This window comes from Streptomyces sp. NPDC102451, assembly GCF_044765485.1.
Lineage (GTDB): Bacteria > Actinomycetota > Actinomycetes > Streptomycetales > Streptomycetaceae > Streptomyces.
This window is the reverse complement of sequence record NZ_JBIWKD010000030.1, coordinates 1-46,176: the sequence shown is the minus strand read 5'-3', so window position 1 is coordinate 46,176 and position 46,176 is coordinate 1. Positions and strand designations below refer to the sequence as shown.

Below are 46,176 nucleotides of genomic sequence, written 5' to 3'. Positions count from 1 at the left end.
TCTCCCCCGTCCAAACCCCCCCCACCCCCCCCCCCGCCCCCCCCCCGGGCGGGGGGGGGGGGGCCCCCCCCCCCCCCCCCCCCCGCCCGGCCCCGGCGCCCGCCCCCCCCCCCCCCCCCCCCCCCCACGCCCCGTCGGTGTTCACCGTTGTGGTCGGACGGAATGTCAGACCTCTTCGGTGCCACCGCTCTCCTCGTCGTCTGCCTTCTCTTCCTTCGCTGCCGCGGGCGTGGCGCCCGGCTGCGGTTCGGCCACGGCCACCCGCGCGGGGCGGATGGTGCGCTCCCCGATGCGGTACCCAGGCTGCAGGATCGCCACGCAGGTCGTCTCGGTGACGTCCGGCGCGTACGAGTGCATCAGGGCCTCGTGGATCGTCGGGTCGAAGGGCTCGCCCTCCTTGCCGAACTGCTGGAGGCCGATCTTCGCGACGACCGTCTCCACCGATTCGGCCACCGCCTTGAAGCCGCCGACGAGCTCTCCGTGCTCCCGCGCCCGGCCGATGTCGTCGAGCACGGGCAGGAGCTCGGACAGGAGACCCGCGGCAGCGACCTCCTTGACCGTGACCCGGTCGCGCTCGACGCGGCGACGGTAGTTCTGGTACTCGGCCTGGAGCCGCTGGAGGTCACCGGTGCGCTCGTTGAGCGCGGTGCGGACCTGGTCCAGCTGGGCCGTCAGAGCCGCTGTCTGCTGTACGTCCCCGGCCGGGGCCGCCGCCTCCTCCTCGGAGGGGGTGGCTGCCTTCGGCTCGGCGTCGTCGGAGTTGGCGCCGGAGGGGACGTCAGGCTTCTCGTCGAAGCCCGGGGTCTCCTCGGTCACGCCGCACCGCCCTTCGTGTCCTTCTCGTCGTCCACGATCTCGGCGTCGACGACGTCGTCATCGGACTTGGCCTGACCGTCGCCCGGCGCACCTTCGGCACCCGGCGCCGCACCCTCGGCCTGGGTGTTGGCGTACATCGCCTGGCCCAGCTTCTGGGAGACGGCCGCGACCTTCTCGGTGGCCGTACGGATCTCGGCGGTGTCCTCGCCCTTGAGCTTCTCCTTCAGCTCGGTGAGCGCGGTCTCCACCTCCGTCTTCACGTCGCCGGGGACCTTGTCCTCGTTGTCCTTGAGGAACTTCTCCGTCTGGTAGACGAGCTGCTCGCCCTGGTTGCGCGACTCGGCGGCCTCGCGACGGCGGTGGTCCTCGTCGGCGTACTGCTCGGCCTCTTCGCGCATCCGGTTGACCTCGTCCTTCGGCAGCGAGGAGCCACCGGTGACGGTCATCTTCTGCTCCTTGCCGGTGCCGAGGTCCTTGGCAGCGACGTGCATGATGCCGTTGGCGTCGATGTCGAAGGCGACCTCGATCTGCGGCACGCCACGCGGGGCCGGCGGCAGACCGGTGAGCTCGAACATCCCGAGCTTCTTGTTGTACGCCGCGATCTCGCGCTCGCCCTGGTAGACCTGGATCTGCACGGACGGCTGGTTGTCCTCGGCCGTCGTGAAGATCTCGGAACGCTTGGTCGGGATCGTGGTGTTGCGCTCGATGAGCTTCGTCATGATCCCTCCCTTGGTCTCGATGCCCAGGGACAGCGGGGTCACGTCGAGGAGCAGGACGTCCTTGACCTCGCCCTTGAGGACACCGGCCTGGAGCGAGGCGCCGATGGCGACGACCTCGTCCGGGTTCACACCCTTGTTGGCGTCCTGGCCGCCCGTGAGCTCCTTGACGAGCTCGGCGACGGCCGGCATACGGGTCGAGCCACCGACGAGAACGACGTGGTCGATCTCGGAGAGCTGGATGCCCGCGTCCTTGATGACGTTGTGGAACGGGTTCTTGCAGCGGTCCAGGAGGTCCGCGGTCAGCTGCTGGAACTGCGAGCGCGTGAGCTTCTCGTCCAGGTGCAGCGGGCCCTCGGCGGACGCCGTGATGTAGGGCAGGTTGATCGTGGTCTCGGTCGAGGACGAGAGCTCGATCTTCGCCTTCTCCGCGGCCTCGCGGAGACGCTGGAGAGCCATCTTGTCCTTGGACAGGTCCACGCCGTGCCCGTTGGCGAACTGCTTCACCAGGTAGTCGACGACACGCTGGTCCCAGTCGTCACCACCGAGGTGGTTGTCACCGTTGGTGGCCTTCACCTCGACGACGCCGTCGCCGATCTCCAGGAGGGACACGTCGAAGGTGCCGCCACCGAGGTCGAAGACGAGGATCGTCTGGTCGTCCTTGTCGAGGCCGTACGCCAGGGCGGCGGCGGTCGGCTCGTTGACGATGCGCAGGACGTTGAGGCCCGCGATCTCGCCGGCCTCCTTGGTCGCCTGGCGCTCCGAGTCGTTGAAGTACGCCGGGACGGTGATCACCGCGTCGGTGACCTTCTCGCCCAGGTAGGACTCGGCGTCGCGCTTCAGCTTCTGCAGGATGAAGGCGCTCATCTGCTGCGGGTTGAAGTTCTTGCCGTCGAGCTCGATCTTCCAGTCAGTGCCCATGTGGCGCTTGACCGAACGGATCGTCCTGTCGACGTTGGTGACCGCCTGGCGCTTCGCGACCTCGCCGACGAGCACCTCGCCGTTCTTGGCGAAGGCGACGACGGACGGCGTGGTCCTGGCGCCTTCGGCGTTGGTGATGACGGTGGGCTCGCCGCCTTCGAGAACGCTGACGACGGAGTTAGTCGTGCCCAGGTCGATGCCGACCGCACGTGCCATTTCAATTCCTCCAACTGACTACTTGAGTGGATCTGACTCAAGGATGCATGACACCCACCCCGGAGTCAAAGGACCTGAGCCACTTACGCTCAACTTATGTGCTCGCAACTGCGCTGAGCTGGCATTTTCCGCATTCGGGTGGCGAAAGAACCCCACCGGGGCCACCTCGATCCGCGACACCGCGATGCGCGGCACGTCACACTCACCCCACCCACCATCGCACCGTGGGATCGTTCTGTCACAAAATGCATCGAGACGGTCAAACCGTCACGTCACCGACTCCGGGCAGGTGCAATGCGGAACGCGAAGCAGACTGCGGCACGAAGGACACGGCGCCCCGCGGCGCGGCCCGGCGCCCGCACTCCCCGGTCCACCCTGTACGCCGAGCGCGTCACCGGGGCCCTGGCAGCCGCGACCGCCGCACGGATCACCGGCCCCCTGAGGGCCATGACGGCCAAACGGGCCCTGGACCTGGCGCTCGGCTCGGCCCTCCTACTCCTGGCGGCCCCCGCACTCGCCGTCGCCGCACTGGCTCTCGCCCTCCGGCCGGCCGGCGTCCAGGGAGGCGTGCTGGAGCGCGAGATCAGGGTCGGCCTCGACGGCCACCCCTTCGAGCTGCGCTCGCTGCGCACCCGGCGGCTCCGGCTCGACCTGCTGTCCCGGCTGCCCCATGTCGTACGGGGGAAACTCTCGCTGGTCGGCCCGGCGCCGCTCACCCCGGACGAGGCGGCCCTGCTCGGACCCGCCGCCGGGCACTGGCGCCAGAGCGTCCGGCCCGGCCTGACCGGCCTGGCCCAGGTCCGCGCCCGCTCGGGGATGCCCTGGGACGAACCCGCCCTCCTCGACGCGCACTACGCAGAGCATCATGGGACAGGGCTCGACCTGGCGATCCTGGCGCAATCCGTACGCATCCCCCTACGTGCGGCCGTACGCCGACCACGGCGCCGGAGGAAGGCTCACCTGAGCGACACAGATCACCGCCTGCCCGGCTACAGCGTGGCGGAATAAGTGGATAGTGTCAGCACAGACTGATTAAGTTACTGCTTAGTAATCGCTTGTACGCGCTGGATCCCACCCTCGCAGGCCCGAGGAGCCCCCAAATGCAACTCGCCGCGATCATCGTGTCGCTGGTTCTGATCGTGGTCGGCGTGGCACTTTTCGCCCGCGCCCTCCTGCAGATCTACACCTTCATGCGGCTCGGCCAGAACGTGCCCGCAGGCACCCGTACCGATGAGCCCGTACAGCGCACCGTCACCGTGGCCAAGGAGTTCCTCGGCCACACCCGGATGAACCGCTGGGGCATCGTCGGTGTCGCGCACTGGTTCGTGGCGGTGGGCTTCTTCTCGCTGCTGCTGACGATCGTCAACGCCATCGGCCAGCTGTTCCAGGCCGACTGGCTGCTGCCGATCGTCGGCGAGTGGGCGCCGTACAACGTCTTCGTCGAGTTCATCGGCACGATGACGGTGCTCGGCATCGCGGTCCTGATCGTGATCCGCCAGCTCAGCAGGCCGGACAAGCCGGGCCGCAAGTCCCGCTTCGCGGGCTCCAACTTCGGCCAGGCGTACTTCGTCGAGGCCGTCATCCTCATCGTCGGCGTCTGCATCTTCATGCTCCACGCCCTCGAAGGCGCCCAGCACCACGTGGACAGCTACGAGGCGTCGTTCTTCATCTCGTACCCGGTGGTCTCCTGGCTCGAGGGCCTGGACGTCTCCACGCTCCAGAACCTCACCTACTTCTTCGCCAGCCTGAAGATCGCGACCTCCTTCATCTGGATGATCACGGTCGCCCTGAAGACCGACATGGGTGTCGCCTGGCACCGCTTCCTCGCCTTCCCGAACATCTGGTTCAAGCGGAACGCCGACGGTGCGGTCTCGCTGGGCGCACTGCTGCCGATGACCTCGGGCGGCAAGGAGATCGACTGGGAGGACCCGGGCGAGGACGACACCTTCGGCGTCTCCCAGGTCGAGCAGTTCTCCTGGAAGGGCATCCTCGACTTCTCCACGTGCACCGAGTGCGGACGCTGCCAGTCGCAGTGCCCCGCCTGGAACACGGGCAAGCCGCTCTCCCCGAAGCTCCTGATCATGTCCCTGCGCGACCACGCGCACGCCAAGGCCCCGTATCTGCTGGCCGGCGGCGGCAAGGACATGGAGGGCAACGAGAAGGCCTCCGAGGAGCAGCTCAAGGACGTTCCCGCGGCCGCCCTCGCGGAGGCCGAGCGCCCGCTGATCGGCACGCTCGAGGAGAACGGCGTCATCGACCCGGACGTCCTCTGGTCCTGCACCACCTGCGGTGCGTGCGTGGAGCAGTGCCCGGTCGACATCGAGCACATCGACCACATCGTCGACATGCGCCGCTACCAGGTGATGATCGAGTCCGCGTTCCCGTCCGAGGCGGGCACGATGCTCAAGAACCTGGAGAAGAAGGGCAACCCCTGGGGGCTGGCCAAGAAGCAGCGCGTCGAGTGGACCAAGGAGGTCGACTTCGAGGTCCCGATCGTCGGCAAGGACGTCGAGGACCTCAGCGAGATCGACTACCTGTACTGGGTCGGCTGCGCGGGCGCCCTGGAGGACCGGGCCAAGAAGACGACGAAGGCCTTCGCGGAGCTCCTCCACATCGCGGGCGTCAAGTTCGCGATCATGGGTGGCGACGAGAAGTGCACCGGTGACTCCGCCCGCCGCCTCGGCAACGAGCCGCTGTTCCAGCAGCTCGGCCAGGAGAACGTCGCGATGCTGAACATGGCGTTCGGCGAGGACGACGAGGACGACTCCACCAAGAAGGCGAAGGCGACGAAGAAGATCGTCGCGACCTGCCCGCACTGCTTCAACACGATCGCCAACGAGTACCCGCAGCTCGGCGGCGAGTACGAGGTCATCCACCACACGCAGCTGCTGCAGCACCTGGTGGACGAGGGCAAGCTCGTGCCGGTGACCCCGGTCGAGGGCCTGATCACGTACCACGACCCCTGCTACCTGGGCCGTCACAACAAGATCTACACGCCTCCGCGCGAGATCATCGCCAAGGTCCCGGGTCTGCGGAACGAGGAGATGCACCGCCACAAGGAGCGCGGCTTCTGCTGCGGCGCCGGTGGTGCCCGGATGTGGATGGAGGAACGGATCGGCAAGCGCATCAACAACGAGCGTGTCGACGAGGCCCTCTCCCTCAACCCGGACATCGTCTCCACGGCCTGCCCGTTCTGCCTCGTCATGCTGACCGACTCGGTCAACGGCAAGAAGAACGACGGCCAGGCGAAGGAGTCGGTGCAGGTCGTCGACGTGTCCCAGCTGCTCCTCGAGTCGGTGAAGACACCCGCCGACCCGTCGGGCGACGCGGAGACGGCCGACCAGCCGGAACCGGCACCCGTCCAGTAGCCGTCTCCCCGCACGGAAGCGGCCGGACCTGCCTCGGGGGCAGGACCGGCCGCTCCGTCATGTCAAGGGTGCGGGCAGGGCTCCCCGGGCTCCGGCAGACCCCCCAGGGTCCCCCTAGGGGATGTCACAGCTAGGCCGCAATGGGCCCCGTGTTCCCCCGGCCCTCACACCGCACCCACACGGACCAGGTACGTTCGATGTGTGGCTGGATTCAGGATCGGACGCGGCCGGGACAACCGCACACCGCAGCAACACCCGCAGCAGCAACAGCCGTACGGCGCGCAGGCATCACCGCCGCCGTACGGCGGGCAGTCGTGGCCCCCGGCAGGAGGCAACGGCGCACCGTACGGAGGCCCCCAGGGCGCCCCGTACAGCGGCGGGCAACGCGGCAACGGACACGGGGGTGGGAACGGGCACGCAGGCGGGCACGGCGAACCGGAGTACTTCGGCGACCCGTACCACCAGCCGCCGCAACAGGACCCCTATGCCAACGCCCCGGGGCACACCCAGGCGTTCAGCATCGACGAGGACCCGTACGGCGCCGGCAACACCTACCAGGCGGGCCAGGCCCCCGCGCACCCCTCGGGGCCGCGGCTGCACTGGAAGCAGCTGCTGAGCGGCATCGTGATGCGGCCGGGACCGACGTTCTGGCAGATGCGCGACTACCCCGTCTGGGGCACCGCGATCGTCGTCACGTTCGTCTACGGCCTGCTCGCGCTCTTCGGCTTCGACCAGGCGCGCGACGAGGCGATCCACGCGGAGGTCTCCACGGCCGCCCCGTACGTGATCTTCACCGGCATCGGCTTCGTCATCGGCGGACTGGTCCTCGGCGCGGTCACGCACACCCTGGCCCGCCAGCTCGGCGGCACGGGCTCCTGGCAGCCGACCGTGGGCCTGTCGATGCTGATCATGTCCATCACGGACGCCCCCCGCCTGGTCTTCGCCCTGTTCCTCGGCGGCGAAAACTCCCTGGTCCAGATCCTCGGCTGGATCACCTGGCTGGCGGCCGGAGCGCTGTTCACATCGATGGTGAGCAAGTCCCACGACCTCCCGTGGCCGAAGGCCCTGGGCGCCTCCGCGATCCAGCTGATCGCGCTGCTCTCGATCATCAAGCTCGGCACGATCTGATCCGACATGCGTGAGGGGCCCCGGTGCACTGACTGCACCGGGGCCCCTCCTGTGTCTCCTGTGCGCGTCCTAAGGGCTGTCCCGTATTCCCTGGTGGATCAGCGCACGGCGTCAGATGCGGTGCATCGCAAGGCGGAGGGACGTCCGCATACTGGATGTATTCGGGCGTTCCGACAACGCGGCGAGGTGCCGTAGCTGTCGTCGTGCGCCCGCCAGGGATTACGGGACAGCCCTTAGGAGTCGAGAACCTGACCCTCACGGCGCACGACGGGCTTGTCCACGCTCCACGGGAAGTTGATCCACTGATCGGTCTTCTTCCACACGTACTCGCATTTCACGAGCGAATGCGGCTTCTCGTAGATGACCGCGCTGCGCACCTCGGCCACGTGATCGATGCAGAAGTCACGGACCAGCTTCAGCGTCTTTCCGGTATCCGCGACGTCGTCCGCGATGAGCACCTTCTTCCGCGTGAAGTCGATGGCATTGGGAACGGGCGCCAGCATCACGGGCATGTCCAGGGTGGTGCCGACCCCGGTGTAGAACTCCACGTTCACCAGGTGGATGTTCTTGCAGTCCAGGGCGTACGCCAGACCGCCCGCGACGAAGACCCCGCCCCGCGCGATGCTCAGCACGACATCCGGCTCGTAGCCGTCGTCGGCCACCGCCTGCGCCAGCTCCCGCACGGCCGACCCGAAGGCCTCGTACGTCAGATTCTCCCGCACTTCACCAGCCATGCCGTATCACACCTGTGTCCGATGGAAATTCATGTAAGAACGCGAGGCGGTCGGCCCTCGCTGGCCCTGATAACGCGATCCGTAGCGCTCGGATCCGTACGGGAATTCGGAGGAAGACGTCAGCCGGAACATGCACAGCTGCCCGATCTTCATTCCCGGCCAGAGCTTGATCGGCAACGTCGCCAGATTGGACAGCTCAAGGGTCACATGGCCCGAGAAGCCCGGGTCGATGAACCCGGCCGTGGAATGCGTCACCAGCCCGAGCCGGCCCAGCGAACTCTTCCCCTCCAGCCGCGACGCCAGGTCGTCGGGGAGCGAGATCACCTCGTACGTCGACGCCAGGACGAACTCCCCGGGGTGCAGGATGAACGCCTCGTCGCCCTCCGGCTCGACCTGACGGGTCAGGTCCACCTGCTCGACGGCGGGATCGATATGCGGATAGCGGTGGTTCTCGAACACCCGGAAGTAGCGGTCGAGCCGCACATCGATGCTCGAGGGCTGCACCATCGAAGCGTCGAACGGGTCAATGCGAACCCGCCCGGCGTCGATCTCGGCCCGGAGGTCCTTATCTGAGAGAAGCACGCACCGAGGATACGCAGAACGCGCAGGCCGGCCCCAACCGGACCGCCCCACGCGTCTGCCTCACACCTCTAGCGCTCCTCGAACGCCACAGGAACGGCCTGCCTCAGCCGCGCACAACGCGGACAGCGGATGAGCCGCCCGGGGCCGATCCGCTCGGACCCGAGCTGCTGCATCGGGAACGACGAGGCGGCAAAAACGTGCCCTTCGGCACAGCGGACGACGGTGCGCTCCATCGACTCCATCAAGTCCCTTCCCCAACCAGCCTTGGACGAGACCGCCACATTAGGGGATGAACGGGACGCCACTCCAGGCGGCACTCCGCTACCCACGCTACGCCCTCAACTCCCCGCGACCGCACCCGCATCCACCCCCTGGAACAGCACGCAGACCCCACGGCGAACACGCCGGGGGCCTGCGATGGGGTACAGTGTGGGACGATGCACAGCCGATCATCGGCGCGCTTCGCGGGTGTAGTTTAATGGTAGAACATGAGCTTCCCAAGCTCAGAGCGCGAGTTCGATTCTCGTCACCCGCTCCACGAAAAAGCCCCAGGCCAGCGGCCGGGGGCTTCTTTGTTGTCTGGACCAGTTCAGGGGTCGCGCACCAGATCCGCACCAGAAGGTCCCTGATCAGCCTTCTTACGGGCGGACCGCACGAGGTCGTCCAGCCCGCTCGCCACTTCCTGCTGTCGCTCAAGGTCCGAGTGCTGGTAGATCAACGCGGCCTTCTCCGACGACTGGCCGGCGCGGACCATCGTGTCCTTGAGCGTGGCACCGGACCGGGTCGCCAGGGTGTGACCGGTGTGACGAAGATCGTAGAAGCGAAAGCCGTCCGGCATGCCCAGGAGCCCGCGGGCCCGGCGCCACTTCCGCCCGAAGGTGGAACGTCGGAACGGCTTTCCCTTCTCCCCCACGAACAGCAGTCCGTCCGAGCCCTTCTCGGCGTACCAGTCGAGGTGTCGCCGAAGGTCGGTCCGCAGAAAGGCCGGCAGGACCACGACCCGCTTGCCCGCATCAGACTTGGTGTCGCCAGGAGCGCGGCGACCGGTGGTCAACTCGGGAGCCGCCATGCGGACCCGGATGGTCATCTCGTCCAGGTCGACGTCTTTACGCCGGAGCTCGGCCTGTTCCTCCGGGCGCATCGGACCGTAAGCGCCAAGGTAGACCATCAGCCGCCAGCGGGGCCCGAGAGCATCCGCGAGCGCATCGACCTGGGCGACGGTGGCGATCTGACGTTCGGCGGACGACTCCTTCCCAGCGCCCCGGATGCGGCAGGGGTTGCGGCGGATCAGCTCGTCATCGACCGCGGTTTCCATGATGGCCTTGAGCAGCCGGTAGGCCTTGGCCACGGTCGTGGCTGCTCCGGTGCACGCCAGCCGCTCGGTTCGCCAGGTACGGACACGGGGTGCGGTGATCTCGTCGAGGTCCAGGCCCTCGAAGGTGGGCAGGAGGTGGAGCCGCAGGAGACGCCGGTACAGCTCATCGGTGGTGGCGGAGAGCCCGCGCTCGTCCACCCATTGGAGCGCGTACTCCTTGAAGTTCACCGCCCCGGCGTCCGGATCCTGCCAGCTCCCCCGAGTGAGGTCTGCCTCGACCTGGGAGAGCCAGACCTCCGCATCCTTCTTGGTATCGAACGTCTCGGGTGCTCGGAAGTCCTGTCCATCCGGGCCCAGGTAGCTCGCAGTCCAGCGGCCGGACCTGTACTGACGCACGGCACCGAAGCGCCGGCGGCTTCCCTTGGCGTTCCCCATCAGGCAGCCCTTCCGTAGCGGGAGCGGCGACGGCGAATCGGCTGGACGGTGTTCCCCTCGATGTACGCCTCCAGGACGCTCGCCTTGATGCGCACGTGGCTGCCGACCTTGACGAAGGCGATCCGGCGTTCGGCGATGAGGCGACGCGGGAAGCGTGCGGTGGTGCCGAGACGTTCGGCGGCTTGGTCGACGGTGAGCAGGGGGTCAGTCACGACCGGTCTCCTTCCAGATCGGCGAGGGCATGGCGGGCGGTTTCTCGGTTGCGTTGCAGGTCTCTGGCGATCGAGGCGGCGAGGACGGATTCGCCAGGGCTGTGGCCCTGTCCGGCGTACTGCCAGTCGGTGAGGACGAGGACGGTCGGGTCCTGCTCGGGGTCGGGCAGGCCGAGTTCTTCGCGCTGCTGGGCGGCGCGGTAGTCGGCGCGGACCTGGCGGAGTGCGCCCAGGGTCGTCGAGTAGCGGCGGGACTTGGAGGAGAAGTGGCCGCGAAAGCCGAGCATGTGAGCCCAGGCCCGCAGTCGCCGGTCCGGGTAGAGCGGATCGAGGTCGAAGCAGGCTTCGATGAGTCGGCGCGGGTGGTCGGGTACGTCGAGGAGGACCAGGGCCTCACGGTTGCCGATGCGGCGGTCGACGGTGCCGGTCGTCTCGGCGGCCTTGGTGGCGTACTTGGCTACGTAGGAGGCGACGGCCTGTTCGGTGATGTCGGTCCCGGCGTCGAAGGCGCGGATGGGCCGGATGTCGAGCTGGCCGCCCCAGCGGAGCGGGCGGGCGGGTTGGCCGGCGGCGGCCGGGACGGTGATGGTCGTGTACGCGTGTGCGGCGGCGGCGCGGATCGCGTCGCTGAGCAGCTGCACCGAGGCCCAGGAAGGCGGCGGGCTGTCGGCTCCGTCCGGTCCGTCGAGGCGGACGACGGCATGGAAGTGGACGGCCCCGCGCTTCTGGAACTCGGCGACCTTGCCGTACGAGACCCGTGCTGCTTCTTTGAGTTCGCGTTGGGTGAGGCCGGCGCGGGCGGCGATCTCGCGGCGGAGCCGGTTGGTGAAGCGCTGCCACAGGTTCCCGGCGTGGTTGTTGAAGAGGACCGCGCCCGCGTAGTCGTAGGAGTCGGGGTCGAGCGGGGTGCCGAGGGCGTCGTCGTCGGGTGCGTGCTGGACACCGCAGCGGCAGCGGCCGGTGTCGGGGCGGTTGTGAACCGGGCCGAAGGACGGGGCGGTGAGGGTGGCGAAGACGCGGGGGTGGTCGCGGACGGTGGTGGGGACGTCCTTGTGCTGGTCGCCCGCGAGTCCGGCGCGGATCAGGTGGTAGGTGTCTGCGGAGTACGTCCAGGCGCAGGCCGGGCAGCGGGAGGCGCGGCGGTTGCCGCAGGCGACGCGGAGCCGTCCTCCGGGCTCGGTTTCGGTGGAGTAGCGGTGCAGGGTCTGGCCAGTGGTGCGGTCCTTGGTGAGGGTCCAGCCGGACAAGTGGATGGGGTTGGAGCAGCCACCGGTACGGCGGACCTGGTCCCGCCAGCGGTCGAAGCCGGTGGACCCGGCCACCCGCAGCAGATCGCCGAGGGTGGCCGCGTCCAGACCCGTAAGGATCGTGTCCGTCACGCGTGCTCCCGCTGGACGACCGGAGCCGGAGCCGGGGTGCGGGTGGTGCCGGTGCCGTGGCAGGGGCGGCAGGTGACGGTGAGGGTGTTGCGGGTGCCGTCGTCGAGGAGGGTGCCGGTGTCGATGGCGACGGCGGGGAAGCCGTCACAGTCCGGGCAGATCCGCGTCGGGTCAGGGGCGTGCTGGGCCATGATGGTGGTCCTTTCGATTGCGGTTGGAAGGGGCCGGACCGTCCGGGCGGCGGCGATGCTTGGCGGCTTGTGCGCCGTCCGGAGGCCGGTCAGAGCTGAATCAGCGGTTGAGCGTGCGGGGGCCGCGGCGGCCGGACGATCCCTTGGCCGCGTACATCGCGCTGTCGGCGGTGGCGAGCGCGTCGGAGAGGCTGCGGACCGGCAGGTCTTTCACGTGGCAGGAGCCGACCGATACGGAGACTGGGAGCTGGTGTCCGGCGTAGGCCACGGGCTGATTCAGGGCGGCTTGGAGGCTCTCCAGGTCGGGGGCCGGGCGTGCGATGGCGACGAATTCGTCTCCGCCGAGGCGTCCGGCGATGCCGTGGCGTCCGCACCAGGCGGTGAGACGTTCGGCGGTGACGACCAGGGCGAAGTCCCCGGCGGCGTGGCCGTGGGTGTCGTTGAGGTTCTTGAAGTCGTCGAGGTCGAGCAGAAGGACCACGGCGTCCGCGTGCCGGCGGATGAAACGCTCAGCGAGGGCGGTCCATCCGGCGCGGGTGCGCAGGCCGGTGAGGGGGTCCCGGCGGGCGGTGGCGAGCCGGTGGGTGAGCAGGGCGGTGTGGGAGGCCCAGCCGATGAGCGGTAAGGCGAGGGCGAGCGCTTGGGTGTCCACGGTTCTCCTTCGATCGCGGTTGGAAGGGAAGTGCGTGGGCCGTCCGGGCAGTGGCGATGCTTGGCGGCTTGTGGCACCGCCCGGAGGCCGGTCAGCGGTGTTGGTTGTCCGAGGCGATGAGCGAGCGGATGACCAGGGCGCAGATGGCGACGGATGCGCCAGTGATGGCGACTGCGAGGAGCATGGAGACCAGGACCGCGCCGACGACCAGGACGACGGCCGCCCCACCACCCACGAGGGCGAGAGCGGAGCCGGGCGTGAGCTGGACGGTCGGCCGAGTCGTAGGGGGCTGGGTAGCCAGCGGCGTGGAGCTCTGCGGGGTGCGCTGGACCACGGCGGTCGGCTCGACGGCGGCCGGCGGGGTGATGAGGCCGGTGGGCTGCGGCATGGTGGGGACCTTGGGCTTGAACATGGTGGATCTCCCTTCGCAGGCGGTTACTTGGTGACGCTGTCGATGGCGGGGGCGAGGAAGCTGTCCGCGAGGAGGTAGCCGCCCAGGAGCAGGACGGCGACCAGCCACAGCGGCGGGCGGATGAGCTTGATGCCGAGAGAGCCGACGACGATCAAGGCGAGCCAGAGCGGAACGTCCACGGGACAGGTCTCCTATCGGGCGGTGCAGCGGTGGGTGCGGGCGGCGAGCTGGGCGGCGCTCTGGCTGGAGTAGTCGGCGGACCAGCCGCAGCGGTCGGCGCTGCAGACGGCGGCGTGTTTGGTGTGGCCGTGGCGGTCGCGGTGGGTGCCGATCTGCACGGGGCCGATCCGCATCACGGAGTGGAAGTGGTCACGAGCGGGCATGGCGGTGGTTCTCCCTTCTGGTCAGGCGAGTTGGGCGGCGATGGTCTCGGCGAGCTCCGGTGGGACACCGAGCCGGGCGCGCAGGGTGTCGGTGTCGATGCGAGCCCCGGTGCGGGCGTGGTGGTCGTCGGCGAGCTTGCGGGCGTGGTCGACCAACGCGGCCGGGACCGACGGGCCAGCCGGGGCGACGGGAGCGGAGGCGAGTTCCGGGAGGCCCTCGGCAGCCTCGGCGATGGGCTCGGGCTCCGGTCGCAGAGCGGGGGCGGTCTCTCGCTCGACTTCCGGAGTGGGCTCCGGGGCTGCGGGTGCCGGCGGAACCGGCTCGGGCTCCGGCTCCTCGGTGGTGTGGGAGTGGGCGAGGAGGGTGCCGCCGAGGAAGGCGAGGGCGGGCCATCCCGCGATGCCGAAGCGCAGCCAGGCCGGCGGGTGGGCGAGGTCGAGGAACCCGGCGGTCGCGACGTTGGCACCCAGCGAGGCGAACAGCGCGATGAGGAACCAGCACCAGGCGAGCCGGGACGGGCCCTCACTGCGCAGGCGACGCCAGGCAGCGACCAGGAGCAGGTCCACCGAGATCGGGTAGGCCCAGGCTTTCCATCCGTCCTGGCCAGCGGCGGCGGCGAGGTCGTGGAGGTGGGCAAAGGACAGGGCACCGGCGATGACGGCCTGGACCAGGACGGCATCCACCCGGAAGCGGGGCCGGGCCATCAGACGCCGCCGATGGGGTCGTAGCCGGGCGGGAACATGCCCGGCGGCGGCTCCGGAAGCGATACGGCCAGGGACGGGCCGATGGAGTCGATGAAGTCGTCGTCGGCGCCGGGGATCTCGGCGTACAGGGCCAGGGCGCCGAGCATCAGGACGGTGCGGTGGAAGTCCTCGATGTGCTCACACATGGGAGTCGCTCTCCCTTCCTTGAGGCATGGAGCGGGTAGGGACCTGGCGCGATGCGGTCACGCCGACCGGTGGTGCGGGAGGAGTCAGGCCGTCGCCGGGGCAGCCTTGGTGAGCGGCTCGGAGGCTGGAGCCAGGGAACCGACGACGGGCCGGAAGGCTGCGAGGACGGGCAGGTCCGGGGTGCGGTCGGCATGCCGGTTGCAGATGTTCACGGCCGCTCGGAGCGAGGTGTGCGGGGCGCGGATGCGGGCCCATCCTCCGGAGGAATCACCGGTGACGGCGATGCCGGGAGTCTCGGTGGGGATCTGGATAGCGGCGAGGACGGCGTCTGGGGCGATGTCGCCGAAGGCCATGTTGGCGGAGGACTCGTCGTTGACCCGGTGTGCGGTGCGGCCGGTGAGCTGGGCGCGGAGCATGGTGATGCCCTTGCCGAGTTCGGAGCCGAAGCGCTGCCCGCAGATCTCCAGGTAGATCCCGGCAGCCCGGCCGAGCTGGGCAAGCCGAACCAGAGCGGTGATGATCCGGTCCCGGCGCTTCTCCTCGTCCTTCGTGGCGAAGAGGGCGAGTTCGGCGACCTCGTCCACCAGGACCACGACCGGGACCGGGCGCAGGTGGTCGGGCAGGTCCCAGATGTCGGCGGCGATCTCCGCATCCGGCACGTTCACCGTGATCCGCTGTTCAGCCCGGATCAGTTGGTAGACGTCCTCCATGTGCGAGACGAGAGCTTCGAGGAGGTCCAAGGCGGTGTCGGGGTTGTCGGCGAGCGCGGAGAACCGGCGGGCCAGCGGGAAGAGCTCGACGCCCTGCTTGCAGTCGATCCCGACCAGCGCGACGTCCATCGGTGCGAGGCCGGCCACCAAGTTGCGCTGGTAGACGGACTTCCCCGACTCGGTGGCGCCGAGGGTGAGCCCGTGCGGCACGGCACGGTAGTCGCGGTAGTGGATAGCACCGTCCTCCCGCAGTGCGACCGGGACCCGCATCGGTGCCGAGTCGGTCTTCGCAGGCATTTGCACCCGCTTGAGGACGTCGTAGCCGGTCATCCGCACTTCGACGACGCCGGAGCGCAGTTCGCGGGAGGTCACGCCGCACATGCCGAACGAGTGCCGCAGCCGGTCCGAGGCGGCGGAGACGTCGAAGGCGTCCTGTCCCGGGCGGAGCTTGAGGCGGAGCACCAGGCCGGTGCGGGTGGGGTGGACGCGCAGGATGCGCGGGGCGCGGGACTCCGGCACGGGCCGGTTGGTCATCCGGGCTAACGCCAGGCGCCAGCGGGAAGGCGGGACGGTCAGTCCGCAGGCGTCCATCACGGAGACGTAGCGGACCAGGACCCGCGCAGCGGCGAGGGCCGCGCCGAAGACCAACCAGTACCAGGCGGGGCGCCGCCACCGCAGGATCACTGCGGTAGCGACAACCAGCACCAGGGCGACCGTGAAGCCGGTCATGATCAGGCCGCCTTCGAGGCCGAAGCAGCGTTGGCGAGCGAGGTGACCGCGACCGCGCGGAAGGCGATCCCGTGCCGCTTCTGCCCGTTGAACTCGTTCTCCCACGCCGAGGCGACCAGCCCCGTCAGCGCGACCGGGGTGCCCATGGCCAGATCCTCGGAGACGCCCGGCTGGGGAACGGTGAGCTTGAGGATCTCCACCTCCTCCGGCGTGGAGAACATGACCTCCACCGTCATCAGCGTCACGCCGTCCTTGTCAAGCGCGATCTCACCGGTACGGCGGTCCTTGACCTTCGGCTGCGGGGCCTTGGCGACCATCACGGTCGCGTTCGTGGTGTCGACGGGAATCTGACGCACAGCAGATCACTCCTCTGTAGGTGCCGAACTCCGTCACTCATGTATATGAGTGACATGAAGAAGAGTGCATCACTCCTATACATGAGTCAACCCGCCACGAAGAAGAAATCGCAGCGGGCTGAGGTGAGTTGAGTGCGCGTCAGTCTGTAGCGGGGATCCGGTAGCTGAAGACGAACTGGTCAGCGGCCATGAGGGTGTCGCAGACCTCGACCACGCGACCCTCGTCGGTCACGGCATCTCGGATGAGGTGAACCACCGGGGAGCCGGGGCTCAAAGCAAGTTCGGAGGACTCCGCCTTCGAGGCCGGCCGCGCCTGGAGAGTCTCGACGAACTCTGCGAAGACATGGCCGTCATCTTCGAGCCGGGCGTAGATCCCACCAGGACCGGGATTCTCGGAGAACAGCTCTGGGATGTCCTTCACGACGTCCCACGGCAGGTAGGACGTGGCAGTCTCGACCGGGGTGCCGTTGCGGAAGTAGAGGCGGCGGCGGGCCAGCACCTTGGCTCTGGGGTCCACTCCGAGGCGTTCCGCGATGTCATCGGGTGCGTCGGCCGGGCCGATGAACAGGACACTGACCTTGGCGGTCGCTCCGGCTTGCTCCGACTCCGCGAGGTACGCGGCCTTGCCGCCCTTGCGATGCGAGCGCCGGAACCGGTCCGAAGACCGATGCCGTACCGGTGGCCGAGCCTTCACCAAGGAGCCCTTGCCGTGCCGAGTCTCCACCAGGCCGCTCGCACGGACCTCCACCATGGCCTTGCGGATCGTCCCGCCGGAGACCCCGTAGCGGTCGACCAGCTCGGACTCACTCGGCACCATCTCACCAGGCTTGAGGGCGCCGGCGCGGATCTGCTGCACGATCTCATCGGCGATCTGAACGTACCGAGGTACGGCCCTGCCACCTCCTACTGCTGTTCCCATCGTCCTACTCACTCTCCTATGCTCCTGTACATGAGTAACAGCGCCCAAGAAGCCCCGTCAACGCCGAAGCACAGTGTCTCCGTGGCAGGGGCAGTCGTGCGCGAGGACGGCCGACTCCTGGCGATCCGCCGTGCGGACAACGGGACATGGGAGCTGCCAGGCGGAGTGCTGGAGCTGGAGGAGTCCCCGGAGCAGGGAGTCAGCCGCGAGGTCTGGGAAGAGACCGGCATTCACGTCGAGGTCGACGAGCTCACGGGCGTCTACAAGAACACCACCAGGGGCGTGGTCGCCATGGTCTTCCGATGCAAGCCTTCCGGTGGCACCGAGCGCACGTCATCCGAGTCCACCGCGGTTGACTGGCTCACGCCGGAGCAGATCACCGAGCGCATGTCCGAGGTCTACGCGATCCGCCTACTCGATGCCCTGGACGGGGCTGGCCCCCACGTTCGGAGCCACGACGGCCAACGATTTCTGGAGACATCAGCATGACGGGCAGTGCCAGATCACCCAAGCCAAGACCCTTGGGCGAGTTGAAGGACGTGCACGACTACCTTGACGACGTGCGTCTACGGCCAGGCATCTACGTGCGCGGCGGCTCCATCTTTCACCTCGATTCGATCCTGTACGGCTACCGCCTCGCATGCGAGATCCACGGACTTCCGTCGACGACAGACTTCGAACCCGGCGGGCCGTTCAACGAATGGCTCTGGCCGCGACTAAGTCTCGGCTACGAAAGCTCCCTGGGCTGGGCAACCGAGATCGAACGGTCAGCCGAAGCAGCGGGCATTGCGCCCCTGGACATGTTCTTCAGCCTCTTGGACGAGTTCCGCGCCGAACGCGACGATGCGCCCCAGGACGCTGCGCGGTAAGACTTTCTCTACTTCATCAAGGCGGCTCGCTCCGCTCGCCGCGCGCTCCCCGGCTCACCGCCGGGGCTCGACGCTCCTGCCTTCGGCCCGCTCTGGCCCCGGCTACGCCGGTCGCGCGGCTGGAGCGAGCACCATGGTGGGGAAGAAACCCGCTGTGGCTGGGGCGGTCGGCTCCACGGCTTTAGCCACCTCCCCGGTTCGGGGCCCGCGTCGAGCAAGACCAGGGGGCCACTCGTTCAAATTCCGGGCAGGATCACAGCCTGCCCGAGTTGCCGGCCAGCGTACGGCCCCCTGATCATGCTCGACCCCAAACCGGGCAGGACACCGGCCAAACCCGCTCCGCCGACCTCTGAGCGCGAACGCTCGCCGCAGCGCAGAAGATATTAGTCAACATCGTCCGCCTCAATGATCGTGAACCAATTCCTCAATTGACCGTCACTGGGAAGATCGTCAATCAGTTCAAATTGATTCCTGGCGACAAACCGCTCACTGGGCTTGTTTCGGCTATCAATCCGACCAATGACGAGAATCGGTTGGCCCTCTTCCTCAGCCAGCATGTCCGCAAAAATGTCATCCAGCGCTTGATCCGCGACCTGCCCGCCTGCTCCGCGGTAGGAACATGCCACACCCACGGCCTTCAGTACTCTGATGGGCCCATCGAAACCCAGTTGACAGCGGAGCGGAGTTTCGACGCCAGGATTTCTTAGCCGGGCGTGGGAAACACACACCGCAAGGTCGCCTGCTGCGAACCCGAGCAGAAGGCGACCACCATATGCGGCATCATCGTTGGCGTCAGCAAGCGCATCTCCGGAGCGGAACCAAGTCTGAACCTCCTGCTCCCACCTGCGGTGATGCGGAGCTACACGCCCACTAGGAAGCTTTCGCGCCGGCTCCACGCAGGTGAAACGTTGGAGTAGAAGCCTGTCCGCTTTCGTAGCCACTCGCCACGAAAGTTCGATCAAGCCCGCTTACGCACCTTACGACGAGGTACGTCCCCGGCCCGCAGGCGGTCGCGGAGCGCGAGAACCGTGGCTCGACCCAAGGGCGCGTTCACCGCATCCTTGTAGCTCCGCGCCGACGCGCCACTGCTCGTCACCCACGGGAACACTTCTGCACTCGTTTGCGAGGTCGCAGTGATCACCATCACTTGCGACGCTTGGCCCTGGTAGCTACCTAGTTGCACCTGCATCTGGCTCGCCCCCTGTCGCCTGATCGTAAGTGTCCGCAGCATTTTGCAGAAGTCGGATCAACTCATCAAGTCTACTACGAGTAAAGACGTAGCGACCCAGAACGTCAACCGTTACGGCACCAAGTTCGGCCACCTGACCCGCTACGTCTTCGGGCGGCCCAACCACGAACGGCGGGTCCACATGACCGATCATGAGGTATACGGCGTCGGGGCCGTCACCTGTCGGCACCCCTAGGGAAATAGCGAACTGATTAGCCACCTGTGGTTTTGGCTGCTCAGGGGGCCATCGCACACTGAGCGTGTACACTCTCGCGTCCGGGTTCTCTGACATGCTCACCAATCCAGTGTGTCACGATGGCCCTCAGGGCAAACACGCCAGGTCGAGCGGCTGCAGCGCCCCCTGCGTCAGCTTTTACCGCCCCGAAGGTCCGGTGACACTGCGTTAGGGCTTACGGTCCACCCCGCAGGGGCCGAGTACGCTCCGTCGCCATGCTGATCTTCGATCACGGAGCGTACTCGGCCCCTGCGGGGTGGATGTGCACTTTACTGAATCTTTACTCAAGCCGATTTATGCGAGCTCCAACAACTGCGGCCCTCAGTGTCCTGCACCCAAGTCCACGCCGCCACATAGATCGGCATCCGAGCCGAAATGAAGCTCCCCTGCAGGACTGTGAACCGCTGGGTCAGTGACTGCACCGGAAGAGAACCAGACGTTTCAGACGGCCACGGCCAACAACAGGCCGGCACGTTCAACCGCGCTACCCCGGGCCCCTCGAGGACGGACCGTAGCGCACCAGATCGGCACCAGAACGGCCGGTCAACAGCGGTCACCACAAGCCACTCGGACACTACTCAGCTGGCTCTAGATCGAGCCTTTTCCCAGGTCAGCACCTCTATCGCGCTCAAGCGATCCGTGATTCCCAAGCTCAGAGCGCGAGTTCGATTCTCGTCACCCGCTCTTGCATGAAGGCCCTGGTCAGAGACCAGGGCCTTCATCGTTGTCTGAACCTGTCGGGGGCTGCCGTGCCCTCCGCGTGCCCCAACTCCGCCATACGTCATACCCGCAGCGCTGCCGCCGCACCATTTGGGTAGTGCGGCGACCGCGCCATCTCAATATGCCAGCACAGCGCCCTGTGATCCGCACCACTCAAGCTCGACGGAAGCTTCCTCCGCAGGCGCGGATGCGAGTGTCAACGCACGACAGAGAGTTGCGGCCTACGGGAGGAGGCTGCATTGCGGGCATCACCGTGCCCGCCCTCTTGGGCCAAGATCACCAGGCCGAAGATCAAGTCACTGAGATCCGCGGCTCGCAGGTCGAGATCACGGGCGACTTCCGCCAGTGGGGTGCCTTCCACTCGAAGGGCGGCGAAGACCTTGCCCAACACCTGCGAGGTCTCCCGTGTGAGTGTGCTCTGGGGTTCCGACTTCCGGTAGCCCATGCGACTGAGCTCGACGCAGTGCGTGCGGTACTGCCATTCGGTGGTGAGGTTCAGTTCGTGCAGCCGGTGGGCGAGTGCCATGGCAGCGACCTTCCAGCGTCGCTTCGCCTGCAGGATCCAGGTGGTGCCCGGGTTGCGAGGGGCGTGCGCCAAGACGTCTGCGGCGGGCATAAGCAAAGCGGCCGCGAAGCGGTGCGCTTCCCCTTCGGCCTGGGGCCCATGGGGGACCTGCTCCTCACCATGCAGAACCAGATGCCCCAGCTCATGTGCAGCATCGAAGCGCCCGCGCTCGGCGGTCTTCCCGGTGTTCAACAACACGAACGGGATGCCGCGGTCCCAGAAGGAGAAGGCGTCCACTTCCGGGCAGTCCCGGGACAGCGAGAACACGCGCACACCGTGCGCTTCGAGCAGGTGAACCATGTTAGGGATCGGGGCGACCCCCAACCCCCATCGAGTGCGGACCAGTTCGGCTGCGCGCTCGGCGGGGCAGTTCTCGGCACCAGCCTCGCCTGGAAACACTGGTTCGTTGTCGCTGCCAAGACGGCTGAACGAGGTCAAGCTCGGGAGGTCTGGTGCCGGCAGCTTGAAGCGAGCCCGGATCCAGTCCTGCAAGATCCGGGCGAGGCGACCACTGCTCAGGGCGATATCCCGTTGTGAGGCCGTCATCTTGCTCAGCGCCCTGAAGCTGACCGACTCGACGGGCAGGTCGGCAACCTCTTCGGCGACGAAGAAAGACTCCGGGAACTCCAGAGCCTCAGCAAGGCTGGTCAGGGAAGCCGGGGGAGGGTAGGCCCGGCCGTTCTCGTAGTCGGACAGCCGGCGGGCGGTAAGTCCGACCATCTGGGCGAGACGGGTGACGGTGAGCCCGCGGCGCTTGCGCGCCAGGACGAGCCGGGATGCGGTGGTCATGAGAGTGCCAATGGGTTGTGGGGTAGACGATCAGCCCAGACGCTCGATCGGGATGTCGATGCCGCCTTCGCCGTCGTCGTCGTTCGGGAAGGGGTTGAAGCCCTCGAAGTCGATGTAGGGGAAAATGATCCGATCGTGCCAGCTGTCGATCTTGCCACGGCTTCCCGGGTTGGTCGGCAGCGACAACTCGTAGTAGAGCCGCGTGCCCGTCAGAGTGTTCACGTGCTGGTACAGGAGGAACCAAGTCGGGATCCCCTCTCCGACTCCCTGAGGCTCGGGTTCAGCCTCGTAGCCAGGGAACACCAGCTGCCGATTGGTCTCAACCCGGCGGATGACCGCCGTGCCCTTCGAGTAGCGGGTGGCGGGGGTGAGCGCGGCGTAGCCGGTGGCTTTGTTGCCGCTGGAGGCAGTGATGGCGAAGTCCTCCTCCGGCGACAGTAGGAGCGGGACATTGTGAGGGCTCACGCTGCGCCACCCGTCAGCCTTATACGCCTCGCGCAGGAAGCGAATAGTCCTGCCCCAGAAGATGTTGCCCGGGAGCGAGACCGGGTCGAGGGGCGTGCAAAAGTTGCGTTCTGCCTCGGCGCGCCGCAGCGCGTTCTCGATGGTTTCGGCCGAGAGCCCCAGGTCTGCGAGACGACTTTGACCGCGCGGGTCCTCAACGTGCATGACTGCCATACTCAGCCCCTGACCACGGAGTGCGATTTCCGGAAATCCTCCCTCATTTGAGGAGGGAAATCAAGAAGCGCTCCTGGTCAGCCGACTGACAGAGGTCAAGCATCCCCGGTCAGAGTCGGTCGTGAACCCGTCTGACCGGGGACGTAATGGATTTCAGCCGGACTCGGCGCCAGTCGCACGTCCGCGCAGCCGACGGACCTTGGCATCGATTCCTCCGGCGACCTCCTGCTGGCGCACGTCATCGGAGTGCTGGTAGATCAGCGCCGCCTTCTCCGAGGACTGGCCGGCGCGGACCATCGTGTCCTTGAGCGTGGCGCCCGACTGGGTGGACAGCGTGTGGCCGGTATGCCGGAGGTCGTAGAAGCGGAAGCCCTCCGGCAGGCCGACCTTGGTCCGAGCCCTGCGCCACTTGCGGCCGAAGGTGGACCGGCGGAAGGGGGCGCCCCTCTCCCCGACGAACAGGAGCCCGTCGGGTTCCTTATCGGCGTACCAGTCGAGGTGACGCTTCACCTCGATGTACAGGAAGGCGGGCAGGAAGACGGTTCGCCTTCCCGCGGCCGACTTGGTGTCGCCTTCGACGCGGCGGCCGGTGGTCAGTTCGGGTGCAGCATCCCGGATCTTGACCGCGAGCGGTTCGAGCGTGACGTCGGGCCGCCGAAGGGCGGCCTGCTCCTCCGGGCGCATGGGCCCGTAGGCGCCGAGATAGACCATCAGCCGCCACCTCAGCCCCATGGCGTCGGCAAGCGCGTCGACCTGCTCGACGGTGGCCGTCGGGCGCTCCTTGGCCTTCTCGCTGCCCGCGCCCCTGATCCGGCAGGGGTTGCGGCGGATCAGCTCGTCGTCGGCCGCCGTCTCCATGATGGCCTTGAGTAGGCGGTAGGACTTGGCGACGGTCGTCGCACCGGTAGTCCCTAGCCGCTCGACCCGCCAGGTGCGCACGCCCGGCGGCGTGATGTCATCCAGGTTCACCGAGGCGAATGCGGGCAGCAGGTGCAGGCGCAGGAGCCTTCGGTACAGCTCCTCCGTGGTGGCGGAGAGCCCGCGCTCCTCAATCCATTTCATGGCGTACGCCTCGAAGTTGATCGAGCCCGCGTCGGGATCGACCCAGTGCTTGCGTTCGATGTCGGCCTGGGTGAGCGTGAGCCAGGTCTGGGCCTCGGTGCGTGTCTCGAAGGTCTCTGGGGCGGTGCGACGGCTGCCGTCCGGAGCCCAGTAGCGCGTCTGCCACCGCCCTGACGGGAGCTGACGAACGGTGCCGAATTCACGCCGCCGCTGCGGCTTGCGGGCGGCCATCAGGCGGCCTTCCCAAAGCGGGAACGGGTGTCGCCGAGAGTCGGAACGGTGCGCTCCTCGATGTACGCGGCGATGGCGCTCTCAGGGATCCGTACGGGCTTGCCGAGCTTGACGTAGCGGATGCGGCGCTCCTGGATGAGTCGCCGGATGAAGCGCACGCCAGTGCCGAGGCGCTCGGCGGCCTGCTCCACGGTAAGGAGGGTGTCAGTTGTGGTCACCTCCCCCTGCGGTCGCGGGTACTGAGCGGCGGCGTGCGGTATCGCCGAAGGGCGCAAGTGAGTGCTCCGGTTCCGGCCGGCGGATGGGGCGGCAACCCCGCGCCTGGCCTCGTGTCGTTCAGGGATGGGATGGGCTGGACGGTCACAGCAGGGGTTTGCGTTCCCACTGCGCCTGGTGGAGTGGGCCGCTATGCGTCGGAGGCAGGCCCGTACTCTTCGTTGCTCTTCATCAGCTCGGTGGCGATGGCGTTGGAGACCATCACGTCAGCCTCCTGACGGATGTCCGGGTGGTCGGCAAGGTAGGCGTCGAGCTGGTCGCGAGCCTTCCGCGCCTCGTGGTTGGCACGGTTGGAGGCTCTGTAGGCGGCGACGACGTTGTCGATCAGCTCCATGGCACGGCCCATGGTCGCCAGGCTGGGCGGCCCGACGAAGTTGCTGAGCGGGATGCCGAAGATCTCGGCGAAGCCGATGGCCTCATCGAGGTTGATCCGGCGCTTGCGGTTCTCGATGCGCCAGACTGCAGACGGGTTCATGTCGAAGCCGACGTCGTTCATGCGGTCGGACAGCGTGGTGGTGCTCCAGCCGCGTTTATCGCGCTCCAGTTTGACCCGCACAGCAGCGTTCTCCTCGCCGCTGAGGAGCACGCCCTCAGGGCTTTCCTCGTCATCCGGCATCGCTCCCTCCTCCCGTTCGCTGCGTGTACCGCCGGTTGTGCGGCATGGAACAAGATTAACATCTGTTCTGCGGATCGCATAGTGCTATGCGATACGCATAGTCCGTGGTACCGTAAAGCACCCCAGCAGACCGCACCGATCCGCTGAGGCATGCCTTCAACCAGCCCCGACATACAAAAAGCCCCCCGGTGACCCAACACCGAGGGGCTCAGAGCGCAAACCTCACGCCGCCCATCCCTGAACGACTGACTGCGAGGCCGGGATTGCCGTCCCAATGACCCGCAAGCAGAGGAGCTACATGTCCAGTATGGACGATCCCGCCCAGAGCACGCCATCCCTTCCGAACACCGCCGCCCTATGGCCGTCGGTGGCCATACCCGGCCGCCCCGCCGAGCCCGTACCGCCGCCGGCAGAGGAGCCCGAACCTGCTCCGCTGTCCGAAGGCGAGGCGGTGCTCGCGGAGCTGCGGGAGCAGATTCGCCGCTACGTCGTACTGCCGAGCGGGGAGGCTTTCACAGCCGTGACCCTGTGGGTTGCGGCTACGCACTTGCAGACGGCGTGGCAGCACGCTCCGCGACTGGCCGTCGTGGGGCCCGCGAAGCGGTGCGGCAAGTCTCGGCTGCTGGACGTGATCACCGAGAGCGTCCACGATCCGCTGATCACGGTCAACGCGTCGGCCGCCGCGGTGTTCCGGTCGATCACCGCCACGCCGCCCACCCTGCTGGTCGACGAGGCCGACACGCTCTTCGGCTCCGCGAAGGTCGCGGAGAAGAACGAGGAAATGCGTGGCCTGCTCAACGCGGGGCACCAGCGCAACCGCCCCACCCTGCGGGTCTCCGGACCCAACCACGAGGTATCGAAGTTCCCCACCTTCGCCATGGCGGCCCTCGCCGGCATCGGCGACCTGCCGGACACGATCATGGACCGGTCGATCGTCATCCGGATGCGGCGCCGCAGGCCGGGCGAGAAGGTGGCGGAGTTCCGCACCTTCCGTGACACCCCGCCCCTCCACGCGCTACGTGACCGGCTCGTCGCCTGGCTGACTCCCCTGCACGCCGAGGCGATGGAGCTGACACCGGCCATGCCGGTCGAAGACCGGGCGGCCGACACTTGGCAGCCGCTGGTGAGCGTCGCCGATCTCGCCGGCGGAGCATGGCCGGACCTCGCCCGCACCGCCTGCCGGATCATGGCCAAGCACGAAGCCGAGCACGACCAGGACCGCAGCAGCCTGGGCATCCGCCTCCTGGCCGACATCCGCCGCGCCTTCACCACCGAAGGCAACCCGCCGGCACTTCGCACCAGCCGACTCCTCGACATCCTCAACCAGGACGACGAGATGCCCTGGGCGGAGTACACCACCCACGGACTGACCCCTCGGGGCCTGCAACTCCTGCTCAAGGAGTACGACATCAGCTCGGTCACCCGCCGCTTCCACGGCAACGTCCAGGCCCGTGGCTTCACCCGCCTGCAGTTCGCCGACTCCTGGGCCCGCTACTGCCCCGAGCACACCCCCGAAACGGCGACCGGGGCCTGACCCGGCACGACCCGTCACGACCCGTCCCCGCGCAGGTCAGCGCGGTGACGAGTCTCGGTCCGGTGACGAGTCGACTCGTCACTACCGCCGCACTCGTACCGGCCCTGACCAGGCACGCGACGAGTCGTGACGGGTCCCCCGCCCTCAGGGCCACCTCAGCCGCACCCGCACTCTGGAGCATTTCCCTTGCCCTCCCCCGCCATCACCACGGCACCGTCTGCCCCGCTGCCACTGGCCACCGCGATCCGCACGGGCGTCTCGCTGCTGGCCGTGGCCGCCTTCGCACTGTCCTACGACGCGCTGCGTCAGATGGCCGCCGCCAGCCACATCCACCGGGCGCTCACCTATGCCTTCCCACTCGTCATCGACGGGTTCATCGCCATCGGGATCGGCGCCCTGCTCATCCTGCGGACCGCACCCCTGTCCGCCCGCCTCTACGTCTCCGCCCTGGTCGGCGTCGCCACCGCCACAAGCATCTGGGCCAACGTCCTGCACGCCGTCCGCCTCAACCTGCAGACCCGCCACACCAACCTCGCCCTCGACAACATCACCGTCGGCGTCATCTCCGCCATCGCCCCGCTCGCCCTGGCCGGAGCCGTCCACTTCTACCTCCTCGTGGCCCGACGCCCCACAGCCACCGACCGCCACAACAGCGACGACCGCCACGAACCCGGTGCGGAACACACCATCGGTGAGCTCGCGCCGCCACACAACACGGACACGGACACGGACACCGATGTGCCGCAGCAGCCCGGTAAGCCGGGAGGCAAGCAGTCGAGCGTTTCCCTGGAGCAGGCCGTGGCCATCGGACGCACGGCTCCCCTCGGACGAGGCGGCAGCATTTCCCGCCGCAACGTCGAGAAGGCGATCCGGGACAACGGATTCGGCATGTCACGTGCCCGCCTGGACAAGGTCAAGGACCTGCTGCAGGCCGAGCTCGATGCCGTCACCACAAGCACCGACTGAACCTCGCACCCCACGTCACCCCAGCCCGTTCCTCCCATGAATCAGCACGGGGGGAACGGGCCCTCTCCCTCAACCATCGCTTGCAGGAGCCCACATGCACAGGCCCGTCCGCGAGACCTCGTCGGCGCAGCAGCAGACCACCTCCACCCCGGCATCAGGCGGAGCAAGGTATGGCGTTGGACCGTCCACGGGCCGGTCCAACGCAGATGCCTCCGCCCCGGGGGTGGCGGAGGAGCTCGGGCGCCAGGGGGCGCCCGACAGGATCAAGCCCGTGGACACCACCACCCGCACTGTGCTGCCGCAGCGTGCCGCCGAAGCCGCCGCGCTGCACCGAGTCGCCCGCCGCCGTCAGCGCAAAGAGACCCAGCGCAAAGAACGCGTCGACGTCCGCTACAGCACCGACGAGAAGACAGCGATCCTCACCGTGGCCCGCTCGCTGAACATCGCCGCCGCCCACTACGTCGGCGCCGTCGTCATGGCCCACATCCACGGAGACCTCGCACTGCCCGGTCAGCGCACCCAGCTCGACGACTACATCGACGAACTCACCGCCCTCCGAGGCGAGGTCGCCAAGATCGGCCACAACATCAACCAGATCGCCAAGAAGCTCAACTCCGGCGACTGTCCACACGGTGGGGACACCGCACTCCTCGACCATGCGGAACGCGCCCTCGGAACGGTCGGCACCACCATCCGCCACATTGCCGCAGCCGCCACTCAGGCCGCCGCCACAAAGGGGCCGCGGTGATTGCGAAGATCAGCAGCGGCAAGAGCACAGCCGGCCTCATCCGCTACCTCTTCGGCCCCGGCCGGGCCAACGAACACACCGACCCGCACCTCGTCGCCTCCTGGGACTGCTTCGCACCCGACCCCGGCCGCTCCGACGACATCGCCGCCACGAAGAAGCTCCTCGTGGCCGACCTCGACCTACGCGTGCAGCAAGCCAAGCGACTCGGCCGGGCCCCGAAGCAGCACGTGTGGCACTGCTCCGTCCGCGCAGCACCCGGCGACCGCATCCTCGACGACGCAGAATGGGCGGAGATCGCCCGTCGTGTCGTCACAGCAACCGGCATCGCACCGACAGACGATCCCGACGGCTGCCGATGGGTCGCCGTCCGGCATGCCGACGACCACATCCACATCGCCGCCACCAAGATCCGAGGCGACCTGCGCACCGCACGCCACTGGAACGACTACCTCACCGCCGACCGCGAACTCGCAGCCGTCGAGGAGGAATACGGCCTCTTCCAAGTCGTACGTGGAGACCGCACCGCCGCCAAACGGCCCACCCGTGCGGAGCGGGAGAAGGCCCACCGCACCGGCCGTGACAAGCCTGCCCGCGTACGCCTGCGCACCCTTGTCCGCACAGCAGCGGCTGCTGCCACCACCACCGAGGAGTTTCTCGCTCTACTCACCCGCACCAGCGGCGTCCTCGTCGAGGTCCTGCACTTTCCCTCCGGAGAACCACGCGGCTACAAAGTCGCCCTGGAGCACAACACGAACGCAGAAGGAGAGCCGGTGTGGTTCTCCGGCTCCACGCTGTCACCGGACCTCTCCCTCCCCAAGATCCAGAGCCGTCTCGCCGCAGCAGTCATCCCGGTCGGCAATCCCAACGGGCTTCTACGGCCGCACCCGTGGCATCAAGCCACCGCAGCCACGGAGCGCATCCCCCATCACCTCGGTCGGCCGGACGCCGAAGCCGCCCAGGCCCACTTGGCCGCCCTCGGCGAAGCACTCGACGCTGTGGCCCTCACCGCACCACCGGACATCCGTACCGAACTCCGTGCAGCGGCCTCTGCCTTCGAACGGGCAACCCGTTCACGTATCCACGCCGAACACCACCACGCCCGTGCCCTGCGCGGGGCGGTGAAATCTATGCTTCGCGAGCCATCACCCAAGGACGGAGCTCTCCTGGCGATGTTCCTCGATGCCGCGCTCCTGGCCGTCATCGCCGCCGCCCGCTGGCACGACCAACGACAGCACAACCAGCAGGCCGCAGCCTCCCAGCAGACTCTGCTCCATCTCCAGGCCGCCTACGAGCGAACCTCATCCAGGCACCTGCTTGCCGCCGGCCAGCATCGACCGCCTCAGAAGGTCGCAGTCCGGTACGCCCAGCTCATCCGCCAGACTGCCCCCGCACACGCCGACGAAATCCTCGCCGACCCCGCCACCGATGCGCTGACCACCGCATTGGCCGCCGCGGAGACCGCAGGCCACGATCCCGGCCGGCTATTGCAGCAGGCGGCAGACGAACGCGCCCTCGACGACGCCCGCTCCCCAGCACGCACACTGGCCTGGCGCGTGCAACGGCTCTCGCAGAGGCCCGCTCCAAGCCGACAAGCTCAGGCACGTAGCACCGTCCTACGCCCCGCAGCTCTCCCGAAGCCTGCGACACCGGCCGCACCCACCGCTACCCCTCAGCCTCGGCGTAGGTGATCAGCCCTGGGCAGGCGCTCTCAGCGGGAGCAGGGTCAAGCGGTTCTTCCCGACCGGAGCTGAGAGAGGACCTGCGCGACCGGCAAGTCGTACTGGTCCTTGTCCTGTTCCCAGAACGAAAGGGCCCGAGCCGTGGCCTCGGCCATGTCGGCGGGCAGGTCGGCTGCCCGGAGGGTATCGGCGACCTCTTCCATCTCGGGCGCCCAGCGCCAGGCCCTGGCGGCCCCGCTCGGCAGGTACCCCGGATCGGAGAGGATCGCAGAGACCATGATCTCGGCTCCAGCTGTGAGCTGGTCGCCGACTCCTCAGGTTGGTGAGCCGATTGGTGAATCAGCTCCGCGACTCAGCCTCACTGCCGAGTATCATCTCGGACACTGAGCCTGGGGAGGAACAGTGTCCGCAATCGTGGTCGTGCACGGCATCGGGAATCAGCACTCGGGTCCCAACTCACTGCACGTACCGGTCTCCACTGCGCTTCTGGATGGGCTGAGCCGCGCCGGAGCCACGGAGGTGAAGCCGGAGAGCATCCGCGTCGCCTTCTACGGACACCTGTTCCGCCCGCTGGGAACTGCTTCAAAGGGCGAACTGGCCTACACGCATAGGGACGTGACCGAGCCATTCGAGATTGAATTGCTCATCCGCTGGTGGGCGGAGGCACATCGCCTCGAACCAGACCAGGTACCACCACCTGCGGTGACAGGAACCAGTAAGGCGTCAACGCCACAGAGTGTGCAGCGTGCCCTATACGCGCTCAGTCGCTCCCGCTTCTTCGCACGGACGGCTGACCGATTCCTCATCGGGATACTTAAGCAGCTTCGTCTCTACCTCACGAACCCGGATGTCCGCGAGCACGTCCAGGCGGAGATTTCCGCCACCGTCACGGCAGACACCCGTGTGATCGTCGGCCATTCACTTGGCTCCGTCGTCTCTTACGAAGCGCTCTGCGCACATCCAGAGTGGCCAGTCCACACTCTCGTCACCATTGGCTCGCCCCTAGGTATACCGAATCTAGTCTTCGATCGTCTGCTACCCCAACCACGCTCCGGGAGGGGTAGTTGGCCCGGCAACGTGAGAGCCTGGACGAATCTCTGCGACCGACGCGACGTCGTTGCGCTAACCAAGCGCCTAAATCCGCTGTTCAACGACGGCGAGCGTATCGTTCGAGACATCCTCATCGATAATGGCTGGCAGGCGCATGCGATCGAGCCCCACCTCACCGCTGCGGAGACAGGATCCGCGATCTCCGAGGGCCTGCGGATGACTCCATGACCCCAGCCGCACCAGACGCGGTCCGGCGGGCGCTCCTCGTCGCTGGCACCGCACGCTATGACCACCACTCAAGGCTTCCACGGGTTCGCGCGGATATCGACACGGTCAGCAACATCTTCAGTTCACTTGGCTACGAGGCCGGACATCGGTTATTAGACGAGACATGTGAAGGCTTCCGTACCGGACTGACCGACTGGGCCGACGCTAAGGATCGGGCAGAGGATGCGCTCGTCCTCTATTACAGCGGCCACGGGGATCGCGATCACGAACGCCACTACTTGCTGTGTCGAGACAGCCGCAGTGACCGCCTTGCCGGTACTGCCCTGGCTACCGAGGACGTCGTCCGGATCGTTAGCGAGAGCGGAATTCAGCGGCTCCTGCTGATCATCGACACTTGCTACGCGGGGCAAGGCGGCGTCGATGCCGCCCGCTCGGTGGCCAGAGACCTCGGTGCCCGGCTAAGCACCACCCGCGCAGCCGACGAACACCGCCTCGTTGCCTTCTCGGTAATCGCAGCCGCCCGATCCCACGAACTGGCCGAAGACGGGGCCTTTGCAGACGCCCTCGAAACAGCGATCAGCGACCCAGGTCTGGGCGGGCACCGGCAGCCCAAACTCTATCTAGAGCAGATCGTGGACCGAGTCAACGAAATCCTCGCCGAACACAGCCCCTATCAGCATGCCACATGGGGCACTCTGCCGAGCGGTGAAGGATTCTCCTTCATCCCCAACCCCCGCTACACGCCGAACGTGCCAGATGAGGGCATGGACCTCGCCGAACAGCGCACATGGGTCAGCCCGGAAGGACGCCGACGTCGCGAAGAACTCCTCACCCATTTCGGGCCACGCGGCCATGGCATGGACGCCAGCACTGGGACCACAGGCTCCTACTTCACTGGACGCTCGGCCGCCCTGACTGAGCTGATCGACTGGCTGGACGGAAGGTCTCAGCTACTCGGCCGCTGTGCAGTCGTGACCGGCCGGGGCGGAGTCGGCAAGTCTTCGCTTCTCGGCCGCCTGGTACTCCTCGCTGATCCACTGCTTCGGATGGCACTGCCCGATGTCGATCACGACACGAAGCAACCCCGACAGCGGGTACACGTCGCTGTACACGCCCGGCACAAACTTCTCGAAGATGTGACCGCAGGCATCGCTGACGCTGTTGGCCTGGCCGAGACCGACCCGGAACGGCTCATTGCCGCGCTTACCGTCCGAGCCGAACCGTTGGTGCTCGTCGTCGACGCCCTCGATGAGGCAGGGACGGCAGCCGGCGATGTTGAGCCTCATCGCATTGCTGCAGCCCTGCTCGTCCCGCTATCGCAACTGCCCTGTATACGCGTGCTGGTCGGTGCCCGGCCACACGTTCGGAATGCTCTCGGCAATGAGTTCGTTAGCTTGGACCTCGACGAACCACGCTGGACCGGAGAGCAAGACATCGAGGATTTTTCCTGCCGGCTTCTCCTCGCTCCCGACGGCCCCGGCAGTATCAGCGCCTATACCGAAGCCACAGCGAAGCCGGTGGCTCGCGCCATCTCGGCACTCGCCGACCGGAACTATCTGGTCGCTCGCCTGATCGCCCGACCGCTCGCCAGTCGCAAACAGCCAATCGACGCAAGCGTGCCCGGCTGGAAGGAAGAGCTTCCGGGATTCAGGGCGGTCCCGGACGGTTCGGCGGGCCCAGCATTCCGCTGGGCCCTGCACGAACAGTTGCGAGACCGTGAGGACAGGGGCCGCGCTCTCTTGACCGCCCTTGCCCACGCCGAGGGATCCGGGCTCCCCGCAGGAGATATTTGGCGTGCAACCGCTGCCGCCCTCACGGGTGACGATGTCACCGGCGAAGACATCTGCTGGATCTTGGAATCGGCGAGTGCACACATCGTCGAAGACGAAGGACTCAGCGCGGACGGCCAACCACGCTCTGTGTACCGCCTCTATCACGAGTCGTACGCTCAGGAACTCCGGGCCGCTGCAGGGCCGGGAGCAGCCGAGCACATCACCGCAGCGCTCTTGGCGACTGTGCCGGTTGATCCTGCGACCCAGACATACACATGGTCGGATGCAGACCCGTACGTTCGTGCACACCTAGCCAGCCACGCCGCCGGTGGTGCCCTACTCGACGACCTCGTCCTCGATCCGTCCTACTTGTTGGTCGCCGAGACAGCAGCCCTACATCGTGCACTAGGGCATGTCCGGGGGGCCGAGGCGCAGGCAGCACGCGCCGCGTACGAGCGCTGTGCGCCCATGTTGTTGGCAAGGAATGCCGCTATTTCACCAGCAGCCCAGCTGCGTCTCTCTGCAATACAGTCCGGCGCACATACCCTTGCCGAAGCGGTACGGCTGCGGTTCCCCACCCTCCCCTGGGACACGCTGTGGGCCGAGACGCCGATGCGTCCCTACCCTTTCCGGGCCATCGGCGTATTCCCCGCCCCCTTGAGGGGAACCAAGGTTCTTTATGTCTCTAAAACGAAGGTGCTGGCCACCGCCCAGGCTTTGGGCGGGCTCGAACTTTGGGACTTCGACACGGGAGTGCGTCTTGGGCAGTTGCCTTCCGCGTCCTCACAGAACATCCTGGCGCTCGCGGCTTGCGAAGGAGAGCTCTCGCCCTGGCTACTCGTCCAGTCCAAACAGGACAACGGATGGGACAGCACGGTCGAAGTTTTCGATGCCACGACACGCCATCGGCTGGGGATGCCCGTGGGCACCAAAGCGGTGCGCTGTGCACTCGCCAGAGTGGGCGACACCTGTGTGATCGGACTCATGGCAACCGACGGCACGGTGCAACTGATCGACGCAGGCACGGGTTCAGTCCTGGCACGACTAACGTCTCAGATGCGCACCTCCGGTGAAAAGCACCGCGAGAGAGACTCAGCCGCGGTCTTGTTCTCTGGACTACGGCATCCACAGCAGCTGGTCATGGGGATAGCCGACGGCCGCTTGGTCGTAGCGGCAACGGTAGGGGTGGGACGGACAGCACCCCGGCTTGCGGGCCGCGCGGAACTCGCGATCTGGTCCGTGGACCCAGGTCAGGGCTGGCGCGTCTGCGACGCCCGTCATTACCGGTTGAAAGGCAGAAACGTGGCAGCGCTCGCCGTGCACCGGGGCCACATCCTCGTGTCGTCGGAGGGGCGCCCTCGGCTCACGGGGCGGGCGCAGGCAGTAATCCGGCGAAGAAGAGTGACGGAATGGTTTTATCGTCGCGGCATTGGTCCATCAGCGCTAGCGATGATGGAAACTGGCTCATATCGTCTGTGGGCCAGCTCTTCATTTGTCAGGGTTACGAATGTCGCTGGTAAACAGACCAACTGGCTCCACACCGAGTTATCCAAGTCGGCACAGCTCATAGTGGTTCCCTCCGACTCGGCACGCGCAGACATTCTTACGTGGCGGGCGAGCGGCGGTTCCGTCCAGGTCAGAAATATACCTCTGGAAGTGGAGATAGCGCCGAGAGAGCGTCGATCTGACGCTCTCTACGCCCATTACACCGGCTTGGTCATGGGAGATGTATCCGGCAAGACCGCCCTTATGCAGTGCCAATTCACCAAGCCACCCCGGCTTATCGATCCAGCCTCTGGGCAAGTGCTCTCAACCTTCGACTGTGGGCTACTGGAAGAAATGCGCCTGTCGGATATGTCCTATTGCGGTAAGCCGGGAGCGCCAATCATCGCTTACCGATGGCTACGGCGATGGCGGGCTCCGCACTCAGTGCGCGTATTCGAGGGCTCCTCATCCCACCGCGTACGCCTGAGTGGGGGCTTCATTAGACCCATCACAGAGATGCAGGTGACATTACGCGATGGACGACCACTACTCGCTGGCCTCTCCCCTGCCGGGCTCACCGTCTGGGGTATCAATGGTGCCCACGAGGGGCACATAACCGCCTCCAGCTGTCGAAGTCTCCGGACACTGGCCGTGGCCGGAAAGGCACTGCTCTCGGTGGTGGACTTGGAAGAGCAAGCCATCAGAGTCTTCGATTTGCCCGACTTCGTCGAGATCGCGAAAGTCCATATCGGTTCCACTCAGCAGGATTACATTAATCTCGCAGCAAACCCGAGCGATTTATCGTACGCACACGATCTGGCAGTGTGGAACGGATCACCGGTCATGGGAATGGCAGACCAGGCCGGCTTGGTTAGCGTCGCCTCCATCTTGGATGCATCCGTTGAGTGGGAGTGGAAGCTGCCACGCGCTCAACCGGTCACACACCTCGCACTCACCACAGTCGAAGAGCGTGGCGCAGTAGTCGTGTGTACGAGCGACGGCACCGTCTTGCTCGTGGAGGCAGAATCGAAACGTCTACTGTGCCAAGTGCACCTTGGCGTAGCGATCCGAAGCATCACACTCATCTGCGAGGGGACGGTAGTTCTCATCACCGAGGGCGGACTCTTCTGCCTTCGGCTTGCACCCGCGTCGTGAAAGCCGGTCATCATCAGGCATGCACGCTACGCCGCGGGGTTCTACAAGTCCGCCTGGCCGGGCAGCTGCATGCGCCGTCAGACCCAGCTCGTCTCACGCGCAAGCCGCGTCATGGGTACCGTGCTGGAGACGAACTCTGTACGGACAGACCGGCGATCGCGCCGGATCGTCCGGCGGCCGGGAGGTGTCCTGATGCTGGAGGAAGCCGAGGAGATCGGCAAGCGCGTTCGCAGGGCGAGGCTGCGGTTGGGCATGCCGCAGGCCGACCTGGCGACGGCCCTGGGAAAGTCGCAGGGCTGGGTATCGAAGATGGAACGTGGCCTGATCGAGCTGGACCGGGTCGGGCTGCTCAACCAGGTGGCCGCGGAGCTGCACGTCCATCCGAACGACCTGATCGGGCGGCCGTACAGCAGTTCCCCAGACGACAACCAGTGGCAAGTTGCCGCCTCGTCGATTCTGCGCGAGCTGCGCCGCTACGACCTCGTCCCCGTCTTCGACGGGGCTCCGCGGCCCGCATCACAGCTGTGGCGTGAGGTAACCCGGTTGCACCGCTTGCGGGACACCGCTTCCAACGTGGCGATCCTCCGCGTTCTCCCGGACCTGTTCCGCGAGGCGCGCACCCTGGCTGAGGAGTCGGAGGGGCACGAGCGGGAGGAGGCGTATGCCATCTACGCCGTGTGCTGCAAGTTCGCACACACCGCCGCCCACTCCCTCGGGCACCCCGAACTGGTCGCCATGGCCTGCGAGCGGGCCGCCTGGTCAGCCAGGTTGTCGGGAGATCCGGTGCTGCCCGCGGTCGCCGACTGGATGAGGGTCTGGGACATGTGGGCGACGGCTGACTGGGCCGACGCTCTGACGCTATCGGACAAGGCGATCACCTCGGTGGAGCAGGAGTACGACCGTGGTGAGCCGCTGGCCGTGCGGGCCTGGGGCACGCTGCAGCTACGGGCTGCGGTCTCTGCCGCCCGAGCCGGCCGCGCCTCGGAGGCCGAGGACCGGATCGGACACGCGAAGGCTGCTGCCGAGCGCATGGACGCTTATGTCGGTGCACCGGTGTACGACCGGCATTCGCTGACGTTCTCCGCCGGGAACGTGCAGATCCACGCGATCAGCGTGGCCCTGGAGATGGGCAAGCAGGGCAAGGCGCTGGAGATAAACCGCCGTACCAGCCCGGGACTGGTGGGTTCGCTACCCAACTCCCGTCAAGGACACCACCACATGGACGTCGCGCGCGCCTGGCTGTGGGACGGGAACCGGGGCAAGGCCCTGGCCGAGTTGGAGACAGCCGAGCGGATCGCGCCCCAGCTCGTACGGAACCACCCCATCGCCCGTTCGACGCTTCGCAGCATCGTCTACGCGGAACGAGCAGCCACGCGGGAAAAGCTGCGGCGCATGTCCGACCGCTTTCACCTGGACGGATAGGGGTCGTATTCCTCCGGCTCATATTCGAGGGTTGCCCTGTCCCTAACTTCAGGGCATGACGCGACGACGTTCTCCCCACCTTCCCTCGCAGGGATCCGGGTTAGGTACCGCAGCTCCCTTCGTTCCCCAGCTTGGCGACCTCGCCACCGACAGCGCCCGCGAGGACCGTGTGGGGGTCGTGGTCGCCCTCCCCGGTGAGGGCTCCGCCACGACCTACCACCTGCGCCCGCCCGGGGGCGGGACCCAGTGGTCCGCGCCCGCCGACGGGACGACGCTCAGGCCCGTGCCGGTGAATGCCACCCACGCCACGCTGCTGGCAGGCCGGGACGCGGTCTACGACCCGAGGGCCCGGCAAGGGTCGGTTCCCGTCGAGTTCCACTTCGATGACGGCTCGACCCTCAATGGCGCCCTCATCCTCACCACGGCGGAGCTGGAGCGGTTGTACGCGCAGACCAGCCGCCTCTTGGATGCACACGAACGCGCCCTCGGCGGCACCTCGTGACCGGGGCGCGGCGCCGCCAAGCTCGAATCGCCGCATCCAGAACTGCGCGGGTCGACCACGGAGGTCGAATCGCGCTCACGTTCCTGGCCTTCGCCGGCCTGGTCGGCCCGGCCTGGGCACTGCGTGAGCACGCTGGCCCCCTCCTTGAAGGAGCAGGGCAGCGGCCCACCGTCGTCGCACCGGACGCCGGTCTGCCCTCCGACCGCTGAGTCCGCTCCCGGCACCGCCGCCGTCTGCCCGCGCTCGACCGTCGGAGCCTCCCACGCTGCTCTCTCGTCGAGCGGCGCTGAAGAACCGCCCCGCTCAGCGCGGCTTCGGCTGCCCGGAGCGGGAAGACCGGCACCTCGTCAGCCATCTGGAACATCCACGCGTGATTCCCCAGGGAGGGATCATGGACATCCCGTACATCGTCATCGACCAGCTCGTCCCCGACCAGCAGCAGGTCTGGAAGACGTACTTCGGCGACGCCGACCGCCCCCGCTACATCGAGGAAGGCATCTGGCGCCGCACCCAGGAGAAGGCCACCGCCGGCCAGTCCGGCTGGGCGGACTCCGACGACGCACGGCGGCGGATCATCCACTACCGCTACCGGTACGGACTGGTGCCCACCACGGCTGCACCTGCCATCGGCTTGACCGACCTGTACCTCTATCACTCCGCGTCCGCCCCGGCCGACGAGGTCGCCGCGCACCACGACGCCCTGTGGGATTCGCTCGCCGCAGGCGGCTGGAAGGAGGCTCCCGGTGGATTCTTATGGACCCGACGGGATCTGAAGTGCCGGATCACCGAGCACGACGTCCACCCTCAGGACGCCGCTGCGGGCCGCACTCTCCCAGCCGGCTACCGGAGCCTGGACGTGCAGATCGCCTCTGTGTCCTACGCGCCGCCGCCCGCTGTCCGGCAACTGCCGTGGAACGTGCTCTCCACCGGAATCAGGTTCAAAGACCGACCCGGCACGCCGACCCGCGTGCCTGACCTGTCCGTCCTCGCGGACTTGCGGCCGTTTCAGGTGGAGATCGGATGCGGTACGTCGGTCGAGGCGGGCATCCCGCCCCTGCACCGGCTCCACGAGATCTACCGGGTCACCGACCGCCTGGGCCACGAGCCGCGGGAGCACCGCTTCACCCTCTCCCCGACAGCGGACACCCTCCTCCATGAGGTGCTGACGGCGCCGGAGGAGAAGACTGCGGAATTCGTGGAGGTGTTCCGTGCCTGCTTCCTGGCCGAGCCGACCCCGGCCATGTGGGCACTGAAGGAACTGAAGGACGCCGGACACCTCGTCGGACCGGTCATCACCAACAACTTCGACGTGCTCGCCGCCCGGGCCGGGCTCGACGAGTGCTTCATGCGCCGCTACGACCAAGCCGTACCCGACGTTGAGTGGATCGACGGCGCCAAGGCACTCCTCGTCATCGGCCTGCACGCCGACCGACGCAAGGTCCAGGCTCGTGCCCGTGCTCGCGGCATGCAGATCGTCTACCTGGACCCGGAGGGCTTCTGGCATGAAGGCCAGTTCATGCCGTACCCGCTGGAGGGGCCCCAGGACGGTGACCTGGTGTGCCGGGCAACCGCCGCTGAGGCGCTGCCCGCACTCGTCAATCTCCTGAAGCAGCCAGCTGGTTGATTCACCTGCACAAAGAGGGCCGCGCCGGGTGGTGACGCTAGCGTGACGCACCCGGTCGGCCCGGACTCACCGGGCGGGCGAAAGGCAAGCAAAGGAGCGTCGACCCCATGCGCGTATCCGTCATCGGCTGCGGTCACCTGGGCATCCCCCACGCCGCTGCCATGGCCGAGATCGGCCATGGCAGCGGCGTTGACCTGGACCAGGCAAAGATCGACCGCCTCAACGCCGGCGAGTGCCCCATCTACGAGGACGGCTTGCCCGAACTCCTCACCACCCACGCCGCCACTGGACGCCTGCGCTTCACCACCAGTCTCGAAGAGGCGGCCGAGTTCGCGGAGGACGTCCACTTCCTCGCCGTGGGCACGCCGATCGACGCGGACGGACGGAGCTACGACACCGGCCAAGTCTTCGGCGCCGCCCGCGCCCTCGCCCCGCACCTCACCCGCCCGGCAGTGGTCATCGGCAAGTCCACGGTCACCGTCGGCACCTCACGCGACCTCGGCGCACTCCTCGCGCGCCTCTCCCCGGCCGGAGAGGACGTAGAGGTCGTCTGGAACCCCTAGTTCCTGCGTGAGGGCCACGCCATCGACGACACCCTGCGACCCGACCGGATCGTCGTCGGCGTCCCCTCGGCCCGCGCGGAGGACGCCGCACGCCAGGTTTACGCACCTCTCCTGGCGAACGGGATCCCGCTGTTCGTCACCGACCCCGCCACCGCCGAACTCATCAAGGGCGCCGCCAACGCCTACCTCGGCATGAAGATCTCCTTCATCAACGGCGTCGCGGACATGTGTACCGCTGCCGGAGCCGACGTCCAGCAGCTCACCGAGGCCATCGGCCTCGACCCCCGTATCGGCCGCGGCGGTCTCAACGCCGGCCCCGGTTATGGCGGCGGTTGCCTCCCGAAGGACGTCCGCGCCTTCACCGCATCCGCCCGCACCCTGGGCGCCACCGAGGCAGCGACCATGCTGCGAGCCGCCGAGGAGGTCAACGAATCCCGCCCCACCGCCGCACTGAGGCTCATCGAGCAGACGCTCGGCCGCCCCGTCGACGGCGTACGCATCACCGTCTGGGGCGCCTCCTTCAAGGCAGGCACCGACGATGTCCGCGAATCCCCGGCCCTGGCGATCGCCGCCCTCATGCACCAGCGCGGCGCGACCGTCACCGTCCACGACCCGCACGCCGTGCCCACGGCACTGCGCCGGCACCCGGAGCTCGACTACGCCGAAGCCCTCGACAACTCCGTCCAGGGCGCCCAACTAATCGTCCTGGCTACCGAGTGGCCCCACTTCCGAGAGGCCGACCCCAAGGCCCTCGCCCCACTGGCCGCGGCCCCGGTCCTCGTCGACCTCCGCAACCTCATCGACGCCGACGCCTGGCGCATGGCCGGATGGACCGTACGCCAGCTCGGACGCCCCGCACAGGAATAACCGAACCCATCGACCGGAGGTCCGACGTGGACACCCTGTGGGACAACATCGAGAAGCTCTCCGCCGTCTGCCGAGCGGCCGGCGCCCACCTGCCCGACGAGGAGCTCAAAGCCCTCCAGGTCGGCAAGGTCGCGGAGGAAGCCGGCGAGGCGATGCACGCCCTCCACGGCCTGAAGGGCCTCACCACCTGCGGCGACGACCACACCTGGTCCGAGGTCCAGAACGACCTGGTCGGCGCCGTCATCGCGGCCCTCCTGGCCATGCACTACATCGACCCCACGGGCGCCCGCGCCACCTTCGACGAGATCCTCTACCGCCGAACGCGAAGGGGCCGCGAGGCCGCCCCATCTGCCTGACAATCTCCGGACCCGCTGTCGGCCGCTCCCACGCCAAGGGCGGCCGACGGCCATGTACGGGGGCACGACCCACGGAGTGCCCGACTTCAGCGCGGTAGATCTTTCGCTAGTTCATCAAGACCCGCGCACAGCGCGGGCGCGCCGCCTCAGCGGCGCGCTCGGCGGCTGCGGGCATGAAGCGGGGAGACACCCCTCTGTGGCTGGGGCGGTCGGCTCCACGGCTTTAGCCACCTCCCCGGTTCGGGTCCCGCGTCGAGCAAGACCAGGCGGCCACTCGTTCAAATTCCGGGCAGAATCACAGCCTGCCCGAGCTGCCGGCCAGCGTACGACCCGTGTTCATGCGCTACCCCAAACCGGGCAGGCCACCGACCAAACCCGCTCCGCCGACCTTGCGAGCACTTGTGGGCGTCCCGTGGAGAGAAATAGGATCTCGTAGATCTGATCTCGAATAAGGAGGAGTATTGCACTCCGGTCTGCGCGACACTTTTGGCAGTCGGCAAGGGGTTACAGATGTGGCCACCGTTGCACTAACCTATTTCGGACTCCTGGCAACCCTCTTGCAAGTAGTCATTGCTTTGTGGCCACGCACAGCAAGTCACAACACCACAATTATGGCAACGTTGATCATCGTCAGCACCTTGGGGGGAGTTCTGCATTCATTCCCCAAAGCCAGTGTCACTCAGGATTTTAACCCACCAGCTTTCTCGATCAAAATAGTCCAGGGCGACATACTTGACCAACAGGGCAATATCGTGATCGGATTCACTGACACATACGACACAGACTTGACCGATGGCGCAGTAATCAACCCAAAAAGCATTCAGGGTCAGTTCCAAAACAAATATTACGCCAACAATTCTGACGCCCTAGATGACGATCTCACTCATGCACTGTCAACCATTAGCCCAGTCTCCCACGAGAACTCATCAGCGAAACCACGCGGCAAGCTTGCTCGTTATGAAATAGGAACGGTAGCGGCACTCAGGAGCGAAAACAGAATATTCTATGCGGCTGCTTACGGGCGCATAGAGAATAATCTGAAAGTCAGCTGCTCGATTGACGCTCTTTGGAAAAGCCTTACGGCAGTCTGGGAATCCGCCAGAATTCACGGAAGTTTGGAGCCGGTGTTCATCCCGATAATCGGTTCGGAACTTGCACGTGTCGGATCATTGGGGCGGGAAGCCATCATCAAGATGATAGCCCTGTCTTTTGTTTCCAGCTCTCGTGAGGCAATAGTCTCCCGGGAACTTAATATCGTAATACTCCCGAAAGACCGGGAGCATGTAAACATAATCGAGCTGCGCCGTTTCCTGAAGACGCTTTAACTTCCCGCTACTTCCACATACTCAGCTAGCGGAAGGGGGGCGTAGAGCATACGATCGATCGCTGCGACAACGTCGTAGTAATATCCGTTTGAGCGACCACGATATATATCAATGAATTCTTCAAGTCGCTCATCGTTGAATCGTCGTCTCAATTCCAGAACGGCACGAAATCGGACTTTAGCATGGTCGGAGTACATGCATTCTAGAAGCTCTCTATATTCGATACTGTGACACTCAACCAGTACAGCAGCCGATAGCGTAGCCTTCCATGAGTCCTCACTTTTAAGGCAATGCCGAGCTATCCTGATGCCGCCCAATTTGATCGCTCCGGAAATCAGCTCCTGGTCCCGGACTATTTCTGCAACTGCTACTATTTCCAGAGCATCATCCTCACTACCCCAATTGACCAAGATGCGAGCCGCTATCTCTTGAGTAACTAGGTGTCTTTTCTCTAGTTCAGCCCTGACTCGCTGCACATCAGCATCATGTTCCTTATGGCTTTCGCCGAGTTGTTCCAACACGCGAAGGGCTGCACATCGGACCTTCGCGCGAACAAAGGCTAGAATAGAACCTTTATACCCAAATTCTTCGAGCCTTTCGACATCTATATGCGAGGCGCAGTCAGTATCCAAGATGCTGCGAGCTTCTACAGCCAGTGCATCTGCGCTTTCCACCAGCGCAAGGGCTGGCCAAGCATCAATCGCCCGATGCGGATCAGTGGCCAACTTGCGTAGCTCCTCCGAACTATGTGCGAGGGCCAGCAATTGAGGCTTATACTCGCCTGCGAAATTCGAATTCCCCAATGCTGCAATTGCCTCCAACACGGCCAGCTTGGCTTCTGCGGTCGCTGATCTGCTCACAGCTTCGAATACTGCATTCGTCAGTGCATCATTATCCCGTTTCAGCGCTCGCGAAATTTCTTCACTACTGAGAGCACGGGCCGCAGAAATTGTTTCGACCGCCGCTAGATTGATTTGGATAGGAATATTTCGAGCGCCAATCAATTGAAGTAGCTGCTCATCCGTGGCCAGCCCGATTTTCTGAAGTAGAAATTTTTCCTCCCAAGAGCCCGAGCTCACATGGCTAGTGGCAAGCAGTGTAAGGCCATCGAAGTCGTCGGAGAGGTAGTTGGCGATAGCTTGCAGCCTCAACCGCGTGGAACTAGATTCAACGCGCAGAGACAACTCTCTAATAAAGGAAACATCCTGAATGCCGGCCACTTCCGCCATGTAATCGAGCGCTAGGCCGATGGAATCCTTGCTGTTAAGATGCAACTCCCAGCGCCCGATGGGAGTTGCATCCATTTCCGGATAGCTTGCTGGGGTAAGTGACGCCTCGGAAACGCCCACTTCCTTTTCGCTCGCCCACAATTGAATTGGCCGGGCTGCAATAAACGAAAGAATCCGGAAGGCGCCACAACGTACAACGAAATCATCGTGTTCGTCAAAGGCAAGTGATACCAGTACGTCCAACAGGTCGCGAATGCCGTCATTACTGCGGGAATCGAGAAAATACCATACTGGTGTAGCGACGTTTGGAGCTTCGCGGGCCGCCCTTCCATAGCTGTCGGCTAGGGTCCAAATCATCGTCCTGTACTCCATAGCGGATAGATGGAGCTCTGCCCGACGGCCATACAAGCGATTCAAGGCGTGCATGGGAATTGAGACCATCTCTGGCTGAAAAGCTAGCGCGACCATCAACAGGCGATCGCGGTCAAGAGCCGATGAAGCCTTCCCCTCGACAGCAAGATCAGAAAACGCCGAGAATGTGCTGAGAATTTCCTTCCTCGCAGGGTCGGATTTCTTCTCCATGTGTGTAACCCCTGCGGGTGGCAGCGGCAGGGTTGCCGCATTTCCTTCGCCCCCACCATTTGACTCAACGGATTTGAGTTTGGAGACAATAAGCGAGTTAAGGTAGGTGTAAATTTTGAGCTTGAAATCTTCAAGGGATGCGAACTCGCGGTAAAGTGCGCTGTGCTCCTCCTGGAATCGACGCTGGAATTTCAGGACTTTCTTCAGATGCTCTCCGGGATCGACAAGAAAATCTTGTTCGACGCGCTTGAAATAGATTGGCATTTCTGGAGATCCAGTTGCCTTTCGTCGCCCCAGGGCCCTCTCATACTCTTCCTCGAATCCTGAATCATATTGACCTGTCGGGCTCCCCCATTTCCTGTGCAGCACTCCGATGAAAATGTCGCATTCATCCACAAGTTCATTAATTACCTCCTGGGGGCGCTCGTGTTCGGGCTGGACGTGCTCCCATCCCGTGACTCGAACCCGCACTGCGGAAACTGCCGAGTGCAAATTGTTGAGAGAGTCGGCCGCCATTCGCACTGCTTCGCGTTCACCCTGGACATCCCCTGGAGATGCAATGAAGACAACTACTTCTCGAATATTCGCAGCCATTCCACCGCTCCCAGGATGTACCTTTTTTATCTCAACAAGTGGTGATTGATGGTAGCGTAGATCAAACTGTAAATCAGCTACACGTCCGAGGGAGCTCGGGCGAACTCGCCTAACATCTAGCGCCCCCTCGAATGACGACATAACGCCCTCGACGCATGTAGGCGGCTCTTCGAGGTCGTTGGTAGCCCTGCTCGTAGTTGGCATCAATGAGGCTTTGGCCAACAGGGCCCCTGTCCCGCGCCAAGGTGGAGCCGGTCACCGAACAGGCGGCGAAAGCGGCATCGAAGCTCCTCAAAAGACGCCGAACTGCGGGCGCAAGTGCGCCATCGATGCCAAGGGCGCCTTCCGCCAGCCAAAGCCGGTAGCCCTCCTGACCGCGGACGACGACATGTCCAGGCTCTGCGGCAACCAGGTTCGCATCACCCTCTGACACACCGGTCCACCCGGAGCACGCCCCTCGCAGGACACGTCACACCGCCACAGCCCTCGTGCCCCATCCGTGCCCAGCAGAGCGGACAACAGCGGTCAGATACGGCTCCCGGAGACCGGGAGCCGTTCACCTGCCCAATCCGAAATCGCAGGTCACGGCCCCTGTAACAACCTAGGAACCGCTGATTCCCAAGCTCAGAGCGCGAGTTCGATTCTCGTCACCCGCTCCATGAGAAAGCCCCAGGCCAGCGGCCGGGGGCTTCTTTGTATCCAGCACCCTGTCACCGTCCGGTCGGCGCCCGTGGCCTCTCCCTGGATAATCGACGTATGGCATCACAGCCCAGTCTTTCCGATCTCCGCCGTGCCAAGTTCGCCAGGCGCGCGCCCGCAGCGCTCTCCGAGCTCGCCGGCCCCGAGCACGGCACAGTGGGCCTGCCCCTCCACCTGGCGTGGTCGGGACTGACCACGTTCGACCTCGACCAGCCCCGGCTGCGGATGAGCTACTACCGCATCGTGTTGGCCGAGGGCCAGCACGACGACCTGGTCCAGTACCTCAATCGCGGCCTTCTCATCAGCCTGTGGCCCACACTGCGCACGCTGATCAGCCGAGACGTCCGTGAAGTCTGGGAACGCTCCTTCGACGAACTGGCTGCCAGCACCCAGGCCGCTGCGTGAACCTCACCGGTCTGCACCGTCGCCTGCTTGCAGACGTGCTCGCCGTAGGTGGCGAATATCCTCTGGCGCTTACCGGTGGCTACGCAGTCCAGGCGCACGGCCTGGTCGACCGGCTCAGCCAGGACCTCGATGTCGCGACCGAAAACCCCGAGCGCATGGACAACATTGCGACTGCCGTACGCATCGGCTTGGAGCAGCGCGGGTGGCAGGTCAGCGCTCTGGAAACAGACCCTCTGTCCGCGCGCCTGATCGTCACCGACCCTGTCAGCCGTGAAGAGTGCGAGGTCGACATCCTCAAGGAAGCACTCTGGCGGCCACCCGTAAGCACCGAGCACGGCTTGGTGTTGTCCCTCGAAGATGTCGTGGGCACGAAGGTCCGCGCCTTGGCCGACCGCGGACTCGCCAGGGACCTTATCGACGTGCAGTCCGCCACGGGCCGTTGGAACCCCGTCGAACTCGAGGAACTCGGCCGGCGCCATGCCCGGGAATCCTTCGATCTCAGCGAGCTCCAAGCTCGGCTGGGCGGAGCCGACTGGATCGATGACACGGAATTCGCCGCCTACGGACTCGACGAGGAGGCGATCGCCGGGCTGCGCCAGTGGGCGCAGACCTGGGCCGACGACATCGGGGAACGACTTCACGAGCTCGCGTCCCCGCACGAGGACTGATGGCCTGACGGATGCCGACTACGCGACAGGTTGCGGTTCGCGAGAGGGACTGATCGCCCCTCGGCCGTCGTGCCCCATCCGTGCCCATCGGAGCGGACAACAGCGGTCAAGCACGGCGCCCATAGACCACACCGAGCTCACCTGGACCGGGTAAACATGCAGGTCAGGGCGACTTCGCCAATCCAAGCGCCGGTGATTCCCAAGCTCAGAGCGCGAGTTCGATTCTCGTCACCCGCTCCACATGAAAGCCCCAGGCCAGCGGCCCGGGGCTTCTTTGTTGTCTAGACCGGTCTAAGAAGCCGTATCTCAACCGATGATGGAACGTGTGAGTCGAACGGGTTTCCCGCTGGGGTGATCTTCCGGCGGTAGGTGCATGAAGGCAGGGCCCC

Annotated in this window: 42 protein-coding genes, 1 tRNA gene and 3 pseudogenes; 21 read left to right on the top strand and 25 right to left on the bottom strand. The window is 66.1% G+C overall.

The window, feature by feature from the left end; translation table 11 throughout:
* Positions 1-165 precede the first annotated feature (165 nt).
* Both grpE and dnaK read right to left on the bottom strand, forming a co-directional pair.
* The gene (gene grpE, locus ACIRD8_RS36430; protein ID WP_404001647.1) at positions 166-816 is read right to left on the bottom strand and encodes a nucleotide exchange factor GrpE; all 651 of its coding nucleotides are present in this window, start codon (positions 814-816) and stop codon (positions 166-168) included.
* Positions 813-2,669 (bottom strand): molecular chaperone DnaK, encoded by a 1,857-nt coding sequence (dnaK, locus tag ACIRD8_RS36425; protein WP_404001644.1) that lies wholly within the window; start codon positions 2,667-2,669, stop codon positions 813-815. The genes grpE and dnaK overlap by 4 nt, the downstream gene beginning before the upstream one ends.
* Before the next feature lie 294 nt (positions 2,670-2,963).
* Here dnaK and ACIRD8_RS36420 point away from each other — a divergent pair, with 294 nt between their 5' ends.
* From ACIRD8_RS36420 to ACIRD8_RS36410, 3 genes are all read left to right on the top strand, one after another.
* Positions 2,964-3,677, top strand: a complete 714-nt coding sequence (locus ACIRD8_RS36420) for a sugar transferase (RefSeq protein WP_404001642.1) — start codon at positions 2,964-2,966, stop codon at positions 3,675-3,677.
* 92 nt (positions 3,678-3,769) lie between these two features.
* Positions 3,770-6,037, top strand: a complete 2,268-nt coding sequence (locus tag ACIRD8_RS36415; RefSeq protein ID WP_404001639.1) for a (Fe-S)-binding protein — start codon at positions 3,770-3,772, stop codon at positions 6,035-6,037.
* Between the two features lie 201 nt (positions 6,038-6,238).
* A complete protein-coding gene (locus ACIRD8_RS36410; protein ID WP_404001636.1) occupies positions 6,239-7,165 on the top strand; it encodes a Yip1 family protein in 927 nt (308 codons plus the stop codon).
* A 233-nt stretch (positions 7,166-7,398) separates the two neighbouring features.
* On the opposite strand, the gene ACIRD8_RS36405 is transcribed toward ACIRD8_RS36410, so the two are convergent.
* The gene (locus ACIRD8_RS36405; RefSeq protein ID WP_404001633.1) at positions 7,399-7,899 is read right to left on the bottom strand and encodes a phosphoribosyltransferase; all 501 of its coding nucleotides are present in this window, start codon (positions 7,897-7,899) and stop codon (positions 7,399-7,401) included.
* A gap of 6 nt (positions 7,900-7,905) precedes the next feature.
* Positions 7,906-8,481 carry a dCTP deaminase gene (gene dcd, locus ACIRD8_RS36400; RefSeq protein ID WP_103515797.1) on the bottom strand — a complete coding sequence of 192 codons (576 nt, stop codon included), beginning with the start codon at positions 8,479-8,481 and terminating at the stop codon, positions 7,906-7,908.
* A 464-nt stretch (positions 8,482-8,945) separates the two neighbouring features.
* On the opposite strand from dcd, the gene ACIRD8_RS36395 reads away from it, so the two are divergent.
* Positions 8,946-9,019 (top strand) — tRNA-Gly (locus ACIRD8_RS36395).
* A 51-nt stretch (positions 9,020-9,070) separates the two neighbouring features.
* On the opposite strand, the gene ACIRD8_RS36390 is transcribed toward ACIRD8_RS36395, so the two are convergent.
* From ACIRD8_RS36390 to ACIRD8_RS36330, 13 genes are all read right to left on the bottom strand, one after another.
* Entirely contained in the window at positions 9,071-10,231 is a 1,161-nt protein-coding gene (locus ACIRD8_RS36390) for a tyrosine-type recombinase/integrase (protein ID WP_404001630.1), read from the bottom strand.
* Positions 10,231-10,443 (bottom strand): helix-turn-helix domain-containing protein, encoded by a 213-nt coding sequence (locus ACIRD8_RS36385; RefSeq protein WP_147982330.1) that lies wholly within the window; start codon positions 10,441-10,443, stop codon positions 10,231-10,233. Before ACIRD8_RS36385 ends, ACIRD8_RS36390 begins: the two co-directional genes overlap by 1 nt.
* A complete protein-coding gene (gene repSA / locus ACIRD8_RS36380) occupies positions 10,440-11,822 on the bottom strand; it encodes a replication initiator protein RepSA (protein ID WP_404001627.1) in 1,383 nt (460 codons plus the stop codon). The genes ACIRD8_RS36385 and repSA overlap by 4 nt, the downstream gene beginning before the upstream one ends.
* Positions 11,819-12,013 carry a hypothetical protein gene (locus ACIRD8_RS36375; RefSeq protein WP_404001623.1) on the bottom strand — a complete coding sequence of 65 codons (195 nt, stop codon included), beginning with the start codon at positions 12,011-12,013 and terminating at the stop codon, positions 11,819-11,821. Before ACIRD8_RS36375 ends, repSA begins: the two co-directional genes overlap by 4 nt.
* Before the next feature lie 100 nt (positions 12,014-12,113).
* Entirely contained in the window at positions 12,114-12,665 is a 552-nt protein-coding gene (locus tag ACIRD8_RS36370; RefSeq protein WP_404001620.1) for a GGDEF domain-containing protein, read from the bottom strand.
* A gap of 91 nt (positions 12,666-12,756) precedes the next feature.
* Positions 12,757-13,077 carry a SpdD-like protein gene (locus ACIRD8_RS36365; RefSeq protein WP_404001618.1) on the bottom strand — a complete coding sequence of 107 codons (321 nt, stop codon included), beginning with the start codon at positions 13,075-13,077 and terminating at the stop codon, positions 12,757-12,759.
* Between the two features lie 23 nt (positions 13,078-13,100).
* Positions 13,101-13,256, bottom strand: coding sequence for a hypothetical protein (locus ACIRD8_RS36360; protein WP_404001615.1), 156 nt, complete (start codon positions 13,254-13,256; stop codon positions 13,101-13,103).
* Positions 13,257-13,268: 12 nt separating this feature from the next.
* On the bottom strand, positions 13,269-13,460 hold the full coding sequence (locus tag ACIRD8_RS36355) for a mobile element transfer protein (protein WP_030876212.1): 192 nt from the start codon (positions 13,458-13,460) through the stop codon (positions 13,269-13,271).
* 21 nt (positions 13,461-13,481) lie between these two features.
* Positions 13,482-14,165 carry a DUF2637 domain-containing protein gene (locus ACIRD8_RS36350; protein WP_404001612.1) on the bottom strand — a complete coding sequence of 228 codons (684 nt, stop codon included), beginning with the start codon at positions 14,163-14,165 and terminating at the stop codon, positions 13,482-13,484.
* The gene (locus ACIRD8_RS36345; protein ID WP_404001609.1) at positions 14,165-14,350 is read right to left on the bottom strand and encodes a hypothetical protein; all 186 of its coding nucleotides are present in this window, start codon (positions 14,348-14,350) and stop codon (positions 14,165-14,167) included. Before ACIRD8_RS36345 ends, ACIRD8_RS36350 begins: the two co-directional genes overlap by 1 nt.
* An 84-nt stretch (positions 14,351-14,434) precedes the next feature.
* Positions 14,435-15,790 (bottom strand): FtsK/SpoIIIE domain-containing protein, encoded by a 1,356-nt coding sequence (locus ACIRD8_RS36340; RefSeq protein WP_404001607.1) that lies wholly within the window; start codon positions 15,788-15,790, stop codon positions 14,435-14,437.
* 2 nt (positions 15,791-15,792) lie between these two features.
* Positions 15,793-16,146 (bottom strand): hypothetical protein, encoded by a 354-nt coding sequence (locus tag ACIRD8_RS36335; RefSeq protein WP_176396066.1) that lies wholly within the window; start codon positions 16,144-16,146, stop codon positions 15,793-15,795.
* A 139-nt stretch (positions 16,147-16,285) separates the two neighbouring features.
* A complete protein-coding gene (locus tag ACIRD8_RS36330; RefSeq protein WP_404001605.1) occupies positions 16,286-17,065 on the bottom strand; it encodes a GntR family transcriptional regulator in 780 nt (259 codons plus the stop codon).
* 18 nt (positions 17,066-17,083) lie between these two features.
* On the opposite strand from ACIRD8_RS36330, the gene ACIRD8_RS36325 reads away from it, so the two are divergent.
* Together ACIRD8_RS36325 and ACIRD8_RS36320 are read left to right on the top strand one after the other, a co-directional pair.
* Complete coding sequence (locus ACIRD8_RS36325) at positions 17,084-17,554, top strand: NUDIX hydrolase (protein WP_404001602.1); 471 nt, start codon at positions 17,084-17,086, stop codon at positions 17,552-17,554.
* Between the two features lie 32 nt (positions 17,555-17,586).
* Positions 17,587-17,934 carry a hypothetical protein gene (locus ACIRD8_RS36320; protein WP_404001600.1) on the top strand — a complete coding sequence of 116 codons (348 nt, stop codon included), beginning with the start codon at positions 17,587-17,589 and terminating at the stop codon, positions 17,932-17,934.
* Positions 17,935-18,317: 383 nt separating this feature from the next.
* Here the strand turns inward: ACIRD8_RS36320 and ACIRD8_RS36315 are convergent, their stop codons facing one another.
* The 6 genes from ACIRD8_RS36315 to ACIRD8_RS36290 all read right to left on the bottom strand — a co-directional run bounded on the left by ACIRD8_RS36315 (position 18,318) and on the right by ACIRD8_RS36290 (position 24,334).
* On the bottom strand, positions 18,318-18,896 hold the full coding sequence (locus ACIRD8_RS36315; RefSeq protein WP_404001597.1) for a hypothetical protein: 579 nt from the start codon (positions 18,894-18,896) through the stop codon (positions 18,318-18,320).
* Between the two features lie 1,417 nt (positions 18,897-20,313).
* Entirely contained in the window at positions 20,314-21,471 is a 1,158-nt protein-coding gene (locus ACIRD8_RS36310) for a helix-turn-helix domain-containing protein (protein WP_404001594.1), read from the bottom strand.
* Positions 21,472-21,501: 30 nt separating this feature from the next.
* Positions 21,502-22,140 carry a hypothetical protein gene (locus ACIRD8_RS36305; RefSeq protein WP_404001591.1) on the bottom strand — a complete coding sequence of 213 codons (639 nt, stop codon included), beginning with the start codon at positions 22,138-22,140 and terminating at the stop codon, positions 21,502-21,504.
* Between the two features lie 162 nt (positions 22,141-22,302).
* Positions 22,303-23,442: a tyrosine-type recombinase/integrase gene (locus ACIRD8_RS36300; protein WP_404001588.1), complete on the bottom strand. Its 1,140-nt coding sequence runs from the start codon at positions 23,440-23,442 to the stop codon at positions 22,303-22,305.
* Positions 23,442-23,660, bottom strand: coding sequence for a helix-turn-helix domain-containing protein (locus ACIRD8_RS36295; RefSeq protein ID WP_404001585.1), 219 nt, complete (start codon positions 23,658-23,660; stop codon positions 23,442-23,444). The genes ACIRD8_RS36300 and ACIRD8_RS36295 overlap by 1 nt, the downstream gene beginning before the upstream one ends.
* A 188-nt stretch (positions 23,661-23,848) precedes the next feature.
* Complete coding sequence (locus ACIRD8_RS36290; RefSeq protein WP_329869484.1) at positions 23,849-24,334, bottom strand: helix-turn-helix transcriptional regulator; 486 nt, start codon at positions 24,332-24,334, stop codon at positions 23,849-23,851.
* A 307-nt stretch (positions 24,335-24,641) separates the two neighbouring features.
* Between ACIRD8_RS36290 and ACIRD8_RS36285 the strand changes: the two genes are divergently transcribed.
* The 4 genes from ACIRD8_RS36285 to ACIRD8_RS36270 all read left to right on the top strand — a co-directional run bounded on the left by ACIRD8_RS36285 (position 24,642) and on the right by ACIRD8_RS36270 (position 29,270).
* Complete coding sequence (locus ACIRD8_RS36285) at positions 24,642-25,868, top strand: DUF3631 domain-containing protein (RefSeq protein ID WP_404001653.1); 1,227 nt, start codon at positions 24,642-24,644, stop codon at positions 25,866-25,868.
* 186 nt (positions 25,869-26,054) lie between these two features.
* On the top strand, positions 26,055-26,834 hold the full coding sequence (locus ACIRD8_RS36280) for a DUF2637 domain-containing protein (RefSeq protein WP_404001582.1): 780 nt from the start codon (positions 26,055-26,057) through the stop codon (positions 26,832-26,834).
* A 223-nt stretch (positions 26,835-27,057) separates the two neighbouring features.
* On the top strand, positions 27,058-27,582 hold the full coding sequence (gene mobC / locus ACIRD8_RS36275) for a plasmid mobilization relaxosome protein MobC (RefSeq protein WP_404001650.1): 525 nt from the start codon (positions 27,058-27,060) through the stop codon (positions 27,580-27,582).
* A complete protein-coding gene (locus ACIRD8_RS36270; RefSeq protein WP_404001579.1) occupies positions 27,579-29,270 on the top strand; it encodes a relaxase/mobilization nuclease domain-containing protein in 1,692 nt (563 codons plus the stop codon). Before mobC ends, ACIRD8_RS36270 begins: the two co-directional genes overlap by 4 nt.
* A gap of 35 nt (positions 29,271-29,305) precedes the next feature.
* Here ACIRD8_RS36270 and ACIRD8_RS36265 read toward each other — a convergent pair.
* A pseudogene (locus ACIRD8_RS36265) lies at positions 29,306-29,575 on the bottom strand (DUF1932 domain-containing protein); the annotation flags it as partial.
* A gap of 88 nt (positions 29,576-29,663) precedes the next feature.
* Between ACIRD8_RS36265 and ACIRD8_RS36260 the strand changes: the two are divergent.
* The 8 genes and pseudogenes from ACIRD8_RS36260 (at position 29,664) to ACIRD8_RS36225 (ending at position 41,610) form a co-directional block, all read left to right on the top strand.
* Positions 29,664-30,539 carry a hypothetical protein gene (locus tag ACIRD8_RS36260; RefSeq protein ID WP_404001576.1) on the top strand — a complete coding sequence of 292 codons (876 nt, stop codon included), beginning with the start codon at positions 29,664-29,666 and terminating at the stop codon, positions 30,537-30,539.
* Entirely contained in the window at positions 30,536-34,951 is a 4,416-nt protein-coding gene (locus tag ACIRD8_RS36255) for a caspase family protein (protein WP_404001573.1), read from the top strand. The genes ACIRD8_RS36260 and ACIRD8_RS36255 overlap by 4 nt, the downstream gene beginning before the upstream one ends.
* 192 nt (positions 34,952-35,143) lie before the next feature.
* Positions 35,144-36,373 (top strand): helix-turn-helix domain-containing protein, encoded by a 1,230-nt coding sequence (locus ACIRD8_RS36250; RefSeq protein ID WP_404001570.1) that lies wholly within the window; start codon positions 35,144-35,146, stop codon positions 36,371-36,373.
* Between the two features lie 178 nt (positions 36,374-36,551).
* Complete coding sequence (locus tag ACIRD8_RS36245; protein ID WP_404001567.1) at positions 36,552-36,875, top strand: hypothetical protein; 324 nt, start codon at positions 36,552-36,554, stop codon at positions 36,873-36,875.
* 391 nt (positions 36,876-37,266) lie between these two features.
* A complete protein-coding gene (locus ACIRD8_RS36240; protein ID WP_404001564.1) occupies positions 37,267-38,499 on the top strand; it encodes a hypothetical protein in 1,233 nt (410 codons plus the stop codon).
* 107 nt (positions 38,500-38,606) lie between these two features.
* Positions 38,607-39,929: pseudogene (locus ACIRD8_RS36235) on the top strand (UDP-glucose dehydrogenase family protein).
* Between the two features lie 26 nt (positions 39,930-39,955).
* The gene (locus ACIRD8_RS36230) at positions 39,956-40,285 is read left to right on the top strand and encodes a MazG-like family protein (protein ID WP_404001561.1); all 330 of its coding nucleotides are present in this window, start codon (positions 39,956-39,958) and stop codon (positions 40,283-40,285) included.
* Positions 40,286-40,797: 512 nt separating this feature from the next.
* Positions 40,798-41,610, top strand: a complete 813-nt coding sequence (locus ACIRD8_RS36225; protein ID WP_404001559.1) for a macro domain-containing protein — start codon at positions 40,798-40,800, stop codon at positions 41,608-41,610.
* On the opposite strand, the gene ACIRD8_RS36220 is transcribed toward ACIRD8_RS36225, so the two are convergent.
* Complete coding sequence (locus tag ACIRD8_RS36220) at positions 41,607-44,015, bottom strand: DUF4062 domain-containing protein (RefSeq protein ID WP_404001556.1); 2,409 nt, start codon at positions 44,013-44,015, stop codon at positions 41,607-41,609. The genes ACIRD8_RS36225 and ACIRD8_RS36220 overlap by 4 nt on opposite strands.
* Before the next feature lie 230 nt (positions 44,016-44,245).
* Between ACIRD8_RS36220 and ACIRD8_RS36215 the strand changes: the two are divergent.
* The 3 genes and pseudogenes from ACIRD8_RS36215 to ACIRD8_RS36205 form a co-directional block, all read left to right on the top strand.
* Positions 44,246-44,445 (top strand): annotated as a pseudogene (locus ACIRD8_RS36215) (DNA-binding protein); the annotation flags it as partial.
* Between the two features lie 326 nt (positions 44,446-44,771).
* Positions 44,772-45,119: a transcriptional regulator gene (locus tag ACIRD8_RS36210; RefSeq protein WP_404001553.1), complete on the top strand. Its 348-nt coding sequence runs from the start codon at positions 44,772-44,774 to the stop codon at positions 45,117-45,119.
* Entirely contained in the window at positions 45,116-45,787 is a 672-nt protein-coding gene (locus ACIRD8_RS36205; RefSeq protein WP_404001550.1) for a nucleotidyl transferase AbiEii/AbiGii toxin family protein, read from the top strand. The genes ACIRD8_RS36210 and ACIRD8_RS36205 overlap by 4 nt, the downstream gene beginning before the upstream one ends.
* The last annotated feature ends 389 nt before the right edge of the window (positions 45,788-46,176 follow it).

What these genes read in the sequence shown, in the direction of transcription:
- ACIRD8_RS36220 (WP_404001556.1), bottom strand. Translation starts at nt 44,015, where the DNA reads ATGGCTGCGAATATTCGAGAAGTAGTTGTCTTCATTGCATCTCCAGGG.
- ACIRD8_RS36355 (WP_030876212.1), bottom strand. Translation starts at nt 13,460, where the DNA reads ATGCCCGCTCGTGACCACTTCCACTCCGTGATGCGGATCGGCCCCGTG.
- ACIRD8_RS36345 (WP_404001609.1), bottom strand. Translation starts at nt 14,350, where the DNA reads ATGTGTGAGCACATCGAGGACTTCCACCGCACCGTCCTGATGCTCGGC.
- ACIRD8_RS36290 (WP_329869484.1), bottom strand. Translation starts at nt 24,334, where the DNA reads ATGCCGGATGACGAGGAAAGCCCTGAGGGCGTGCTCCTCAGCGGCGAG.
- ACIRD8_RS36405 (WP_404001633.1), bottom strand. Translation starts at nt 7,899, where the DNA reads ATGGCTGGTGAAGTGCGGGAGAATCTGACGTACGAGGCCTTCGGGTCG.
- ACIRD8_RS36420 (WP_404001642.1), top strand. Translation starts at nt 2,964, where the DNA reads ATGCGGAACGCGAAGCAGACTGCGGCACGAAGGACACGGCGCCCCGCG.
- ACIRD8_RS36250 (WP_404001570.1), top strand. Translation starts at nt 35,144, where the DNA reads ATGCTGGAGGAAGCCGAGGAGATCGGCAAGCGCGTTCGCAGGGCGAGG.
- ACIRD8_RS36310 (WP_404001594.1), bottom strand. Translation starts at nt 21,471, where the DNA reads ATGACCACCGCATCCCGGCTCGTCCTGGCGCGCAAGCGCCGCGGGCTC.
- ACIRD8_RS36365 (WP_404001618.1), bottom strand. Translation starts at nt 13,077, where the DNA reads ATGTTCAAGCCCAAGGTCCCCACCATGCCGCAGCCCACCGGCCTCATC.
- ACIRD8_RS36350 (WP_404001612.1), bottom strand. Translation starts at nt 14,165, where the DNA reads ATGGCCCGGCCCCGCTTCCGGGTGGATGCCGTCCTGGTCCAGGCCGTC.
- ACIRD8_RS36415 (WP_404001639.1), top strand. Translation starts at nt 3,770, where the DNA reads ATGCAACTCGCCGCGATCATCGTGTCGCTGGTTCTGATCGTGGTCGGC.
- dnaK (WP_404001644.1), bottom strand. Translation starts at nt 2,669, where the DNA reads ATGGCACGTGCGGTCGGCATCGACCTGGGCACGACTAACTCCGTCGTC.
- ACIRD8_RS36240 (WP_404001564.1), top strand. Translation starts at nt 37,267, where the DNA reads ATGGACATCCCGTACATCGTCATCGACCAGCTCGTCCCCGACCAGCAG.
- ACIRD8_RS36255 (WP_404001573.1), top strand. Translation starts at nt 30,536, where the DNA reads ATGACCCCAGCCGCACCAGACGCGGTCCGGCGGGCGCTCCTCGTCGCT.
- ACIRD8_RS36285 (WP_404001653.1), top strand. Translation starts at nt 24,642, where the DNA reads ATGGACGATCCCGCCCAGAGCACGCCATCCCTTCCGAACACCGCCGCC.
- ACIRD8_RS36375 (WP_404001623.1), bottom strand. Translation starts at nt 12,013, where the DNA reads ATGGCCCAGCACGCCCCTGACCCGACGCGGATCTGCCCGGACTGTGAC.
- ACIRD8_RS36330 (WP_404001605.1), bottom strand. Translation starts at nt 17,065, where the DNA reads ATGGGAACAGCAGTAGGAGGTGGCAGGGCCGTACCTCGGTACGTTCAG.
- ACIRD8_RS36325 (WP_404001602.1), top strand. Translation starts at nt 17,084, where the DNA reads ATGCTCCTGTACATGAGTAACAGCGCCCAAGAAGCCCCGTCAACGCCG.
- ACIRD8_RS36300 (WP_404001588.1), bottom strand. Translation starts at nt 23,442, where the DNA reads ATGGCCGCCCGCAAGCCGCAGCGGCGGCGTGAATTCGGCACCGTTCGT.
- ACIRD8_RS36390 (WP_404001630.1), bottom strand. Translation starts at nt 10,231, where the DNA reads ATGGGGAACGCCAAGGGAAGCCGCCGGCGCTTCGGTGCCGTGCGTCAG.
- ACIRD8_RS36210 (WP_404001553.1), top strand. Translation starts at nt 44,772, where the DNA reads ATGGCATCACAGCCCAGTCTTTCCGATCTCCGCCGTGCCAAGTTCGCC.
- ACIRD8_RS36305 (WP_404001591.1), bottom strand. Translation starts at nt 22,140, where the DNA reads ATGCACGTTGAGGACCCGCGCGGTCAAAGTCGTCTCGCAGACCTGGGG.
- ACIRD8_RS36340 (WP_404001607.1), bottom strand. Translation starts at nt 15,790, where the DNA reads ATGACCGGCTTCACGGTCGCCCTGGTGCTGGTTGTCGCTACCGCAGTG.